Origin of the sequence: Aeromonas sp. R10-2, assembly GCF_040908445.1 — a bacterium.
In the GTDB taxonomy this organism is placed as follows: domain Bacteria; phylum Pseudomonadota; class Gammaproteobacteria; order Enterobacterales; family Aeromonadaceae; genus Aeromonas; species Aeromonas veronii.
On sequence record NZ_JBFODS010000013.1, the window covers coordinates 56159 to 110069 of the forward strand.

A 53911-nucleotide genomic window follows, 5' to 3' on the forward strand; every position below is an offset into this window, starting at 1 on the left:
GCCAACCACTGTCATGGTTTCATCGGCGGCCTGGGCAGTGAAGCCGGTGCCCAGCAGTGCCAGCGAGACCAGCGTTCTGCGAAAGTGAGGGTGCTGCATATTCAATATTGACTCTTTGGATGTCGACCTGACGGCTCTAACATATTGATTTAATTATAAATTAGCCTGACCCGCTTAAGCGGGATGCCAATGATATTGATTTTCATTTATCTGGCAAGGTGAAAATGGAGGGGGCATTGGGGACGGGTTGTGCGGTCGGGGGAGTTCGGCTGAAAAGCAGAGCCATTGCAGCAAACCGCGCGAACGAAGCGAGGGAAAAGGGCGTAGCGGAAGAAAAGGTGCGAAATGTGAAGCGATATCCGGCCCGATGTGTCGGGCCGGATGGAGGGTTCAGTGGGTACGCAGCAGCCGGCGGGTGAGGGGCTGGGCCGCCAGCAGGCGATAGGCCAGCAGAGACGATCCCAGCAGCAGCGGCACTTTGGCAATCTCCCACAGGATGGATGCGCCCTGCGGGCCGAACACGAAGAGCCAGACCACCAGCACCATGTGCAGGCAGTAGATCCCGAGCACTTTGGGGGCCTGGCGCTCAAGCCAGCAGCCCTTGCCCCACTCGGGGTTGGCCAGCAGCAGGCCAAACAGGCCGATAGCCCAGGGAAGGGAGCCGAGCAGGAAGTCGTGGCGGGTGAGCGGCACTGCGGCAAAGTGCTGCAGTGCCCAGGCTTCACAGCCATAGAGCGCCACGCCCGCCAGCAGTAGTTGCCAGCCGATGCGGGCATCGGGCTGCCACTGACGCTGGCGCAGCAGGGCACCAAGCGCCACAAACAGCAGGGAGAAGAAGGGGCCGTTACGGGTGAGCAGTGGCCACTCGGCACCCAGTAGCGGCTTGGCATAGGAGCCCCCCAGCAGCGCCAGCAGGTAAAGGCCAAGACCCAGCCAGAGGGCGAGCGATGGTCTGCCAAGCCGATAGCAGAGTGCCAGCAGGGCCACCGCCATCACCAGGGCTGGCAGAAACCAGAGGTGGATCATGCCGCCCACCAGCCAGCCATTGAGGGGGTCGCCGAGCTGGAATTGCCACTGCCCGCGCAGGGAGGCCAGATAGCCTTGCTGCACGGCATCCAGCGGATTGAACGGCACCAGCAGGTAGACCAGACTCCATACCAGCCAGAGCAGCAGCAAGGGGTGGCAGTAGCGCCAGGCAACGGTCAGCGGCGCTTCGCGGCTCAGTCTCGGCTGCAGAAAGTAACCGGCACAGAGGAAAAACAACGGCACGGCAAAGCGGCATAACTGGTTGATGGTGCCGCTCAGCCAGAGCCAGGATCCACTTCCCCACAGGGCGGGATTGAACGGATTGGCGAAGGGGGATACGTGAATGGTCATCACGGCCAGAATGGCCAGTACCCGCCCGCACTCGATACTGGAAATACGCATGGTGGCTCGTCGTTACAGGGGTTCTGACGGCACGCTAAAATTCTTGCCGAAAACTTACAACCAATTGATTCTATTAGTGTGAATCACGCTGTTGAGTAGTTACGTTTTGTAACGGGATGGCGGAAGGTGTTACCTGTAGCGGGAACTGGATCCCATTTTTTGGGTGCGCTCATGCAGATAAAAAAAGCGAGGCAGGTGCCTCGCTTGGTCGGGGATCTCGAGCTTACTGGTGAGTCAGCATGCTGCTCTGGTTGGCGGCCAGGGTGGTTCTGCCCGAGCTCTCCAGCCAGGTTTTGATCCGCTTGGCATCGGCGACCCGATCGTTGGTGGTTTCGGCATTGAGCAGCACCATGATCACCGGCTCACGATTGACCTTGGTGCCCAGCACCAGACAGCGGCCCGCTTCGCGGATATAGCCGGTCTTGGAGAGGGTGAACTCCCATTGCCCTTCGCGGATCAGCCGGTTGGAGTTGAGGTAGTGCAGCTGACGCTTGTTGGTGCGTACATAGCTCTGCTCGTCGGTGGAGTACTGGCGGATCAGCGGATAGGAGGCCGCTGCGGCGGCGAGTTTGGCTAGATCCTGTGCGGTGGAGACATTGCGCGGGTTGAGCCCGGTACTGTCGGCGTAGCGGGTATTCCACATCCCCAGCATGCGGGCCTTGGCATTCATCGCCTCGACGAAGGCGCGCTGGCCGCCGGGATAGTGGCGGGCCAGCGCCGATGCGGCGCGGTTTTCAGAGGACATCAGGGCGATATGGAGCATTTCGGCGCGGCTGAGTCTGGAACCTATGGCCAGGCGCGAGCCGGTTCCCTTGATGCGGTCGATGTCGGCATTGGTCACGGTGAGCATTTCATTCAGGCGCAGGTTGGCATCCAGCACCACCAGCGCCGTCATCAGCTTGGTGAGTGAGGCGATGGGCATTACCCGGTTGCCGTTGCGCTCGGAGATCACCTCGCCGGTTCTGTGGTTGGCCACCACGAAGGCAGCCGAGCTGAGGTTAGGCACATCCCGTCGCTCGAGAAAGCCGCGGCTGCTCTTGCTGCTGGCGGCAAAGGGGTTGGCATGGGCACTGTCCATAGTGGCCGGCAGCATTACTGCGCCAAGCAACAGGGGAAGAAGGGAACGCATCATCATGATCAGCTCTACCGGACGAAATACAGGGATATCTCGCTAAGTTATATGTCGTGAACTGGCGCTTCACAATCATTCTCACCTTGATATTGATAATTTACGGCGTTGAGCGCGCTCTGACGGCGAGGAGAGCGTAAAAGAGGTCTCTATGGAGTCTTTTTTACATTGAAACTATGGACTGGCCGTGATGGCGAGCGGAAGCCGGCGCTAAAAAAATCGGGACCAAAACGGTCCCGATAGGCATGGAGCATTGCTTATCGTTTAGTGGGCATCTTCCTGCTTGATCTTGAAGCGCATGGCGATCACCACGAACAGCAGCGGGCCAATGATGGTCCAGACGCCGGTGGAGATATCGCCGGAGATAAAGGGGGCCACCACGGTAAAGACGTTGCCGAAGGCGACCAGGATCAGGCTGATGATGGTGGCCAGCAGTACCGAGCCGGTGCTCTTGAAGAAGATCAGGTCCTTGCCCAGCGCCGGGTTGTTGCGATAGCGATACCAGGCGTAGATGAGGAACATGTAGGGCAGGGTCATGCCGACGTTGGTCATGGTGATGATCAGCTCATAGAGGGCGGCGGCCCCTTCCGGGTTGATCAGGGTAAAGATGGACTTGGCGGCAATGAACAGACAGACCACCCAGGCTTGCACCTTGAGGGCTTCAATGCGCACGCCATTCTCGTTCTCGCGCTGGAAACGCTCCGGCCAGAAGTAACTCGGGGTGCCGGTGATGAACTGGCGCAGTGGCGCGTAGGAGAGGGCGATAAAGGCACCCAGATAGCTCAGGAACATGCCAAGGCCAGCAAAGCGCATGAATACCTGTCCCAGCCACTCGCCACCGAGATGGCGCCCCAGCTCCAGCATGATGATGAAGAGGGCAGAGAGAGAGGTGATCCCCTCGGCCGGGAAGTCGCTCCAGCGCATGATGGATCCGACCGCCAGAAAGCCGATGATGTAGCAGAGCACGATGAAGGCGCCGGAGAGGAAGATGCCGCGCTTGAGGTCGCGCTCGGGATCTTCCAGCTCGTCAGCCACACCGGCCATCGCTTCGACACCGCCGTAGGCGAAGATGGCGAATACCATGAAGCCGAGGAAGGGGATGATGTCGTTGAAGGCGGCATTGGGAGAAGAGGTCAGCGATGCCTCGGTGAAGGGCTCCTGCAGGGTCATGCCGCTCACGGCGAAGGTCAGGACGCCGCCAACCAGCAGCAACACGTTGAGTGCCACCACGGAGAGACCGCCGATGGCCGCCACTTTGGCGAAGCGGGCGCTACCCAGGGTGATGAGCTTGGTGACGGTGGCAACCAGCGCGATGGCGACAACTCCCAGAATAAAGGGGCCGAAGTCGATGCCGGTGCCCAGGGTGACCGGGATGACGGTGATGTCGCGGCCAAACAGCATGAAGGAGAGGGGCACCCACATGGAGAGCGCCTTGCCAAACATCCAGATGACGTAGGAAGCGAACCACATGGTCAGACCGATAAAGGCGAATCGGGTCGAGACCGAGTGGCGCATCCAGGTAAAGATGCCGCCCGCCTCTTTACGAAAGCCGGTGCCGAATTCGATCATCATCAAAATGAACGGGATGAAGAAAAACAGACCGCCAATGACGAACATCGGAATGGCGGCATATCCCATTCGGTAAAAACCGATCCCGATATTAGTGACGCCAAATACCGATGTTAATATCATCAATATAAAGGCGCCCAACTTCAGCTTTTTTGCTGACATATTAAAAACTCCCTGATGGTGCTGGATTTAAAATAATCAAAAATTAAACAGACGAAACTGGACCCATTAATAACGCAGTAGCGCCATGCCATCCTGCTGTGGCGGGCGCGATCAGGTCATCTCTGACCGGGCTGGCTTACCCGTCAGGCGGTCAATTAATGTATGGGCGGAGCGGCACGGTCTGTGCCATGCGCGGTATTGGTCAGCGTTGCCGAAAATTAACTGTGAACGATTTTATCATTAATGCTGCTGGGCAGGTAAGTTTCCCGAATGAAGCTGTGGTTGAAATAAACAGACCTGCCAGTTAGTTGATACGTTGCGGATGTAAACATTTACGCCCGGGCCGACACTTATTTCCATTATTGGTATTCGGCATATTTGGCGGAGTGAATTACGCCATCCTGCCTGATAAATACGCACCAATGGCGACAGCGCTTATCCTCCCAGCCGGGTCAGCAGCACGCCGCCAGTGATAATGGCCGCCGCCGTCAGCCGCATGCGCCCGAGCGGCTCTTTCAGCAGCCAGACCGAGAGCAGCATGGCAAACAGCACACTGCTTTCGCGCAGAGCCGCAACCACGCCAATGGGGGCTTGGGTCATGGCCCAGATAACAATTCCGTAGGCGAGCAGTGACATGGCACCTCCTGCCATTCCCGCCATCGCATGGCGACGGATCTGGCGCCATGCGTTGCGTTTCTGGTGGACGATCAGCACCAGCAGCATCGCCAGCCCGGTACTGGCAAAGAGCCAGAGGGTGTAGCGTACCGGTTCGCCCCCTGCGCGGGCGCCGGCTCCATCCGAGAGGGTATAGGTCGCCGTGAACATGGCCGTGATCAGTGCTGCCCGAACCGCTTTGCTGGCAAGGCGCTGCTGCCCACCTCGCCAGGCCATCAGCAAGACCCCCATGATCAGCACGCAGGCGCCGATGATGCCGCCGTAACCGGGGTAGTCCCCCAGCAGCAGGGCACTTAACGCCATGGCGAGCAGCGGGGCACTGCCACGGGCCAGCGGATAGATCTGGCCAAAATCGCCCTGATTGTAGGCATGGCTGAGAAACAGGCAGTAACCGATATGGAGCAGGACTGAGAGGCCGAGCCAGGGCAGCTCAGCAGCAGAGGGAAGCCCCATGGGCAGCAGCGCCACGGCGGCGATAAGCCCTGAGAAGATCGCCACCAGTGACACGCCCACCAGCCGCTCTTCGCCAATTTTGACCAGCGCATTCCAGCTGGCGTGAAGCAGGGCTGCCAGCAGAACGGCAAAAAAGACGGTGGTGCTCATGGGAAAGGGCTCTCGGGCGATGGGGGTCAACAGCATACCCGCCCGGAGCCTGATTGGCCGAGATCTTTATCAAGGCTTCGGCTTTTCGGGGCTCGCCTCCTGCGTGGTGGCGTTACCCAGTTTCCCCAACACCAGTTTGGGATGGGGGTCGGTCTGCAGCGGAATATCTTGCAGCTCGGTTCCCTGCTGGTGGCGATGGATGATCCCGGCGGCCATCTTGCCCAGTGCCTCGTAGCTGCTGATGGTGCCAACGCTGCAGCCGTGTTCGACGAACAGCTCGGCACTGCAGATGGTAGGGATGGCCGCTTCGTTGAGTGCATTCAGCAAACGGGGGGCGATGGAGAGCAGATAGCTGTCTGCGGCCAGAAAGACGATGTCGTTTTTGGCATCCTGTTGCAGCCGCTTCAGTTCGTTGTCCAGCCGCCGTGGGTCAGGGGCCATTCGCCAGGTGACCATCTGCCACTGATAGCGTTTCGCTTCATTGAGCAGCATATCGGCCACCAGCAGGGTGTTCTGCTCTCGGGGGTTGAAGGGTAGCAGCAGCCGTTTTCCGGTGGCCAGATGCTCGCTGGCGTTGGCCAGTTGCAGTGCCATCGGCACCATGTTGCTCACCCCGGCCACCATGCTGTTCTGGGCTTTGTCTTCCGAGAGGATGTCTGCCCCGACCGGATCGGATACCACGTTGAAGATCAGTGGCTTGCGGTTGGCCACCAGACTCTTGGTCATGGTGGTGGCGGTGGTGCCAAAAGTGTAGATGTAGTCGTATTCGGCCAGTTTCGGCAGCATCTGCTGGCGCAGCATGGTTGCCAGCGCCGTACGATCCTGATCGGCGTTATAGGTGGTGATGGTGGCCTGATAGCCAAGACGGGTCAGCTCTGCCCGAAAGCCCGCTTCGGCTGCGGTTTCACCGCGCCACAGCACCATGGCGATAGAGAGGGCGTGAGCGGGAAGAGCCAGCAGCAACAGCAGGACGAAAGGCAGCCTGACCATGATCATCTCTCCGGCGATACATCTACTGTTGAGCCTAGGCTACTTTATCCGGTCGTGAACGACGCCCAGCAAAAAGCGCGATGGCAAGCCATCGCGCTTTGGGGATCCGCAAAACCTCGATTAGAAGTCGTAGCGGGCAGCCAGCTGGAAGTCATCCTTGTTGGCAGTCGCTTTGCCGGCAACGCTGTCCAGATTGTTGATGCGGTACTCGCCAATCACCCGCAGGTTCTTGTTGAATTTGTACTGGGCACCCAGGGTGTAGTAGTCAATGGCATCGGTTTTCTTGCCGCCAGTGATTTCCTGCTCCTGTTTGTTCCACAGGGCCATCAGACCGAAGCCGTTCTCGAAGTTGTAGCCCAGCGCGGCTTCCCAGCCGGTATGGTCGGTGCCACTTTGGACAAAGTCAGAGCCATCGGCATAGCTCAGAGCCGCATAGGCCGCCTTGTTGTCGAACTTGGCAGAGATCAGCCACAGTTTGGCGTCTTCGGTATTCTTTTCCTGACGTTGGCCAACGTTGTAGGCGGTACCCAGTGACAGGTTGAACGGGAAGGTGTAAGCCACGGCTGCACCATAGGCTGGGTCAGCTGCGGAGGTCTTGTTGCTGCTCTTGTCTTCTTCTTGGCCGCCATCAAATTTGTAGCTGGCATCAAACTGGAAGCCATTGAACAGGCCGGAATACTTCAACACGGAACCAGCGCGGTTGGTGGCGAAGGTGTCGGTCTTGGCGCCCAGCGCTTCGTTGCCGTAGCCGTCGGAGAGGGAGACATCAGTCCAGTCGGCCAGGAAGCCCGGGGCCCCTTTCTGGCGACCGAAAGTCACGGTACCCCAGTCAGCGCCGACACCAGCAAAGGCCAGACGGGTGCGCAGGTTGTCTGTGCTTCCATCTTTACCCAGGGTCTTTTCGCTGTCGTTGATGTACATCTGCACTTCGTACTGGGCCAGCGCCTTCAGACCGCTCTGGATCTGGGTCTCGGCCTTGGCACCGAAACGGACAAACTGGTTTGCCCCTTGCTTGGCGCTGTAATCCTTGGTGCCATTCGGATTGGCAGTATCGACGTTTTCTTTCTTGTCGCCGAAGAATTGGCCAGCGTAGATACGGCCATAGAGATCCAGCATGGAGGTGTCATTTTTGTACACTTCAACGGCTTGAGCCTGGAAGGCTGCGGTGAGAGCCAGTGCCACTACAGTCAGCTTTTTCATCTTAATCCCTTGTGGTGTTGCAAGCTTTTGTTTTGAAAACGGGGTCATGCTAGGCAGCGGGGATGACAGCGGGGTGACAGTTGGATGAAGAGTCGATGGCAATTGGGTTGCAATTGGATGAATTGGCTACATTCTTGCTCGCAGCGGCTACTTTTGTGCGCAAAGGTTTGCCCTTGTGGTAGAATGCCGCCCGTTTTCGAGCTCCATAGGTTGGATATGCGATGAGACGTGAACTGGCAATCGAGTTTTCCCGAGTGACGGAAGCGGCTGCACTGGCTGGCTACAAGTGGCTCGGACGTGGTGACAAGAATATCGCTGATGGGGCGGCCGTAGCGGCCATGCGCCACATTCTCAACCAGATCGAGATCGATGGTGAGATTGTGATCGGCGAAGGTGAAATTGATGAAGCGCCGATGCTCTATATCGGCGAGAAGGTCGGTACCGGACACGGCGACGCGGTGGATATCGCGGTCGATCCCATCGAGGGTACCCGCATGACTGCCATGGGTCAGGCCAACGCGCTGGCCGTGCTGGCGGTGGGCGACAAGGGTTCTTTCCTGAAAGCGCCTGACATGTACATGGAAAAGCTGATCGTCGGGCCCAAGGCCAAAGGCGCCATCGACCTGGATCAGGCTCTCGAGCTGAACCTCAAGGCCGTGGCCAAGGCGCTGGGCAAGCCGCTCTCCCGTCTGACCGTCATTACCCTGGCCAAGCCGCGTCATGACAAGGCAATCAAGGAGATGCAGGGTCTGGGCGTGCGGGTGTTCGCCATTCCTGATGGTGACGTTGCCGCCTCCATCCTCACCTGTCTGCCGGACAGCGAAGTCGACATGCTGTATGGCATCGGCGGCGCACCGGAAGGGGTGATCTCCGCGGCGGTGATCCGCGCGCTGGATGGCGACATGCAGGCCCGTCTGGTGCCGCGTCACCGCGTCAAGGGCGACAGCCCGGAAGTGCGTGCGCTGGGCGAGCAGGAAATTGCCCGCTGCGAAGCGCTGGGCATCGATGTGAACAAGGTGCTCAAGCTGGAAGACATGGCGAAGAATGACAACGTCATCTTCTCCGCTACCGGCATTACCAAGGGTGATCTGCTGGACGGCATCACCAGCGATGGCGTGATGGCGACCACCGAGACTCTGTTGATCCGTGGTAAATCCCGCACCATTCGTCGTATCAAGTCGATCCATTACCTTGAGCGCAAAGACAGCGTGGTGCGCGATATCATCCTGTGATGATGGCTCGCTGAACCGGCTGTGTTGTCTGAAGCCTGATCGCCCGTGCGGTCGGGCTTTTTCTTGTGCGCCAGCTACGTTTGTGCCGCCGCTTCGGCTATGGTGGCTCAGACCATCCCAAAGGAGTGGAGTCTATGGAGTGTCGTAGCGGCTGCGCTGCCTGTTGCATCGCCCCCAGTATCAGCAGTGCCATTCCCGGTATGCCAGATGGCAAACCGGCTGGCGTCCCCTGTATCCAGCTCGATAGCGCCCTTGGCTGCAAGATCTTCGGTCAACCGGAGCGGCCGGCGGTGTGCGGCGGTTTTCGCCCCATGATGGATGTGTGCGGCAGCCACCGTGCCGAGGCTATCTGGCTGATCGGCGAGCTGGAGCGGCTCACCACCTGACGAGGGCAGGGCGAAGAGATAAAAAAAGAGGCCGCATCATGCGGCCTCTCGCGTTTCTGTTTGCCGGGGATCAGACTCCCGCCAGTTCCAGTGCCTGACGATAGTACTCGTTGGCCTTGTTGGTGAGGCGGCGTTTGTCCATCAGCTGGCCGAGAGCGTGATAGGCGGCGGCGCTCGGCGCCCGCTCCACCTCCTGCTCCAGCAGCTTCTGGGCATCGTCCAGCTGACCGGCCAGCAGATAGAGCTGGGCCAGTGCGGTGTCCACCTCCGGTTGCCCCTGCTGTTTTTGCAGCAGCGTCAGCAGCGGCTGGTAGCTGTCGAGTTTCAGCTTGGGCAGGCGAGCCAGCAACTGGGGCATCGGCTGTTTGCGCAGCGCTTCCTGCCACAGGGTGGCGGCCTCGCCGTCGGCACCCAGCTGGCGCAGCAGATCGCCGTAGCAGGCCAGTAGTTCTGGCTCAAGGCGCAGCTTGCGCGGCAGATCCTGCCATACCGCCTTGAGGGTCTCGAGGCTGCTGGCAGCCTGTTGCAGACGACCACACCAGGCCTGTTGCAGCAGATCTTCTTCCTGTTTCGGGGTCAGCTTGCCCACCTTGTGCAGGCTGGGGATAAGGTCGCACAGAGCGCTCCAGTCCTGACGGGCCAGATGCACCTGGCGCAGCTGATCCAGCACCATGGGGTGGCGCGGGTTGAGGGCGTAGACCGACTCCAGCATCGCCAGCGCGGTATCGTACTGGCCCTGCTCGATCTGCAACTGGGTCTGGGTCAGGGTGAGCGCCAGCTCGGCTTTGGGATTCTCTTCCTGCGCTTTTTGCAGGTATTGATCCCGGCGGGCGTCGTCACCACGGGCCTGTGCCGCCTTGGCGGCGCTCAGGTAGTTGAGCAGCGGGGTATCGCTGTTGCTGGCCCCCTTGATCATCAGTTTTTCAGCCTGACTGTAGTGCCCTTCGGCCATCGCCAGGGTGGCGGCGACGGTCTGTTGATTGGCCTTGCGGCGGCGGCGCGAGCCGTACCAGCCGAGGGTCTTGCGGCGCAGGCCGAATACCCGACCCAGCAGCCATTCGACGATCAGCAGGGCTCCGTAGAACAGCACGGCCAGGATCACCGCGCTGGTGACGGAGGATTCGATGGTGTAATTGCCAAGGGCAATCAGCACATAGCCCTTGTTACCGGAGGCTTGCGGGCCAAAGATCAGCCCTGCGACCATCACGGCAACCAGAATGATTATACGGATCATGGTGCCCTCCTCAGCTGCTGGCCAGAATGCGTTGCAGGCGTTCGGTCAGCACCTGCTCCAGCATCGCCTGGGTCTTGAACTGGGCCGGATAGTCGATCTGGATCTGCTCACCCTTGAGCTTGTCGATCTCGCCCTGCATGTAGCGGGTGGCGCTGTTGTCGGTGTCGAAATATTGGGTCAGCCAGCGCTGGGCCTTGTCCAGGCTGTCTTCGTAGAGCGCCTGCTGCTCGCGATAGACGGAGAGCTGGGCCTGCAACAGCTTGGTTTTGAGGTTTTCACGCAGGAAGATCTCCTGCTGCGGCGAGAGCAGCGCCTCGACCGCGCCATCGCGGCGACGGATGGTGACGAAGTTCTCGGTGAACTTGACCCAGTTCTTCTTCAGGTTGCTCTCCCACTCGTCGGGATTGGCGCTGACCGCTTGATCCGGCTCGGCCTTGGCTTCCGGCATGCTGACGGTGGAGAGGGGCAGCAGCTCGATCTGGTCGGACAGTGCCGCCAGCTTGAGGGTCAGTCCCTCGCGGTCGATGCGCGGCATCCCCTTGAGCTTGGCGATATCCTCGGCCAGCGCCTTGCGGATCGGCATCAGGCTGGGGTCGTTGAGGGCGGCGATCCGCTCGTCGGCATTGCCGAGCAATGTGATGGCGGAGACGAGGTCATGCTCCAGCCACAGTTTGCGACCCGCCATCCGAACCAGATACTCGGATTCGGCCAGCATCCAGTCGTTGGGGCGTTTATCGTTGAGATCCAGTACCCGGTTCTGCAGACCCTGCATCTCCCCCTGCAAGCGCTGCTGGGTTTGATCCAGCGCGGCCAGCTGCTCGGCATCCTTGCTGCTGGTCTGGTCGATCTTGCTCAGGGCGCTGGCCAGCTGCTGCTTGAGCTGGGCCAGTTCAGCCTGCTGGGCCACGGCATTCTTGTGACCGTGCAGATAGAGACCGCCGGTCAGGCCAAGGGCCAGCAGGATGGCGACCCCTCCCAGTACGGCACCGGAGCGGCTCTTGCTGCCATTGACCACAGCGGTCGGCTGGGGTTTGACCTGGGATTCTTGTTGTTCTGTCATTCCATCTTCCTCAGTTCCAGTGCGGCCGTCAGGGCCTGGTTGGATGCACCTTGGGCAATCGTGATATGGATAAAGCCCGCAGCACTGGCCATCTCGGCCACGCGCGGGCTGGGGACCACCAGCAGGCGGTCAAAAAGCCAGGGCTGCTGGCTGGTGGGAACCAGCTCCAGCAGCCGTTGCAACAGTTCACCACTGGTAATGAGCAGGCTGTCCAGCCCCGCTGCCTGCCAGTGGCGGGTTAATGTGTCCCCGTCTAGCTCGGGGTAGTGGCGCTCATAGGCCGCACAATAGTGCACCAGAGCACCGCGTGAGGCCAGCGTGCTGGCGATGAGATCCCGCCCGCCATTGCCGCGCAGGATCAGTACCCGTTTGCCTGCTATCTGCTGCAGGGTGGGCAGGGCCAGCAGACCCTCGCTGCGCGGGTCATCCGGGCAGCTTGCCGTGATGCCGATGGCGGCAAACGCATCGGCGCTGGCCTGACCGACCGCAAAGTACTCAATATGTGGCCAGGTCTGACCAGTTTGCAACAGAAAATCGTGTGCAAAATGAACGGCATGGATGCTGACCGCGATAACGATATCGGCGCTGTGCAACAGGTCGGGCAAGCGGGGGAGTTCACTGCCCGCCACGGTTTCCAGCAGCGGGCTGCAGAGTGGTGCATGGCCGTGCTGGCGCAGCAACTGCACCAGCTCGGCGGCCTGGGCGGCCGGACGCACCACCAGCGGGGTCATGCGCGGTAGACCTCGGCCAGGATCTCGTCGGCACCGGCGGCCAGCAGGCGCTGGGCCAGCTGTTCGCCGAGGGCCTCACCATCGGCCAGCGGACCGCGGATCTCGTCGCGGATCACCTGGGTGCCATCCGGGCTACCCACCAGACCGCGCAGCCAGATCTGCTCGCCTTCGACCAGTGCGTAGGCTCCGATAGGCACCTGACATCCCCCTTGCAGGGCGCGATTCATGGCGCGCTCGGTCAGCACCCGGGCGCGGGTCTCGGCGTGCTCCAGCGGCGCCAGCAGAGCGTGCAGCTCAACGTCGTCGAGGCGGCATTCGATGCCGACAGCCCCCTGACCGTTGGCGGGCAGACTCTGCTCCGGCTCGATAAAGGCGGTGATGCGGTGCGCCATCTCCAGTCGTTTCAGACCGGCGGCGGCGAGGATGATGGCGTCGTACTCACCGGCATCCAGCTTGGCGAGGCGGGTGTTGACGTTGCCACGCAGGTCGCGGATCACCAGATCCGGGCGGGCGGCGCGCAGCTGGCACTGGCGGCGCAGGCTGGAGGTGCCGACCACGGCCCCTTGCGGCAGTTCGGCAATGGCCTTGAAACGATTGGAGACGAAGGCGTCGCGGGGATCTTCCCGCTCGCAGATGGTGTGCAGGCCGAGCCCCTCGGGGAACTCCACCGGCACATCTTTCATGGAGTGAACGGCGATATCGGCCCGTCCTTCCAGCATGGCGGTCTCCAGCTCCTTGACGAACAATCCCTTGCCGCCCACTTTGGCCAGCGGGGTATCGAGGATCTTGTCACCCTGAGTGCTCATGGGCACCAGTTCGACCTGCAACTGCGGGTGCAGGGCTTCGAGCCGGTCTTTGACAAAGTTGGCCTGCCACAGGGCCAGCGGGCTCTTGCGAGTGGCAATTTTCAGGGTTCGGGCTGCCATATCAATCAGTTGTTTCATTTTTAGAAGGAAATCGATATTACCACCCTTTGCCCGGGCTTTCATGGCGGAGCCGGCAAAAGCGGGGCCAAGCTCAAAAATGCATGCTGAAAATGATTTTCATTAAGCAAGTAGTGTTGATTAATTCATTGAATGTATTGGAATTTAATGATTTCCCCTGATACTTGATGTGGTCATACCAGAAATAATCTGGCGTTTAGCTGAAGGCTTGTTTACCACCGCTGTTTGCATTGTTAACATGATCACACTTTTTTGACGTATCCCCCTTTTGGTGCGTCATTTTCACTTAGGTGATAGGCAGGGCATTGCAGGAACACATCGATACGCTGGTTGCGCGTTATGACGACATTACCCGTCTCAAGACGCAACGGGCGTTAGGCCTCATGAGTCGCTATGGGCAGCAGGTATTCCAACTGCTGCCTGTCATGCTGCACTTCAATCATCCCCTGCTGCCCGGTTATGTCTCCGGTGATGTCCCTCATGGCATCTGGAGCTTCAGCGCCACCGCCGAGCAGCAAGCCTTTATCGATGACCTCTGTCGCAACGCCAACTGCCAGAGTGGTCTTGCCACCCATGATCGAGCCATTCAGGGGCTCTACTCCATGGGCAGCACCTCCTCCATCGGCCAGTGCTGTCACTCCGATCTTGATATCTGGGTCTGCCACGTGGCCGGTTTGTCGCAGGAGCGGCTCGATCTGCTGGAGCTGAAATGCCAACAACTCTCCAAGTGGGCCGAACAGCGCGGGGTCGATCTCAACTTCTTCCTGATCCCGGAAGACAAGTTCCGCCAGACCAACGATGCCCAGATGCAGGGGGAGAGCTGCGGCAGTGCCCAGCACCTGCTGTTGCTCGACGAGTTCTACCGCAGTGCCATGCGTATCGCAGGCAAACGCTTGATCTGGTATCTGGTGCCCACCGAGTGTGATGATCACTACGATGAGTATGTGAACGAGCTGTTCGAGAGCGGCAAGCTCAAGCAGGACGACTGGCTCGATCTAGGCAGTTTTGACCGTATTCCGGCCGAAGAGTATTTCGGCTCCGCCCTGTGGCAGCTCTACAAGGGGATCGACTCCCCCTACAAGGCGGTGCTCAAGTCGGTGCTGATGGAAGCCTACTCGCACGAGTATCCCAATACCCGCCTGCTGTCGATGATTGGTCGCGACTGGTTCCAGCACAACGAGGGGATGCACTACCGGCTCGACAACTACTGTCTGATGCTGGACAAGGTGACCAACTACCTCAAGTCCATCGGCGACATGGCGCGGCTCGATCTGGTACGCCGCTGCTTCTACCTCAAGGTGTGCGACGGTCTCAGTCATCCCAAGGATGATCACTCCCCCGAGTGGCGCCGCGAGCAGATGAGCCAGCTGGTCTCCTACTGGGGCTGGAGTCAGGACAAACTCTATCAACTCGATCATCGCCACGAGTGGAAGATCGAAGAGGTGAAGATCGCTCACGCCGAGCTGCTGGAAGCCCTGATGCAGAGCTACCGCAACCTGATCCAGTTCGCCCGCCGCAACAACATCAGCGAGTCGATCAACCCGGAAGATATCGGCATTCTGTCGCGCAAACTCTACGCCGCGTTCGAGAGCCTGCCGGGCAAGGTGCAGCGCATCAACCTCAAGATTGCGCCGGATCTCAGCGAGCCGGACCTCAGCTTCGTGCAGGTGCCGCACGGTCGCCTAAATCGCGCCGGCTGGTATCTCTACAAACATTCGCTGGAGCCGGTGGACATCATTGGCCGCGCGCCGCTGGAGTTCAACGGTTACATCAGCAAGCTGGTCTCCTGGGCCTACTTCAACGATCTGTTGACGCCCCAGTCGCGGGTGCACCTGTTCAATCAGGGTTCGGATCTGCACATCGACAATCTGCACCAGTTCTGCCGCGATCTCTCCGGCTGCTTCCCCGAGAAGTACCCGCTGGCCACCAACCTGGCGCTCAGCCGACCGTGCGAAATTCGCCAGCTCTCCATCTTCCTCAATCTGGAGATGGACCCGACCAGCCACTGGGTCGGTCAGGTGATCGAATTTGACGCCAATACCGTGGATGTCTTCTCGTTCGGTCGCAATCAGGAGTGTCTGGTCGGTTCGGTGGATCTGGTCTATCGCAACTCCTGGAGCGAGATCCGTACCCTGCACTTCCAGGGGGATGAAGCGGTGGTCGATGCCCTCACCACCATCCTCGGCAAGATGCATCAGGATGCCGCCGCCCCCGAGATGATCGAGGTGTTCTGCTACAGCCAGCACTTCCGCTCTCTGGTGCGTTCCCGCTTCCAGACCCTGGTGGCGGAATGTATCGACCTGCGCCTGGCCCGTGACAAACAGCAGCTGGTCAAGACCATGGCCCTTGGCCGCGAGAAGTACGGGATCTTCTTCGAGCGGCGCGGGGTGTCGGTGAAGAAGCTGGAAAACGCCATCGATTTTTACCGTCACATCTCCCACAACAAGCTGGATCACCTGCCGCTGCGGCTCGACAAGACCCACAGCCAGCATCTGCCGAGTATCGTCGATGCCTATGCCAGCGAAGGCTTGGTGCAGTTCTTCTTCGATACCCGGGATGCGGGCACCAACATCTATATCCTCGATGAGGCGAACCGGGTGGAGATCTACCAGCACTTTGCCGGCAACAAGGATGAGCTGGTGGCGGGGGTCAACCGCTTCTACACCTCCAATCACGAGCGGTTCAGCGATGATGGGCAGTTCATCAACTTCAACCTGCCGCAGTACTACGAGATAGTACAAGTGAATGGCGAGCTGGATGTGATCCCCTATCGCAGTCAGGGCACTCTGCGCGAACAGGTCCCGCCCACTCGGGAAGTGGGCTGACCCGTCAGTTGGAATCGCCATAAAAAACGGCCTGCAGATGCAGGCCGTTTGCTTTGCCGGAAGGGCTCACGCGCCGAGGCGTGCCAGCAGCCAGCTGCGAATGTCGCCCAGCTGCGGGCGGCAGATCTCGTGACGCATCGGGTACTCGTGCCACTTGGGGATGAGTCCGGCGCTTTCCAGCCGGTTCTTGGCATCCCAACCGAGCGACAGGCTCACCACATCGTCATAGATGCCGTGCATATAGCAGATGGGCAGAGTGCGAGCAGCCTCGCTCATCTCGCCGAGCAGCTTGTCTGGGGCAGCCAGATAGGTGGACATGCAGAGCAAGCCCGCCAGCTGTGCCTGATAGCGCAGCGCGGTGAAGGAGGCAATCACCCCGCCCTGAGAGAAACCTGCCAGCACGATATGCTCGGGGGCAAACCCGTCGGCCACCAGCTGATCGAGCAATGCGACAATCTGGTCGGCTGATTCACGGACATGGGACTCCACGGCCCGCTCGGCGGGATCCTCGAAGCTCTTTATGTCGTACCAGCCGCGCATCTTGTAGCCCATGTTGATAGTGATGGGGCGCTCGGGGGCATCCGGCAGCAGGTGACGCACCGGTAGCTCGGCGGGCAGATCCAGCGCGTCCACCAGCGGGGCGAGACCGGCGCCGGAATCACCCAGCCCATGCAACCAGATCACCGCGTGACGGGCGCCCTGCGGGTGCAGGTCGATCATGGGAACACCACCTCTTCGCCCGCCTGGGCGGTGCAGGATTGGCTCAGCAGCGCCTTGAGTTCGTGGCCGAAGCGGTTGTCGATCCAGGTGTCACCCTGCAGTTCGAAGTGGAAGCCGTTCTCGCGGGTGGCGACCCAAATCTGGTGCAGTGGCTCCTGCTTGTTGATGATGACCTTGGTCTTGTTCTCGAAAGAGAGGGTCAATACGCCGCCGTTGCGTTCGCAGTCGATATCCGGATACCCCTCGTCGAGCGTGTCTTCCACATATTGGAAAAAGGCGTCGGTCAGGGCGTGATACTCGTGATCCTTCATCGGTTTATCCTGTTGCTTTTAACAATGTGAGTGCGATTATAGAGGGCCAAAAATTTTTTCGCAGCGAACCATTATGATCACCCAGTTCACCAAGTGTCTGCTTGCCACTCTTCTGTCCCTCGGGTTGGCCGCGTGCGGTCTGAAGGGGCCGCTCTATATGCCGCCCCCCGAGCAGCCACAGAACCAGAGTACACCGCAAGCAGTACCGCCTGCGACCTCCGAGGCTGCCACCGAGGCCGCGCCGCACTAATGCCGCACCCATTCTAGGAAGGAACCGCCCCCTTGGATCACTTTAACTACGACGCCGACGGCCAGCTTCAGGCCGAGCAAACCTCGCTGCAACAGCTTGCCGAGCAGTACGGTACCCCGCTTTACGTCTACTCCCGTGCGACCCTCGAGCGCCACTGGCACGCCTTCGACAAGGCCGCTGGCGATATTCCCCATCTGATCTGCTATGCGGTGAAGGCCAACTCGAACCTGGCGCTGCTCAACCTGCTGGCCCGACTGGGCTCGGGGTTTGACATCGTCTCCGGTGGCGAGCTGTCGCGGGTACTGGCGGCGGGCGGTGATCCGGGCAAAGTGGTCTTCTCCGGGGTCGCCAAGAGCGAAGCCGAGATGCGCCTTGCGCTGGATAAAGAGATCCTCTGCTTCAATCTGGAGTCGGAAGCCGAGCTGGAGCGCCTCAATCGGGTGGCGGGCAGCATGGACAAGAAGGCTCGCGTCTCGGTTCGGGTCAATCCGGATATCGATGCCGGTACTCACCCCTATATCTCCACTGGCCTCAAGCAGAACAAGTTCGGCATTCCCATCGAGCTGGCGCCAGCCATCTATCGCAAGGCGGCCGCGATGGCGAACATCGAGATCGTCGGGGTGGATTGCCATATCGGCTCGCAACTCACTGAATTGAATCCCTTTATGGAAGCGGCTGACAAGCTGCTGCGGCTGATCGACGGTCTGGCTGCAGAAGGGATTCATATCCATCATCTGGATGTGGGGGGCGGTCTGGGGGTCAACTATGGTTCCGAGCAGCCACCCCATCCCACCGAATATGCCGAAGCGCTCAAGCAGAAGCTGGCGGGCCGGGATCTGACCCTGCTGTTCGAGCCGGGCCGCGCCATCGTCGCCAATGCCGGCGTGCTGTTGACCCGGGTCGAGTACCTGAAACCGGGCGAAACCCGCAACTTCGCGCTGATCGATGCCGGTATGAACGACATGCTGCGCCCCTCTCTCTACGGCGCCTGGATGAACATCATCGAGGTGGATAGCCGTGCCGGTCATGCTCCCGCGCTCTATGACGTGGTGGGCCCGGTGTGCGAGACCGGCGACTTCCTCGGCAAGGAGCGCACCCTGGCCATTGCCGAGGGTTCCCTGCTGGCGGTGCGTTCGGCCGGAGCCTACGGCTTTACCATGTCATCCAACTACAACACCCGTCCGCGGGCAGCCGAAGTGCTGGTGGATGGTGCCGAGGCGCACCTGATCCGCGAGCGTGAGCAGTTGGCCGATCTCTGGCGCGGTGAGCACCTGCTGCCCTGATGGCGCAGGCTGGGACAATGATTTCATAACGGTTGACGGTGAGTTTTTACAGCCCTAACAGCACAGGAATGCACGATGTGGATAGATTATTCCAGGAAGCATGGGGCTTTGGACAACGACTTCATGGCGCTTGGCGACCCTTGGTTCGGTGAATTTTTACAGCCCTAACAGCACAGGAATGCACGATGTTGATAGATTTTTCCAAGATGCATGGCTTGGGCAACGACTTCATGGTGGTGGATGGCGTCACCCAGAAGGTATTTTTCAGCAATGACGTCATCAAGAAGCTGGCAGATCGCCACTTCGGGATCGGCTTTGACCAGCTGCTGCTGGTGGAGCCGCCCTATGACCCTGAACTCGACTTTCACTATCGCATTTTCAATGCCGATGGCAGCGAAGTGGAGCAGTGTGGCAACGGTGCCCGCTGTTTTGCCCGTTTCGTGCGTCTCAAGGGGCTGATCAACCGGGATCGCATCGCGGTCAGTACCGCCCGGGGTCGCATCGTGTTGCAGCTGGAGGGGGAGAATCAGGTCACGGTCAACATGGGTGTTCCCCAGTTTGAGCCGGGCAAGATCCCGTTCCGGGCCCAGAAGGCAGAGAAAACCTATCTGCTGCGGGCGCAGGAGCATACCGTGATGTGTGGCGTGGTCTCCATGGGTAATCCCCACTGCGTCATCGAAGTGCCTTCGGTCGCCGATGCGCCGGTCGAAACGCTGGGTGCCATCATGGAGCGCCACGAGCGTTTTCCCGAGCGGGTCAACGTCGGCTTCATGGAGATGGTCAACGCTACCGAGATCAAACTGCGTGTATTCGAGCGGGGCTGTGGCGAGACCCTGGCCTGCGGCACCGGTGCCTGTGCGGCGGCGGTGATTGGCATCAGTCAGGGCAAGCTCAAGGAGCGGGTCACCGTCAGCCTGCCGGGCGGCAAGCTGACCATCGCCTGGAAGGGGCCGGGCCAGCCGGTCTATATGACAGGCCCCGCCGAGCATGTGTTTGACGGCCAGATAGAGGTTTAGCCGATAAAGGTTCAGGTACGGGGGGCGTTGGCCCCCTTTGCCCATGATGTCGGGGCAGCGAGCCCCATTTCTCTGATGGATCAACCAATTTATGAGCGAACTCAAACGGCAGGAGCAATCGGTGGATGAAGCCACTGTGCTGGAGTACCTGGCCCGTTATCCCGAGTTTTTCCAACGCCATGCCGCCGTGCTGGACCGGATCCGCATTCCCCATGAACGCAAAGGGTCGGTCTCGCTGGTCGAGCGCCAGCTGGAGCGTCAGCGCGAGCGGATCGAACAGCTGGAGCAGGAGATCACCGAATTGATGGGGATCGCCAGCGAGAACGAGCGGATCTTTCGGGTCTATGCCGATCTCTACGGCGAGCTGTACGGTTGCCAGACCCTGTTCGAGGTAAGTGCCGTGATGGGCAAGGCCTTTGTCCAGCGGCTGCGCCTGACCGGACTGCGGCTCTGGCTCAATCCCAAGAAGTTTACCCTGAGCGGGCCAGAGCAGCGCTTTCTGGCGCAGGGCAAGCAGCTCGAATCCCTGCTGGGTCAGCGTTTGCCGGGGCAGGATTACTACTTTGGCCGCCTGAGCCAGAGCGAGAAGCAGGCACTGTTTGGCCACGATGTGCTGGTCAACTCGGTGGCCCTGATGCGGCTCGGCGATCTCGGTGTGCTGGCCTTCGCCAGCTCGGATCCCGGCCACTTTACTCCCCACAACGACACCCTGCTGCTGGGCCAACTGGGGCGCCTGCTGCAACTGCGTCTGCCCGAGTTGACTCATGGCTAGAACACCGGCCAGGGCACCTGCCATAGCTCCCGTCGTCGCACCGCCACTGCCTGCGGTACTGGCGGACGAGCTGGCGGCCTTTATCGAATACCTGAGGGTTGAGCGTCAGCTCAGCCCTCATACCCGCAATAACTATCAAGCCCATCTGGAGGCGATGACCGCCGAGCTGGTGGCCCTCGGGCTCACTGACTGGGGTCGGCTCGAGGCGAGTCAGGTGCGCACTCTGGTGACCCGGATGCACAAGGCGGGCCTTGCTCCTCGTTCCCTTTCCACCAAGGTCTCTGCCCTGCGCAGCTTTTGCGACTGGCAGGTGCGGCAGGGGCGGCTGACCGCCAATCCGGCCCGTGGCATCGTCACCCCCAAACAGGGGCGGCCGCTGCCGAAAAACCTCGATGTGGACGAGATGCACCAGCTGCTCAACATCACCGACGAGCAGGATCCGCTGGCGGTGCGGGATCGCGCCATCATGGAGCTGATGTACTCTTCAGGGCTGCGTCTGGCCGAGCTGGTGGGGATCAATCTGGTGGATCTGAAGCTCGACGACCGCCAGCTCAAGGTGACCGGCAAGGGCTCGCGGGAGCGGGTGCTGCCCATCGGCCGGATGGCGGTCGAGTGGCTGCAGAAGTGGCTCAAGGTGCGCCCGCTGCTGGCCGGGGACGAGAGCGAGGCGCTGTTTGTCTCCAGCCGCAAGCAGCGGCTGTCGGCCCGCTCGGTGCAGGCCCGCCTCGATGGCTGGGGCAACAAGCAGGCGCTCAACGCCCACGTCCATCCCCACAAGCTGCGCCACAGCTTTGCCACCCATATGCTGGAGTCCTCCGGCGATCTGCGGGCAGTGCAGGAGCTGCTAGGACATGCCGACCTCTCCACCACCCAGATCTATACCCACCTCGACTTCCAGCATCTGGCCAAGGTTTACGACAGCGCTCACCCAAGGGCCAAGCGTGACCCGGATGCGCAGGACGATGAATAACGGGCTAGAGCCCGTGATGCAGAGGAGAGTCCATGCACTTCTATCGCCGCTGGCAGCCGGTTGCTGCCATCTCGTTTGACCTCGATGACACCCTCTATGACAACGGCCCCGCCATCGTGCGCGCCGAGCAGTGGATGTTGAGCCATCTGCGCAGCGAATATCTGGCCACCGCCATGCTCGACAAGCCACGCTGGCTGGAGTTAAAACGCGCCGTGTTGCTGGCCAACCCCGAGCTGCGCCACGATGTCAGTCTGGCGCGCCAGCAGACCATCCGCGCCGCCATGGTGGCGGGGGGCATGGCTGACCAGCATGCCAGCCGCGAGGCGGAGCAGGTGTTTGCTGCGTTTCTGGCAGAGCGCTCGAAGATCGAGGTGAGCGAGTCCACTCATCAGCTGCTGGCCAGACTGGCCGAACGCTACCCGCTGGTGGTGATCACCAACGGCAATCTGGATCTGGCGCAGGCAGGGCTGGATCACTACTTCACGCTGGTCTGCAAGGCGGGGGCGGGCGCCAGAATGAAACCGGCACCGGATATGTTTGAGCAGACCCGCAGCACCCTCAAGCTGCCAGCGGAGCGGATCCTCCATGTGGGGGATCATCCCGAGACCGATGTGCTGGGTGCCCGCTTGCACGGCTTTCGCGCCGCCTGGCTCAACGAGCGGCGGCAACCGTGGCAACAGCTACAACTGTTGCCGGACGTTGAGCTGACGGCACTGGAGGAGCTGGCCGAGCTGCTGCTCTGATGGCGCTGGCGGATGGCCCGGCTCAGGCGGTAATGGCTGTCAGCGAATAGCGATATATGGCAAGGGATTACGCCCGCTATTTGCGGCAAACCAACCCGAGCAGGGTGTAGCGGTCGCGCTGGTTGACGCGGCAGTAACTGATGCCGACGGGCAGCGCCTGCTGCAGGGTGATGGCGCTGTTCTGATAGCGGCAGACCAGATAGAGCGGGCGCAGGCTGCTATCGAGCTGGCTCCAGTAGTGGATCTCGTCGCTGTCGCCATTATCCGGTTTGAGTTGGGCCAGTTCGGCAGGATCTCCGTCGAACAGGGCCAGATTATCGAGCCGGTGACTGAGGGTTTCGTCCGGTTTGCCATCGTCATTGCGGGTGAACGCCTGCCAGCCCTGCTGCGGGGTCAGCAGCTGCTGGCGAGTCTCGATGGTGGCGGGACAATCAAATTGCAGGCTGGCGGCAAGGGCCAGGGTTGTCAGTAACATGGCTGCGGTTCTCTCTTCATGTCCTCAATACGATGCCATGCTACGTCATCTTCCGCCGAACAGCTTCATCAGCTTATCAAGCAGATCAAGCTGTTGTGGTGGCTGTTTCATGGCTTCCGCTTCCCGCTCCAGCAGCGCCTGCTGCTCCTGCTGGCGGTCGCTCAGCACCCGATAGAGGGGCTCGACCAGCGCCTCGCGCTGCATCACCAACTCCTGAAACATTGCCTGATTGATGCGATAGGTTTCGACGGTGGCCACCGCCCGCACCGTGAAGGAGCTGGGCTCGCCGGTGAGCAGGCTCAGTTCGCCAAAAAAGTCTCCCGCGTTGAGCGTACCAAGCTTCAGTTCTCGCCCCTCGACATTGACCACCATCTCGGCCTCCCCTTTGACCAGCACGAACAGCCAGCTGGAGACATCCCCCTGCTCCAGCATGATGTCGCCGCTGACGAAGGGGGCGAACTTCACCTGATCGGCCAGCTGGAGCAGCTCGCTCTCCTGCAACATGGCAAACAGCGGCAGCTTGCGCAGGGTATCGGTTCGTTCGGCAGTGTGGCGCTTGTGGCGGGCATCCAGATGCTGCTTCTCCTTGGCCATAAAGACGTTGAAGATCGGTGGGGTGAGGCGGCGATCGTTGCGGCGCAGGGCGGCATCGATCAGGCTGCGCACCATGGAGTCGGTCGGATCGTCGCGAGCCAGGTCGGTCAGCCAGTAGCGCACTGCATAGCGGGCGATGCCCCCTTCGACGTTCATCAGCAGGCAGTCCGGTTGCGGATGCTTGGCGACGCAGGGGAGCTTGGTCTCCCGCAGGGATTTCTCGATCAACGCGATGATCTGGGTCGGCAGAGTATCCAGGGTCAGATCGAACCAGACCCAGCGCCGCCACTGCAAGGGTTCGCCACGGCGACGCCCGAGCACGGTGAAGCGCTGTTTAAGCAGGTGGCTGTTGGGGATGACGACTGTCTCCCAGTTGCGGGTCTCGATGGTGGTGGCACGCCAGTTGATCTCCACCACCCGCCCCTGGGTGGTGTCGACTTGCAGCCAGTCACCGATGGCGATGGAGTTGTCGAGCTGAATGGAGACCCCGGCCAGCAGGTTGCCAAGGGTGTCCTGCATGGCGAAGGCGATGACCGCGGTGATGACCGCCGAGGTGGTGACTATCTCCCCGAGCGCCATGCCGGAGGCGTAGAGGCGAAACAGACCCCAGCCGATATAGCCGATGGTGATGACGATATCGGCGATGATCCGCGGGATCCGCACATGGCAGAGGGGGAGCAGAAACTCGAACAGCAGGATCCCCCATATCTTGACCAGTATCAGGCCGGCCAAGAGGGTGGAGATCTCGATCAGCAATTGATGGGGCAGCGGCAGTTTGAACCAGCCCCCTTCCAGCTGGATCAGCAGGATCACCACCGCGCTTATCATCACGAAACTGAGCTCGGAGAGCAGCTCCCGTCGCTGTCCCGGACGGCGCCAGAAGTGGAGCAGCATCAGGGAGAGGGTGAGCAGGGTCCAGAACGGGTGTTCGCCAATCCAGATCAGCGTCGGTAGCGCGGTGAGGTTTTCGCCAGCCATAGCAGCACCTTATTGTGGTTTTATTTCCAGCATAGCTGCTGCGGCGCGGGGAAATGGTGCGTTTGGGCGGCAATTTATTTATCCTGTGCAGAACCGGGCAAAGGAGTGCGATTGAGTGAAATTTTCAAAGAAAATCATCTGTTTGATGGCTCTGTTTCCATTGGCTGGCTGCGACCTGCTGGCCGAGAAGTATCGGGTCGAATTCCGGGATGGCTCCTGGCGTGAAATAGCCATTACCCCCTTCTCCAGCGAGGCGCGCTGGCGTGAGGGGTGTGCCACCGGCGAGGTGCTGAGCGACATGAAGGTGCCCATCAAGCGGGGTGACACGGTCAATGGCCGCGAGCAGCTGCTGATCGGCGGCGAGAAGTTCGAGCTGGATGACAACAACCTCTACCGCAGCAACGGCATGGTGTTTGGTCATTCGCCTGACCATATCCAGCGCGGGCTCAAGGGGATGGATATCTGTCGCACCTTGCGCCCCGAGCGAGGTGGACTGCCCAAGCTCAAGGCGCGCGGGTTTGGCGACTGAATCGATGAGGGATTAACTCGCTGCCATCAATGCACAACGCTGGCGGCAGGCATCGCCAAAGGCTTGAAAGATCTTGATGGAGTGGGGGTTTTCATTGGCTTTCCACTCCGGATGCCACTGTACTGCCAGCAAAAAGGGTGACAGTGCGGGGGCATGAAGTGCCTCGATCAGCCCATCTTCTGCGTGGGCCAACGGCTCCAGACCCTTCCCCAACCGGTTGATGCCCTGTCCATGCAGGGAGTTGACCGGAATCTGTTCTTCCCCCATCAGTTCGGCAAACCAGCTGCCCGGCAGCAGTTTGATCTGATGGCTTGGCCCATACTGCTCGTCTACCGGATCGTCGGCATCCTCCCGATGATCGTCATAACCCGGCTCGTTATAGACCTTCTGATGGATGTCTCCCCCCAGCGCCACGTTGATCTCCTGCATGCCGCGGCAGATACCGAGGATCGGCAAGCCACGGGCGAGCGCCCCCTTGATGAGGGGCAGATCGAACAGGTCGCGATCCCTGTCCTGCTGTTTCTCCGGCGTGAGGTTCTCCTGACCGTAGAGGGCCGGATCGATATTGGAGCCGGCGCCGCTCAGATAGACCCCATCGACGAGATCCAGATACTGCTCCAGATCGGTGGTGCCGCAGCAGGTGGGTACCAGCAGCGGGACGCAGCCGCTTATCTCCACCAGCGGAATGATGTATTTGTGGGTCATCACCTGATAGGCGTGGCCGTTGCGGGGCTGGGCGCCCATGGTCATCAGCACGACAGGTTTACGGGGAGCGGGAGGCTGGGGATTTGGCATAGGGCACCTTGATTATCCTTGGCGTTGAAGTCTCATCCTTCGCCTTGGGCAGGCCCTTGCAAACCGTCAGGGCAAGGGCATGCCTCAAGGCATGGTCATGGGATCCCGCGTCGGGCCGGGTGACAGAATCGTTGGTCAGCCTGGGCAGCGACAGCCTGGATCCTCTCTTCAGTCTGCCAAGGCCGTTCAATATGTCAAACAAAATGATACCAAATTGTTAACGCGTCTGTTTTGGTCTGCTCTGAAGCGGTGATTTAACGGGGCTGTTGAGATGAGCCGTTATGGTTGGGGTAGCAAAATGGTGGATATATTAAACGCGCAGGGATGGCGGGGGATGTGGAGAGGAAAAGACATCAATAGAAACACGCCTCCCCGAGGGGAGGCGTGTTTCGGGGATCACAGCAGGTCTTCGATCTCGCCGCGCAGATACTGGTACATCTCGCGGTAGGCGACCGGCGGCTTGTTCAGCTCCCGCTCCTTGTTGGCGGAGCGGATCAGCTGGCGCAGCTTCTGGCGATCCAGCTCGTGGAACTGGGACATCAGCTCGTTGAGGGCGCTGTCACCTTCGGTGATCAGGCGCTCGCGCCACTGCTCCAGGCGATGCAGGCGTGCATTCACGGTGGAGTGACGGTTCTTGATGATGGAGAGCGCTTCGGCAATCGGCTCGATATCGCGGCTGCGCATCAGGCGGCCGATGAACTGCAGATGGCGACGGAAGGACTCATCCTTCTTCGGCTTGAGTTTGCGACCCAGCTCGACAGCTTCTGCAAGCTCTTCATCCAACGGGATTTTTTCCAGCTCGCTGTGGCTGAGGGAGACGATCTCTTCCCCCATTTTCTGCAATGCTTCGGCATCGCGCTTGAGCTGGCTCTTGCTGGGGCCCCAGTCTTCGAACTCGTTGTCGTCTTGATATTGACTCATCGGTCTCTTGATTCCTGTCATTCACGTTTGGCGGATATGTTACCAGCTTCTCCCGCTGGGCGCAGGGGTCTGATATGCTTACCCCCCTTTCCTTCTTTCATACAGATGTGAGTTATGGATCAGCAAGACCAAATCCGCCAGGATCAAGCCCATCTCGAGGCCGTGGTTGCCGAAGCCCTGGAGATAGCCAAAGGACTGGGCGCCTCGCTGGCCGAAGTCTCCATCAGCAAGCAGACCGGGTTGTCGGTGAACACCCGGGGTTGTGAACTGGAAAGCATTGAATTCAATAAGGATGGCGCCCTCGGCATCGCTGTCTATCGCGATGGTTGCAAGGGATCTTCCTCGACCACCGATCTGAGCAAACCCGCCATTCGTGCCGCCGTTGAAGCGGCCATCGAGATTGCCCGTCACACCTCGGCCGATGATTGCGCCGGTCTGGCGGACGCCGAGCTGCTGGCCTGGGATGCCCCCGATCTGCAACTGTGTCACCAAATCGAACTGGATCCCCAGCGCGGGATCGAACTGGCCATCGAGTGCGAGCGGCTGGCGCTTGGTCGCGATGCCCGTATCAAGCACTCCGACGGCGCCGGTTTCTCCAGCCATCTTGGCATCAAGGTTTATGGCAACAGCCACGGCTTCGTCAAAGGCTACGCGGCGTCGCGCAACTCACTGAGCTGCGTGCTGATAGGCGAGCAGGATGGTGATATGCAACGGGATTATGGCTACTCCTCCAGCCGTACCCTCGATGGGCTCTGGAGCCCGCAGCGTATTGCCGATGAGGCGGTGGAGCGTACCGTCTCCCGCCTCGGCGCCCGCAAAATCACTACCCGCCATGCGCCTGTGCTGTTCCACCCGGACACTGCCTCCGGCCTGTGGGGCCATCTGGTGATGGCCATCAGCGGTGGCAACCTCTATCGCAAGTCGAGCTTCCTGCTCAACAAATTGGGCAAGCAGATCCTGCCAGAGTGGCTCACCATTCAGGAGTTCCCCCACCTGCTTGGCGGGCTCGCCAGTACCCCGTTCGATGGCGAAGGGGTGCGTACCCGCGACATGGATATCATCCGAAATGGCGAGCTGATGAGCTGGCTGCTTACCTCCTACTCCGCTCGCAAGCTGGGGCTGACTACTACGGGTCACGCCGGTGGCATCCACAACTGGCAGGTTTCCAATACCGGCCAGGATTTTCAGGGCATGCTGAAAGAGATGGGCACCGGTCTGCTGGTGACCGAGTTGATGGGGCAGGGGGTCAATATCGTCAATGGCGACTACTCCCGCGGCGCTGCCGGTTTCTGGGTCGAGAATGGCGAAATAGCCTATCCGGTCGAGGAGATCACCATCGCCGGCAATCTGGCCGAGATGTTCAGCCATATCGTGGCGGTGGGTCGTGACGAGGATGAGCGTTCCAGTCTCAAGACCGGCTCGGTGCTGGTAGAGAATATGAAGCTGGCGGGTCACTGATCCCGGTTTCAACAGAACCGAAACCATGAAAAAGGCCCCCTCGCCAACGCGAGGGGGCCTTTTTATCGGCCTGCGATCAGGGGGCTATCAGCCCTTGATGCGCTCGATGCGGCCACCCAGACCCTGCAGCTTCTGCTCGATGTCTTCGTAGCCACGGTCGATGTGATAGATACGGTCGACGATGGTGGAGCCTTCGGCCACGAAGCCGGCCAGTACCAGACTGGCGGAGGCGCGCAGATCGGTCGCCATCACCTGGGCACCCTTGAGTTGCTCGGTGTCACGGCAGATGGCCACATTGCCCTGCAGTTCGATGTCTGCACCCATCCGCACCAGTTCGGGAACGTGCATGAAGCGGTTCTCGAAGATGGTCTCGGTGACCATGCCGGTGCCTTTGGCGACGGCGTTCAGCACGGTGAACTGTGCCTGCATGTCGGTCGGGAAGGCCGGGTAGGGGGCAGTCTTGATGGTGACCGGCTTGAGGGGGCGGCCAGTCATGTCGAGGGTGATCCAGTCTTCACCCTTCTCAATCAGGGCGCCAGCCTCTTCCAGCTTGACCAGTACCGCTTCCAGCAGAGTCGGGTCGGTCTTGCGGCAGGTGATCTTGCCGCCGGTGACCGCTGCGCCCACCAGGAAGGTACCGGTTTCGATGCGATCAGGCTGCACGCTGTAGTTGCCGCCGTGCAGACGCTCGACACCGTCGATGGTCAGGGTGTCGGTGCCCGCCCCCTGGATCTTGGCACCCAGGGTATTGAGGAAGTTGGCCAGATCGACCACTTCCGGCTCGCGTGCGGCGTTTTCGATCACGGTGCGGCCATCAGCCAGGGTGGCGGCCATCATCAGGTTTTCGGTACCGGTCACGGAGACCATGTCCATCAGGATGTGGGCGCCTTTCAGGCGACCATCGACACGGGCCTTGATGTAACCATCTTCGATGGTGATCTTGGCACCCATCAGCTCCAGGCCGTGGACGTGCAGGTTGACCGGACGGGCACCGATAGCGCAACCGCCGGGCAGGGAGACGTCAGCCGCGCCGAAACGGGCGGCCAGCGGGCCCAGCGCCAGAATGGAGGCGCGCATGGTCTTCACCAGCTCGTAGGGGGCGACATGGTTGTTCACCGCACCGGTCAGCACGGTGACGTTGCCGTTGACCTTGGTGGTCGCGCCCAGCATCTCCAGCAGCTTGATGGTGGTGCCCACATCTTTCAGGCGCGGCACGTTGGAGAGGTGAACCTCTTCATCACAGAGCAGGGTTGCGAACAGGATCGGCAGCGCGGCGTTTTTGGCGCCGGAGATGGTCACTTCGCCGTTGAGAGTACAACGACCATCGATTTTGAATTTGTCCATTTTTACTTCGTTACCAAATCAGGAGGGCAATAGGAATTTACGTTCGCGTTTCCACTCGGCGTCGGTGAACGCCTTGATGGAGAGGGCGTGAATGGCGTTGCTGGCGATCTTGTCCATCAGCGGGGCATAGATGGCCTGCTGCTTCTTGACCCGGCTCATGCCGTCAAACATGTCACCGACGGCGATCACTTGGTAGTGACTACCGTCCCCTTTGACATGGACTTCGGACAATGGCAGAGCCTCAAGGAGTATCGCTTCAATTTCAGAGACTTGCATTATGCGTCCTCAGTTGTGAGCGGGGTTGACTGAAACAGCCCGGCCACCCCGTAGAGGTTGGCCAGGGTATAGAAATCACTGGAGGCGCCCACCAGTTGCGGTGTGGCGCCTCGCGCTAATACGGCTTTGGCCCATTTGACCAGCAGGGCCAGTCCGGCTGAGTCGAGGGTGGTGACGCCGCCGAGCTCGAGCTGGTCGTCCTGCCACCATTCGGCGCGGCGTTGCCACAGGTCATTGACCTGTGGCGCCTGCAGCTCACCGCTGAGAGTCATGGTTTGAGTACCAGCGGCTTGGCGTTGTGTTCGCGCAACTGGGCGATCACCGCATCAATGCCGTTCTGGCGAATGAGGCCGCCCAGCTCGCTCTGCTTGGCGGAGAGCAGGCTGATCCCCTCTGCCACCATGTCGAAGGCTTTCCATTCGCCGGTCTTGTTGTTCTTGCGCAGCTTGAACTCGAGGAAGATGTCGGGCTTGCCGGCCTCTTTCACGCTGACGTTGACGGCGGTGATGTTGCCGCTGGGAGCTTTGCCCGGCTCGACCTTGACGGTCTGCTTGTCAAAATGGGCCAGCGCATCTGCGTAGGAGCTCACCATGTACTCGGTGAACACCTCGACGAAGGCATTGCGCTGCGCTTCGGTGGTCTCTTTAATCTGGTTGCCAAGCACCTTGTAGGCGGCGAAGCGGTTGTCCACATAGGGCAGCAGCTCTTCGCGGATGATCACCCGCAGGTGATCCGGATTGCTCTTCACCTGGGCCTGATCGGCTTTCAGGCGGGCAAAGGTCTGCTTGGCAGCCTGATCCACCAGCGCATTGGGGTCGGTGGCATCGACTGCGGCCTGGGCAGACAGGGAAAAGAGCATGCTGGTCATCAGACCCAGCAGCAGGGCGATTTTCTTGAACATGATTACTCCTTCTTGCTGTCTGATTTGCTGTCGGAGGATTGGCTGTAGAGGAACTTGCCAATCAGATCTTCCAGCACGATGGCGGATTTGGTGTCTTCAATCAGGTCGCCATCCTTGAGCATCTCGGTGCCCATCTCCTCATCGCTGAAGCCGGGGGCCAGACCGATGTACTGCTCGCCGAGCAGACCGGAGGTGAGGATGGAGAGGGAACTGGTATCGGCAAACTGGCCAGCGCTCTTTTGCATCATCAGGGTCACTTCGGGCACCTGGGTTTTCGGGTCCAGTACGATGTCGCTGACCCGGCCTACCACCACGCCGCCGACCTTGACCGGCGAACGGACTTTCAGGCCGCCGATATTATCGAAATGCGCGCGCAGGGTATAGGTTTCTCCTTCCGGTTTGAAGCTCAAACCGGCCACTTGCAGGGCCAGTGCCAGAATGGCACCGATGCCAGCCAGCATGAAGGTGCCGACCAGGAATTCTACTTTGCTGAACTTCATCTTTACCTTATCCAAACATGACTGCAGTGAGTATAAAATCCAGGCCGAGCACGGCGAGGGATGAGTGGACCACGGTACGGGTCGTGGCCTGACTGATCCCGGCCGAGGTCGGCTTGGCATCATAGCCGTTAAAGAGCGCAATCCAGGTGACCACCAGGGCGAAAATCAGGCTCTTGATGGCGCCCTGCATGATGTCCTCATGCCAGTCGACGGAGGCCTGCATGGCAGACCAGAAGCCCCCTTCGTCCACGCCGAGCCAGTCCACACCAACCAGCTTGCCGCCGAAGATGCCGATCAGGCTGAACATAAAGGCCAGCAGTGGCATGCTGATGACGCCAGCCCAGAAGCGGGGGGCAACCACCCGGCGCAGTGGGTCGACCGCCATCATCTCTAGGCTTGAAAGTTGCTCGGTGGCCTTCATCAGGCCGATTTCAGCGGTCAGGGCCGAACCGGCACGGCCGGCAAACAGCAGCGCCGTGACCACAGGCCCCAGCTCCCGCAGCAGGGAGAGGGAGACCAGCGGCCCCAGGCTCTGCTCGGCGCCGAAATCCTTCAATACGTTGTAACCCTGCAGCGAGAGCACCATGCCGATGAACAGGCCGGAGACCAGAATGATGGCCACCGACTGCACACCCACCACATAGAGCTGCTGGACAAGCAGCGGGAAGTGCTTGCGCGGCTCGGGTTTGCCCGCCAGCGCATGGAACAACATGATGGTGGAGCGACCGACGGAGCTGATAAACCGCACTCCGACCCGCCCCAGCTTGCTTATTTGACTTATCAACATCAGAGATCCTGTAGCAGATCGCCTGCCGGAAAATGAAACGGAACAGGACCATCGGGCAATCCTTTGAGGAACTGCTCGACTTCGGGATTGTGCTCCTCGCGCAGCTGATCCGGCGTACCGTGCGCCACCACCTTGCGATTGGCAATGATGTAGGCGTAATCGGCGATGCTCAGCACCTCTTTCACATCGTGGGTGACGATGACGGAGGTGATGCCGAGGGCATCGTTCAGCTCCTTGATAAGCTTGACCAGCACCGCCATGGTGATGGGGTCCTGCCCGACAAACGGCTCGTCATACATGATGAGGTCGGGGTCAAGGGCGATGGCCCGAGCCAGCGCCGCCCGGCGCGCCATGCCGCCGGAGAGCTCGGAGGGCATCAGTTTCGCCGCGCCGCGCAAGCCCACCGCCTGCAACTTCATCATGACGATGGTGTGGATCAGCTCCTCCGGCAGGCCGGAGTGCTCCCGCAGCGGGAAGGCCACGTTGTCGTAGACTGTCATGCCGGTAAACAGGGCGCCGCTCTGGAACAGCATGCTCATCCGCTTGCGCACTTCATAGAGGCGCGAACGGGAGAGGGTGGGGATATCTTCCCCGTCAAACAGAATGTGACCGGACTCCGGCTTGAGCTGGCCACCGATCAGCCGCAGCAGGGTGGTTTTACCGATGCCGCTCGGGCCCATGACGGCGGTGACCTTGCCACGAGGAATGGTCAGGTTGATCCCGTCATACAACAGCCGATCTCCGTGACTGAAGGTCAGATCGGAGATGGTGATCAGGTCATTGTTCAAACAATTGTCCATCCGGTGTAAATGAGGTGCGAATTTTATGGGGTAGTCTAGGTCTAAGCAACAGCAAGGAACAACTATTGAACAGGCTGCAAGCCCATTTGCACGACAGTTTTCTGTAACAAAGTGCGTCATTGAGAGCGGGACTTGCCATCCGATTCGCTTATCCGGGCAGACTTTTTTATAATCCCGCAGCTAATTTCGGCCCGGAGCTGTGTCTTTATGTCTGTAAAGCCTGAGAAAGTGTCTGAACTGTTCGATTTTCGTCGCAGTGCCCGCGCGGTGCTGGACACAGAAAAGCAAGCCATTGATGGACTCTATCAGTATCTGAACGACACCTTCGACAAGGCGTGCGAAATGGTGCTGCGCTGCGGTGGCAAGATAGTGGTCACCGGCATGGGCAAGTCGGGCCATATCGGCAGCAAGATTGCCGCCACCCTCGCCAGCACCGGCACCCCGGCCTTCTTCCTCCATCCGGGGGAAGCGAGTCATGGCGATCTGGGGATGATCTCCAGCGGCGACCTTATCATCGCCATCTCCAACTCCGGCGAGAGCGACGAAATCCTGGCTCTGCTGCCGGTACTCAAGCGCCGCGGCATTCCGCTCATCTGCATGACCGGCAATCCCGCCTCCACCATGGCCAAAGAGGCCAACGTGCACCTGTGCATCAAGGTGGAGAAAGAGGCCTGCCCGCTGGGTCTGGCACCCACTTCCAGTACCACGGCAACCCTGGTGATGGGCGATGCCCTGGCGGTCGCTCTGCTGGAAGCGCGCGGTTTTACCGCCGATGACTTCGCCCTCTCTCACCCGGGCGGTTCCCTTGGCAAGCGTCTGTTGCTGCGGGTCGGCGACCTGATGCACAGCGGCGAACTGTTGCCCCGGGTGGGGATAGATGCCACCATCAGCCAGGCGCTGCTGGAAGTGAGCCGCAAGGGGCTCGGTATGACGGCGGTGGTCGATGGCGATGGCCTGCTGGCCGGGCTATTTACCGATGGCGACCTGCGCCGCATTCTCGACCAACAGATCGATATCCATCACACCCCCATCAGCCGTGTGATGACGGCCAACTGTGTTACCGTAGGTCCAGAGATGATGGCTGCAGAAGCCGTCAAGCTGATGGAAACGAGAAAAATCAACGGATTACTGGTCGTGGATGAAGAGAAACGCCCGCTCGGCGCCTTCAACATGCACGACCTGCTGAAAGCCGGAGTAATTTGATGCAAAACGTACCGACCCTCTATGGTCCGGTGACGCGCAGCCAGTTTGAGAAGGCGGCGCAAATCCGCCTGCTGGTGTGCGATGTGGACGGGGTGCTCTCCAACGGCCTCATCTACATGGGAAACAACGGCGAAGAGCTGAAAACCTTCTGCACCCGCGATGGTGCGGGCATGCGAGCGCTGCTCAATGCCGGGATCGAGATCGCCATCATCACCGGGCGCAACTCCCGTATCGTGAGCGATCGGATGAAAAGCCTGGGTGTGGCTCATGTGGTGCAGGGGGCTGATAAAAAGCTGCCTCACTTCGAAGCGCTGCTGGCCAAGCTGGGGCTGAGCCCGGAACAGGCCGCCTATATGGGCGATGACACCATCGATCTGCCGGTGATGCAGGTCTGTGGGCTCGGCATTGCCGTGGCCGATGCCCATCCGCTGGTGCTGAGTCGTGCCGATATGGTGACCCGGCTTGGCGGTGGCATGGGCGCGGTGCGCGAGGTGTGTGACCTCATTTTGCAGGCGCAGGGCCATGACGATTATCAGCCCGAGGCCTCTGTATGAGCAGACAGACCCTGTTGTTTGCCCTGTTGTTTCTGGTCGCGCTGGTTGCCTGGCAGTTGGGCAAGGTTGAGCTGGTGCCGGAGAGCGCCGTCAAAATCGAAAACTATCAGCCGGATTTTGTCGCCAAAGATCTGGTGACCACCCGTTTTGATATCAACGGCAAGCGCACCGAGCGGCTGGAGTCGACCTACGCCGAGTATTATCAAATCCTCGAGCAGGCCACCTTCGACAAGCCGGTGGTCTACATGTATGACGATCAGGGTGCTGCCGAGTGGAAGGTGACCGCCGAAACCGGCGTGCTCAACACCGGCGACAACGTCATCCTGCGGGACAAGGTGCATCTGGATGGTCTGCTGCCCACCTCCTTTATCTCCACACTGGATACCCCTTATCTGGAGCTGGATCTGGTGACACAGGATGTGCGCAGCAACCGGGAAGTGAACATTCTGGGTCGGGATTTCCAGACCCAAGGGGTTGGCCTCAAGGGCCATCTGGACCGCAAATATTTTGAGTTACTGGATCAAGGCCATGCCATCTATTTCAATGAAAAACGCTAATCTGGCCCTCGCAGCCCTGTTGTTGTGTGGTGCGGTGACCGCCAAAGAGTCCGACTTTGCCGAGAAGGTCTACGTCGATGCCGTCAAACAGGTGGCCGAGATGCAGGACAACCGCATCACTTTCGAAGAGGATGTGACCATCAATCAGGGCACCATCCGGATCAAAGCTGACAAGGTGGTAGTGACCCGTTCCGGCGAGAAAGGAGCCGAGGTGATGACTGCCTACGGTAAGCCCGCCACCTTCTTCCAGATCCTGGATAACGGCAAGCCGGTCAATGCCCACGGCAATACCATCCGCTACGAGCTGAAGAACCGGCTGGTGACCATCACCGGCAACGGTCAGCTCAAGCAGGAAGATAGCCAGGTCAATGGCGATCTGATCCGCTACGACATCGTCAAACAGAAGATGATTGCCGAGAGCAAGAGCCCGAGCCAGCGGGTCAAAACCGTGTTCCTGCCGGATCAGGTAGAGAATTTCGATAAGCCCGCCGACCAGAAGAAGCAGGGAAAATAAGCCATGGCAGTGTTGAAAGCAGTGGGCCTGCAGAAGAGCTACAAGCGCCGCATGGTGGTGAGTGACGTCAGCCTTGAAGTGGGCACCGGCCAGATTGTCGGCCTGCTCGGCCCCAACGGGGCGGGCAAGACCACCTCCTTCTACATGATCGTGGGGCTGGTGCAGCGCGATGCCGGTCTCATCACCATCGACGATCAGGACATCAGCCTGCAGCCCATGCATGTGCGGGCGCGCAATGGCATCGGTTACCTGCCGCAGGAGGCCTCCATCTTCCGTCGCCTGTCGGTGTTCGACAACCTGATGGGCGTGATGCAGACCCGCAAGGGGTTGAGTCGCGAGGAGCGTGAGGACAAGGTTCAGCAACTGCTGGAAGAGTTCAACATCACCCACATTCGCGACAACCTGGGTCAGAGCCTCTCCGGCGGTGAGCGCCGTCGGGTCGAGATCGCCCGTGCGCTGGCGGCTGAGCCGCGTTTTATTCTGCTGGATGAACCCTTTGCAGGGGTTGACCCGATTTCTGTGATAGACATCAAGAAGATCATTCAGCATCTGAAAGATAGAGGCCTTGGCGTCTTGATTACCGACCACAACGTCAGAGAGACTCTGGACGTATGTGAGAAGGCCTATATCGTCAGCCACGGCAAGATGATTGCCGAAGGTGCACCGGCTGACATCCTTGCCGATGAGCAGGTCAAGCGCGTCTATTTGGGCGATCAATTCAGTCTATAGTAAGGGGGCATGCCTTCATTTCCTTTGACGAGTGCCTCGCTGAACATAAGGATATCCCGACGTAGATGAAGCCGACATTACAGTTGCGTCTCGGTCAGTCCCTGACCATGACGCCGCAATTACAACAAGCGATTCGTCTGCTCCAGCTCTCCACTCTGGAACTTCAGCAGGAAATTCAGCAAGCGCTCGAAAACAACCCTCTGCTGGAGCAGGAAGAGAGCGAGGCGCAAGAGACCAGTCCGGAAGCGCCGGTCGATGCCAGCCAGCTGGATTCCAGCGATGCCATGGCTCAGGAGCAGATGCCGGATGAGTTGCCGGTGGATACCACCTGGGACGAGGTTTACTCTGCCGGCACCGCCCAGAGCGCGGGCCCCATCCACGATGGGGAAGATAGCGTCTATCAGGGTGAAACCACCGAAAACCTGCAGGATTATCTGCTGTGGCAGATGCGGCTCACACCGTTCAGCGATGTGGATGCTGCCATCGCGCTCGCCATTATCGATGCCATCGACGAATCCGGTTATCTGACCGTTGCGCTGGAGGATATCCAGGCAGCCGTCACCAGCGATGACGTAGAGGTGGAGCTCGATGAGGTCGAGGCGGTACTCAAGCGGGTGCAGCACTTCGATCCGGTCGGTATTGCTGCCCGTTCTGTGCAGGAGTGTTTGCTGATCCAGCTGGATCAGTATGACCCGCAGACCCCCTGGCTCAACGAGGCCAAGGAGGTGATCCTCGAGCACATGGAGCTGCTCGGCAACCGGGATTACCGCACCCTCGCCCGCAAGACAAAACTCAAAGAGAGCGACCTCAAGGCGGTGCTGGATCTGATCCAGCTGCTGGAGCCGCGCCCCGGCAATGGCATCATCCAGAGCGACTCCCAGTACGTGATCCCCGACGTCTCCGTGGTCAAGAAGGGCAGCAAGTGGGTGGTCGAGCTCAATCCCGACTCTGCCCCCCGCATCCGGGTCAACGAGACCTATGCCGCCATGGCCCGCAACGCCCGCAGCAGCACCGACACCCAGTTTATCCGCTCCCATTTGCAGGAAGCCAAGTGGTTCATCAAGAGCCTGGAAAGTCGCAATGACACCCTGCTGAAAGTGGCCAGTTGCATTGTCGAGCAGCAACAGGGCTTTTTCGAGTATGGTGAAGAGGCGATGAAGCCGATGGTGCTCAATGACATCGCCGAAGCGGTGGAGATGCATGAGTCGACCATCTCCCGGGTGACGACCCAGAAGTACATGCATACCCCCCGTGGTATCTTCGAATTGAAGTTTTTTTTCTCCAGCCATGTGAACACCGAAGGAGGAGGAGAGTGCTCATCGACCGCAATTCGCGCGCTCATCAAGAAGCTGGTCACGGCAGAGAATCCTGCCAAGCCGTTAAGTGATAGCAAGATCGCGGATTTGCTGGCCGAACAGGGTATTATGGTGGCGAGACGCACGATCGCTAAGTATCGCGAATCCTTGTTTATCCCACCTTCCAATCAGCGCAAACGCCTGGTTTAGGCAAACAAAAGGATGATGTTATGCAAATTAACCTGACCGGACACCATGTCGAGATCACCGAAGCTCTGCGTGATTATGTGAATAACAAATTTGCCAAACTCGAGCGTCACTTCGACCACATCAACAATGTTCATGTGGTGCTTAGCGTGGAAAAACTGAACCAGATAGCGGAAGCCAAATTGCACGTCAGCGGTGGCGAAGTGTTTGCCAACTCTGAACATGCCGATATGTATGCTGCGATAGACACCTTGCTCGACAAGCTGGACAGGCAGATCATCAAGCACAAAGATAAGTTAAATAAAAAATAACCATGCAACTTGAACACATACTGAGTCGGGACTGCACCAAGAGTGCAGTCCCTTGTACCAGCAAGAAACGCGCCCTCGAAATCATCAGCGAGCTGGCCGCCGAACGCCTTGGCACCTCCCGTCAGGCGCTGTTTGAATGCTTGCTGGCCCGCGAAAAAATGGGTAGTACCGGGATCGGTGCCGGTATTGCGATCCCCCACGGTCGCATTGACGATGAGTTCCCGCCAACCGCGATCCTGATGACCTTTGCCGACCCTATTCCTTTCGACTCCATCGACAATCAACCGGTTGACCTGCTGTTTGCCTTGCTGGTGCCGGAAAGCGAGTGCAAGCAGCATCTCAAGACCCTTTCTCTGATGGCTTCCAAGCTGGGTGACAAGGCGGTTTGCCGCCAGTTGCGTCAGGCAACCAGCGACGAAGAGCTCTATCAGATCATGACCTCGGCCTGACAGCAGGCCAAGGATGAGACACCCGTTTTGGCGTGAGGGAACAAGATGCAGTTAATCGTGGTAAGTGGACGTTCGGGCTCCGGTAAAACGGTAGCCCTGCGAGTGCTGGAAGATCTGGGTTACTACTGTGTGGACAACCTGCCGGTCAATCTGTTGCCCCAGCTGATCGTTTCGGTGGAGAGCCAGTACGACAAGCTGGCGGTCAGTATCGATGTGCGCAACCTGCCGAGCGATCCGGAGAAACTGGAAAGTCTGCTGGCTCAAGTGCGCAATGAGGGGCGGGTTGAATTTGCCAGCTTCTTCTTCGACGCTGACAACGGCACCCTGCTCAAGCGCTATGGCGAGAGCCGCCGTTTGCACCCCCTCTCACGCAACAAGCTGTCGCTGGATGAGGCGATTCGGGAGGAGACCCACCTGCTGGCGCCACTCTCCTCTACTGCCGACCTGCGTATCGATACCACCACCCTCAGCATTCACGACCTGAGCGAGCTCATCAAAACCCGGGTACTCGGCAAGAAAGAGAACGAGCTGGTGCTGGTGTTCGAGTCGTTCGGCTTCAAGTACGGCATTCCCAAGGATGCCGACTTCGTGTTCGATGCTCGCTTCCTGCCCAATCCGCACTGGATCCCCGAGCTCAAGCCGTTCACTGGCAAGGATGAGCCGGTCGCCAACTACCTCTCGGCGCAGGCCGACGTGATGCTGTTTACTCAGCAGATCGAAAATATGCTGGTGACCTGGTTGCCCCATCTGGAGCGCAACAATCGCAGCTACCTCACGGTCGGCATCGGTTGCACCGGCGGTCAGCACCGCTCGGTCTTTATTGCAGAACGGCTGGCCAGTGCATTCCGTTTGCTCGGCAAGAACGTGCAGATCCGCCACCGCACTCTCGACAAGAGTGCCCCCCAATCCTGACGGACCAATAGGACGACCCGATGACTGTTTCCGCCTCGGTTGAAGTGAAAAACAAGCTGGGTATTCATGCCAGACCAGCCATGATGCTGTTCGAGCTGGTGCAGGGTTTCGATGCTCACGTGCTGCTGCGCAATGAAGATGGTGTGGAGGCCGATGCTGACAGTATCATCGGCCTGCTGATGCTGGATTCGGCGCAAGGGCGGCAGGTGGAAGTACAGGTTGAGGGTCCCGAAGAGGTCGAGGCTCTGGCCGCCGTGGTGGAGCTGTTCACCTCCGGCTTCAATGAGGAGTAGTCACTCCTCGTTATATGTTATGAACCGGTACGCGCCAGCGCTTTGAAGCTGGCAAAATCCCGACAAGCCAGCAGGTTCCTGCTGGCTTTTTCGTTCATCAGTGCCAGAAACAGGTCGTAGAGACCCATCGCCTCCTCATAATCGGCCTTGCTGATGGCCAGCACGAAGATGAGCGTCGCGATTTCCCCGTTGCCCCAGTCGATCCCCTGCGGTGCCAGTACGGTGTACACCAGAGTGCGGCGCGCCAGCAGACCGAGAGAGTGGGGCAGGGCGATCCCTTCTCCCAGCATGGTGGAGACGATCCGCTCCCGCTCCTGTAGTGAGGCTCTGAAGCCGCTTTCCACCAGATCTTCCGCCTCCAGCTGATCACAGATACGGGCAAACAGTTCGTCCTGGGTGAGGGGTTCTTTGACCACCATGAAGTGGTCGGCATCGAAATATTTGTCGAGCATGTAGGGGCGGGTGCGGTCGATCAGCACCAGCTTGCCAAGCTGCTCCAGCTGGTATTGGGTCGGGAAGGGGGCAACGAGTACCACGGGGGCGTTTTTTTCGTTCACCTTGACGGTACTGATGACAAAGTCCTGCGCGATCTGCGCCAGACCTTCGTAATCCCGCACCGACTCCAGCGTGGTCAGCTGCAACTGGGGATACTCCCGCTTGATGCGTGCTTCCAGTACCCGGAAGGTGGCGTTGCCCGCATCGCAAAGCAATAGCGCCTGCGGGCGGCGGGTATAGCCTATGTCGTAATGGCGCTCCAGCCCGACCCCGATATGGATCACCAGATAACCGATCTCGTGATGGGTCAGTCGGTAGGGGGTCTGCTTGATCCACTCCGAAATGGCCGCCAGCGTGATGTCGTAGGTGAGGGGGTAGTACTGCTTGATGTGATCGGCCAGCGGGTTGTGGTTGCCTATCTGGTATTTGACCCGTAGCAGCATGGCGCTGATATGGGTTTGCAGGTCGGCCCGCAGCTGTTGGTCGCCTCGCAGGTCGTAAGGGTAGTGTTGATGAATGTAGGTCAGCAGATGTTCCACCAGCTGTTCGCTCTCTGCGGCCATGGCAGGGCTGAGCTGGGGAGTATCGGCAATCAGGCGCGCCTGGATCTGGATGGCGAGACCGGCGATCTCATCCTCTACGGGGGGCGTCAGGGTTGGCAATACCGCATATATATCGCGAGATACTGCCAGCAGCGGCAGAGTCAGATCTTCGCTGGCGAAGTGGCGCAACTCGTGACCGGATGCCTGACGCAGCAGGGCAACGGCGCAGTAGATGGCGAGCTGCTGCAAGCTCTCGTCAGCGAGACGCAGCTGATGTCGGGCAAGCTGGGCATGGATGTGATTGCCCACTACCTCCATCGTCTTGCTGGGGCAGAGGTTGGGTAGCAGGGTTTGCAACTGGTTGTTGTGCAGCAACTCCTGATAGAGCAGTTGGGTCAAACAGGCACGGATCGCCGTCTCCTCCCCCTGAATGCGCATCCCCAGGCGGGGTTTGCTCTCGACGCTGAGCCTGAAGTGGCTGAGTTGCTCACGGACTTCCGCCATATCCCCCTGCAGTGCCGCCCGGCTCAGATACCAGGTATCAGCCAGCTCATCGAGCTTGATCCCCTGCTCTGCCGTCAATAGCAGGATCTGCAGGTGCAGCACCCGCTCTCGGCTGGTGCGTGGCAGGCCGCTATCCTGACCCTGGGCCGCCAGTAGGGCGTCGAACAGTCCCTGATTGTAGATCTTGAGCTGGTAGCCGCTGCCACGCTGGTGGATCAGGTGGGCGCCGTGCGTGGCAATCAGTTCGTTGAGGGTCGCCACATCGGTGCGCACCGTGCGGGTGGAGACATTGAGGCGGCGAGCCAGCTCCTCCTGTGGCAGCGGTTCGGCGTGGAGCTGGATCAGCATTTGATGGAGCCTGGGGTGTGGCAGCTTGATCATAGGGGGTATGCAAGACTCCTGTTGCGAGATAAAGGGTCGATGTTAACAAGTGGGTCATCAACAAGCCAGGCACCGGTCAGTGATTAAACCGGCGCCCGTGACTGCCATCAGGCAAACAGTCGTTTCACTATGGCCAGCAGAGTGCGAACATCCTCGGGGCGAGTGTGCCCGCTCGCGCTGTCGATGATGGAGCTGTAGACGTGAGGGATCACCTTCTCGACCCCGGCGTCCAGCGCAATCCGCACAATCTCTTCAAAGTTGTCCAGATCGATGCCGCCGGTGGGCTCCAGCCAGAAGTTGTTGCGGGCACAGGCCTCGGCTACTGCCTGATACTCGTCGCGGCAGGCCAGCCCACCCATGGGGAAGAACTTGACCGAGCTGCCGCCCATGTCCTTGAGCAAGGCAATGGCGGTATCGATGGGCACTATGCCATCCGGCTGCCCGGCGCTGAGTGGACCGGTGGAGATCTTTACCATGCCCGGCCTGCCGGTAAGGGAGATCAGCCCATTCACCAGCGTTTGTGATTGGCCGAGCAGTGCCCGGCTGGCGCCGACACCGGTGAACACCTGATTGACGTGCTGGGGCTGCAGCTGGCAGGCCAGCTCGGCCACCATGGCGGATTGGCGTGGATCGCCGGCGCCCAGTCCGATGGAGAGGGCGTTGTCGATAAGCTTGGCGTACTCCTTCATATCGGCAACTGCGGAGGGAATATCCGGGTAGTTTTTGGAGAGCACACCGACCAGCACGTGGCCTTCGGCTGCGTCGTACACCTCGACGGCATTCTCTTTGGAACCAGCCAGCACGTTGAGACAGACCCGATCACGGTAGTAGTTGGGGGTAAGGGACATCAGCGATTCTCCTGAACGAGGTTGGCAATGGCGGAGTGGATTTGGTCGAGCTGGGGCACGGTGACGCTGCGCACATCGATCTCGATATGCCCCTCGTTGGCCTTGTAGCCACGACAGTAGATGGCAGGCGTGCCCTGTTGCAGATGGGTGACGACCTGCACTGTGGTCATGCCGATCTGCTGGTGGTCGAAGGCGATATCGGTGCGGGCGATGTCGCGTCCTGCGCTGTCCCACACCACCTTGGCGGTGACGCCGGGCAGCTGGTTGAGGCGCTCGATGAAGGGGCTCATCTTGGCGACCATGGCGGCGCCGCTCTCTTTCTCTTTGACCAGATAGCGCTCGATGGCGTGGGTCAGGCCTAGGATCCCCTCCTTGCCCACCTTCATGGCGCGGCCGATGCCGTTGGCCTGCTGCTTGACCCATTCCACGTACTGACGCTTGCCAACTACCAGCCCGCTGGTGGGGCCTTCAATGGCCTTGGCGCCGCTGTAGATGACCAGGTCCGCTCCCTGGTTGTTGTAGAGGCGCAGATCCTCTTCGGCAGCCGCATCGACGATGAGCGGGAGCCCGTGGGTCTTGGCCACCTCGGCGGCCTCTACCACCGACAGAATGCTCTTCTGCACGCAGTGGTGGGATTTGATGTAGAGGATGGCTGCTGTGTTGGCATTGATGGCAGCGGCCAGCTGGGAAGGGGAGCACTCGTTGGCGTAACCGGCTTCCACTACTTTGCCGCCACCCAGATTGACCATGGTACCGACCGGGGCGCCGAAGTTGACGTTATGCCCCTTGGGCAGCACGATTTCACTCGGCACCTCATGGGGATGGGCATGCAGGTGCTCGAGGCGATAGGGATCACCGCGCACTATCATGGCGGCGACTGACTGGGCGATGCCCGCGCTGGCACAGGAGACTACCACCGCATCTTCCACATCCAGCAAGCCAGCCAGATAGGTGCCGGTCTTGTTGACCAGATCCTTGACCTCGAAGTAGTGGCCTAGGCCGAAATTGACCGCATCTACCACCTCCTGCTCGGGGGTGGAGACGCCGAGAATGGTCATGCGCCCGGAGGCGTTGATCACAGGTTTGAGCTGATATTTCTCATAAACAGAAGGCATGGTGTGATTTCCCATAGTGAGTCAGAACCAGTTCGCCACCGACCAGGGCGGCGAGAGGCTGCAGTTGTTGGTCACCGCTGCGGGACTGGGCTTCGGTATCCATAAACAGGGTCGGGCCGCTGGTGACCTCGAACAGGGTCAGATCGGCATCGGCGCCCACCTCAAGCCGCCCCTTGCCGGAAAGGCGCAGGGCATCGGCCGCTTGATGGGTGACACAGGCGAGCACCTGCTCCAGCGTCATGCCGATGGCGAGAAACTTCGACATCACGTGAGCCAGACTGTAGACCGGCCCCTTGATGCGGTTCTTGCAGTAGATGTCGGAGCTGATGGTGCGGGGCAGGATCCCCTGCCGGATAGCCAGCTCCGCCACCTCGAAGCTGAAGCTGGCGCCGCCGTGGCCGATGTCGAGCAAGAGCCCCCGTTTCATCGCCTCGCGCACCGCGACCCGCAGCTCGCCAGCCGGAGTCAGGATGCGGTTCGGTTTGCCGTTGAAGCAGTGGGTCAGCAGATCACCATCCCCCAGCAGAGCGACGATCTCGTCCAGGTCCGGCGGCGTGTTGCCCACGTGTACCATCAGCGGCAGCTGGTCGTGAGCCTGCTGCAGCGCCTTGGCCATGCGCAGCGGTTGCAGGCCGTTTTCACCGACCACGCTGCCGCTCATCCGCGCCTTGATGCCGACAATAAAGTCGGGGTGGCGGCGAATGGCTGCCGAGGCGAGATCCATATCGAGGTCCCGGCTATCCGCCAGCTCGTTCTGGCGCAACAGGCCGATACGGGAGATGTTGAGCAGGGCGTGCACCCGGGTCTTGCAGCCGGCGGCGAGACGCTGGAATTCATCCACGTCGTCGGCCCCGGTGCTGCCGGCGTCGATGACAGTGGTGACGCCGGACTCTACGCCCACCTTGTCCGGCTCATCGTGATAGATGGGGGAGGCGAGGTAGCAGTGGGTGTGGCCGTCGATCCAGCCGGCGCTCACATGCACCCGGCCGCCGAGATCCAGGGTCTGCTGCGCCGCTGCCGTCTCCGGCAGGGTGCCGATGGCGGCTATCTTGCCCTGCTGGATGGCGATATCGACGAGCTGGCCATCTCCCATCCGCCCCGCTTTGATGATCATGTCGTACATGCTGATAACCTCTGGCGAGCCGCCCCGCAGGGCGGCGGATAGTTATGCAAGCGCAACCGGGAAGAAGGTACCCAGCAGCATGGCTCCCAGAATGGCACCGCCGGTGATGGGCTTGCCCCACACGTAGAACAGCAGCGCACCCAGCAGGGAACCGATACCGATGGGGATGGAAGCGCCCATGGCGGAGAGGATGATGAGGGGGCCGAGGAAGCGGCCAGAGCTGTTGCCAGCACCCATCATCACGTCTGCACCGTAGGTGGAGTTGCTCTGGTTGATGGTGAACTTGCGCGCCAGAATGATGACGTAGCCGATGGCCAGACCAATCCCCATGCCGGTTGCCAGCGAGGCGCCGAAGTTCTCCACCGGATAGACGATACCGGCCCCCAGCAGCAGGGCTGGCACTCCGAGGCCGACCCCGGTCTGGATGGCGCCGCCGATATCCAGGATCCCCACCAGGGATCCCTCGATGATGCGGGCGAACAGGAAGCTGGCACCGAACGCGGCTACCGCGCCGTAGGCACCCGTGTCCATGCCGGCTTTCAGCATGGCGACGAAGGCTACCTCGTTGAAGGCACCGACCCCGTACAGATAGAACATGTGGGTACCGGCAAAGACCCCGGCCGAGAGCAGGCCGACGAAGATAGGGAATGACCAGTCGGCATACCAGAAGTTGTTTTTCAGTTTCTCATCCATGGTGTGACCCCTTATTTGCCGCTCAGCAGGTTATGGACACTTTCCAGCCACAGGGGGACACCCATATGGAAGGATTCAATCAGTTTCATGTCGAAGCCGCGGAAGAAGCCGCTCAGCACGAACAGCAGGACGATGGCTGCCATCATCACCTTGGTGACATGGTTCCAACCGCTCTCTTCCACGCCCTTGCCGATCAGGATGCCGAGCACCAGGCCCGGTACCGCGTTGCCCATGATGAGCTGGGCCAGACCGCCGAAGATGGTGGCCCAGAAACCGGATTTCTTGCCCGCCTCGATGGCGGCCAGCCAGAAGATCACCGGCATGACGGTATTGACCAGCAGGTTGGCGGCTGGCACCAGCACCTTGACTGCTGTGACCTGCAATGCAGCCGGAACGGCGGCGGCCGTGCTGTTGAGGAAGGCGACCACGATGGCACCTATGATGCCGCCGGCGATGGCCATTTTTTTCGGGTCGTGCAGGGTGGTGGCGAGATCCCGGTTCTTGAACAGCAGTGCCGCCGTGGCCCAGTGCGGGATGATGCGGTGATCCACATCCTGGGTGAAGGCGCCTGCCGCCACGGTCGAGGCCCAGGCGTTGAAGAAGAAGCCCAGACCAAACGAGAAGTGGGAAGCGGGATCCCCTTCGCAGGAGTTGAGTTCGCCCAGGGTGCGGAAGGCTCCCATGCCCTGTACGGTCGGGGCGTGGAACATCCGCGCCGCGCCGGCCCCCACCCCGACGCCAACCAGGCCGCCAATGATGAGTGACTTGATAAAAATGATTAGAAACATCCAACGTATCCTTCTTGTGGGGTTGTGCCTGCGCAGGCATCACACTTGGGTGAATGTCACCTTGGCGACATCCAGGCTGGTGACCTGAACCTTGATCTCCAGCTGGACGCGGTATTCGCGGCGCTGGCGCGGCAGGAAGAAGAACAGGAACTTCTCCACCCGGACCGACTCCTCGGCTTTGAGCACCTGTACATCGACCGGCTCAATACGCAGCAGTACCTGCTGGTTGTCCTTGAGCAGTGTGGATTGCACCTGGCTGAGGGCGGAGGCAAACGCCTGCTGGCGTGTCGCCCCCTTGCCGTTGACGATGACCTGGGTGGTGAAGTTCTCTTTCATCAGGCGCGTCCGTGCTTCTTGGCGAAGGCTTCGACCAGCTTCTGGCCCAGCTCTTCCTTGTCCATGAAACCGAAGCCCAGCACCACGCACCCTTCGTTGATGGCGGTGACGCCCTCTTCAACAGAGCGCATGCCGTAGCGGCACTTGTAGCCGTACTTGGTCTGGGCGGTGATCGCCCCGGCGCCGCCGCTGCCGCAGAAGGAGATGCCGAGATCCGCCTGCTCCTTGTTCATCACGTCGCCGAGCTTCATGTCAGCGGCCATGCCGGGGATGATGGTCACGTTGGCCCCGGCAGCTTCCGCGCCTGCGCCCACTTTCTGACCCTTGCCGAGACGGTCTCCAATCACGAGTTTGATGGCTGTCATATCGATTTCTCCTTGAGTTACGGGTTCTGCACCGAGCTGAGTTCGTTTTCTTTGGCGACTTCAAAATGGACGGACAAGAGGTGTGCCTCCTCATAAGCAAGCTGATCCAGCCAGCTGACGACCTGTTCGGCGAGACGCAGTGAGAGGGGGGAGATCTCTTCAAACAGGCTGAGGTCAACCTCCGGCAGGGGCTCGCCGCTGTGGGAGCGCCACACCATGGCTTTGACATGGGAGGCCAGCATCTGCCGTTGCACCTCGTTGGGGATGATGCCCTGTTCGGCCAGCAGGGGATAAATGCGCGCGAGGATATGATCGGTCTGGCGCAGCAACTCCGGGCTGTTCGGGGTCAGGGTCTGGTCGTGAGTCTCTGTTTGCAATGTCTGCTCTCCAAGGCTGGCAGAAGGTATGGCGTTACCCTAAGCCTGCGCGTCGATGTGGAGGAGGCAGTGTTTTTCCGATTCGAAGCGGAAATTCCTGAGGAAATGGCCCCAAAGTGAGCGTTTGGATACTGAAAAGACAAAAGGAGTGCTTATTGGGGCCGGTTTTGTGTGATCGGTAGCGCACAAATCGGGGGGCGGGGGCAGGGCAAGCGTTGCGGGAAACTGTGAGTCATCTCACGGTAGAGACGTTGCCGAGGGGACTGATGTGGAAAAGGGCGGTTTCCCGCCCTTCTCATAACAAGGAGTGACGCTAGCTGGCCGATGCGGCGCTCGAGCTGGCCGTTCTCTGCTGATAGCGCAGGTCTTCCTCTATGGTGACCACCACTTCCAGCGGCTTGCCGGAGCGGAATACCGAGATGGTCAGCTTGGTGCCGGGGCGGCTCTCGACAATCTTGTCCATGGCGCTGCGTACGCCACTGATGGCCTCTCCGTTGATCTTGAGCAGCACATCCCCTCGCTGCAGGCCGCCTTTGGCCGCCGGACCGTTGGGATCCAGACTCTCCACCACCAGACCACGCAGGTCGCCGAGGTTCATCATCCGCGCGACTATGGGGTTGATCTCGACGCTGGAGATCCCGAGGTAGCCGCGGATCACCCGGCCGTTGGCGATCAGCTCATCCATGATCCGTTTTGCCAGCCGGTAGGGGATGGCGAAGCTGATGCCGTAGCTCTCCTGATTGCCGTTGAGGTGATAGGTGGCGGTGTTGATCCCCACCAGATCGCCACGGCCGTTGACCAGCGCCCCGCCCGAGTTGCCCTCGTTGATGGCGGCATCGGTCTGCAGCAGATCCTGACGGCCATTGCTGTCGGGCCCCATGCTGGATAGGCCGGTACGGCCGGTCGCGCTGATAATGCCCTGGGTGATGGTCTGGCCGACGTTGTAGGGGTTGCCGATGGCGAGCACCACATCTCCCACTTCTGGCAGTCGCTCGGGATCCTGCGGGATCACCGGCAGGTTGTCTGACTCGATATAGAGCACGGCGAGGTCGGTGAGCTGATCGGTTCCGACCAGCTCGGCACTGAAGACCCGACCATCCTGCAACGCGACGATGATCTGGTCGGCATCGGCGATGACGTGGTAGTTGGTCAGTACATAGCCGCGCTGATTCATGATGACGCCAGAACCCAGCCCTTGTGGGCGCAGTTCCCCCTGATTGCCCTGATTGGGGGCAAAGCTGCGGGTGTAGATGTTGACGACGGCAGGGCCTGCCCGATGGGCGGCATAGGAGAAACTCAGTTCACGGGCATTGGTGATGATGCCGGGCAGTTGGGCACCACCGCGAAAATGGGGAAACAGCAGCAACAGCAGCGCTGCGACGGTCAATCCAAAACCGACAGACTTGCCCAAGTAACTGACTAAAGGGGGGATTTTCATGTCATTCTCATCCGTACAGGCTGCGCGCAGAGAATAACACTATCGATGGATAAAAATCACCCGCGGTGAAGGCCGCGGGTGATGGAGGGGCTGGCGAACAACTTGAGCGTTAGCGGATCACCAGATAGAGCGAGGAGTCGCCGCGCTGGATGTTGAGCGCCAGCACGTCAGGCTTGTTCTTGAGCGCCTTGGTCAGCTCGCCCAGGGTGTTGATGCGCAGGCGGTTGACCCCGATGATGATGTCACCCTTCTGCAGGCCGGAAGCGGCTGCCGGAGAGCGAGGATCAATATCGGCCACCGCGACACCGGAGACCGGGTCGGTAGTGGTGCTCAGCTTGGCCCCTTCCAGTGCCGGATGTAGCGCGCTGGCGCGTACTTCGCTGTCATCGGCCTGCTTCAGGGTCACTTTGGCTGTTTGTGACTTGCCATCGCGGATCAGTCCCAGCTCGACCTGCTTGCCAGCGCCCATGGTAGCGATCTTGGCACGCAGCTCGCCGAAGGAGCGAACCGGTTTGCCATCGATGCTGACAATGATATCGCCAGCCTTGATGCCCGCCTTGTCGGCCGCCGAATCAGGCATTACCTGATTGACGAAGGCACCATCCTTCTTGTTGTAGCCGAAGGTTTTGGCGATGTCTGAGGTAAGTTCGGTGCCGGTAATACCCAGCTGGCCGCGACGCACTTCACCGTACTTGACGATCTGCTCGGTCAGATCCCGTACCATGTTGGATGGGATGGCAAAGCCGATGCCGATGTTGCCGCCGTTCGGGCCCAGAATCGCGGTGTTGATACCGATCAGCTCGCCACGCAGGTTGAGCAGGGCACCGCCGGAGTTACCGGAGTTGATGGCCGCATCGGTCTGGATGAAGTTCTCCAGATTCTCGATGTTGAGGCCGCTGCGACCCAGCGCACTGACAATACCGGAGGTGACGGTCTGGCCCAGACCAAACGGGTTGCCGATGGCCAGCGCATAGTCACCTACCCGCAGCTCGTCGGAGTCGGCGAACTTGATTTGCACCAGATCCTCGGCCTTGATTTGCAGCAGGGCGATGTCGGACTGCTTGTCTTCACCGATCTTCTTGGCCGCGTACTCACGACCATCCTTCAGGTTGACCTTGATCTCGTCCGCCTCGTGAACCACATGGGCGTTGGTGATCACGTAACCCTTCTTGGCATCGACGATGACACCGGAGCCGAGCGCCTGGAACGGCTGCTCGCTCACCTGTTCATCGGGCATGTTGGGGCCGAAGAAGAACTTGAACTGTTCCGGCAGACGCTGACGGGTAATTTTTTTGCCAGAAACCGAGATATTGACCACCGCCGGGGTGACCTGTTCGAGAACAGGCGCCAAGCTTGGCATCTCCTGATTTGAACCTAACAGGGAAGGCAGTGCAGCCTGAGCAGGGGCCGCAGACATGGCGATACCGACACTGAGGGCTAGCACACTGAGCATGGAAAGAGGTTTACGCATATGAAAAACAGCTCCCAGAAAAAGTTGCATTGCAATCGTCAAGGTCAGACCACGGGGCTGGCCAATTAGTTCCGCGAGGAACTAGTTTGGTTGCTTGAGCAGTCCGGAAGAGGCGCCAGCATAGTCGCGAGGCGGAACGCCCGGCTCTTCTGCCACATTGGCAGGGGCTTCTTCTACCAATGACTCGCGGAACAGCGGTTCCTGCGCCTTGGCCAGGAATTTGCTCTGCTCGGCCATGTGGCGATAGAGGGTCTGATACTGCTCGGCCAGTTGCTCCATCAGGGCGGCGCTGTCGGCGAAGTGGGTGTTGATCTGGCCCTGATAACTCTCGAGCTCCTTGTGGGCCTTCTTCAGTTCCTGTTCCAGACGGCCAGCATCGCGGCTACGCACCGAAAAACGGCCGAGAACGATACCGATAATCAAGGCCGCGACAGCCAGCAGGATCCCAGTTAACAGACTCATAGATGCTCCTTGTTACAGCTAAAACAGAGTGGGTTTATGCGGTCGTCATAACCGCCATGCCTTGATGGCACTATACCGTGCGTCCTGAGGCCGTGATACCATTTTGTCCTCGATTCAGGGACTTGGAGAGGCGCTCAAGGATGACACCGCAGCAAAAATACCAGCAGGATCTGCTGCGCCCCGGCTTTGTGGCCGACCCCGCGCAGGGGATGGCCATTAGCAGGCTAGAGCGACTGTATCAGGATTTGCTACGACGCCCGGCTCCGACCAGATCTCGAGGGCTGCTGGGTTGGCTGCAAAAGCCCAAGCCGCCGGAGCCCGTCCTCGGTATCTATATGTGGGGCGGAGTGGGCCGAGGCAAGACCTGGCTGATGGATACTTTTTTCGACAGCCTGCCGGGGACGCGCAAGATGCGCAGCCATTTCCACCGCTTCATGCACCGCATTCACGATGAACTGCAGGGGCTGAGTGGGCAATCCGATCCCCTCAAGCTGGTGGCCAGCAAGCTTGCCAGTGAAACAGACATCATTTGTTTCGACGAATTTTTTGTCTCCGACATCACCGATGCCATGTTGCTGGGCACGCTGTTTCAGGAGCTGTTTGGTCACGGTGTCGTGCTGGTCGCCACTTCAAATATTCCGCCGCAGGATCTTTATCGCAACGGGCTGCAGCGAGCCCGTTTTCTGCCAGCTATTGAGCTTATCGAGCGTCATTGCGAGGTACTTAACGTAGATGGCGGTATCGACTATCGCCTGCGTACGCTGGAACAAGCGGAGATTTATCACTGCCCGCTGGACTTGCAGGCAAAAGCCAATCTTGACCACTATTTTCAGCAATTAACCGGCGGACACACGGCTTGCGAGGGGACGTTCGAGGTCAATCATCGTCAGCTGACGTTGCTCGGAATGGGGGAAGGGGTGCTCTATATGGAATTTGAGCAACTTTGCTGTACTCCCCGCTCCCAGAACGACTATATCGAGCTGGCCAGGCTGTTCCATACCATTCTGCTGGCCAATGTGCAACCAATGGGCACAGGCACGGATGACGCGGCTCGCCGCTTCATTGCCATGGTCGATGAGTTCTACGAACGGCACGTCAAGCTCATCATGTCAGCGGCGGTTCCCATGACAGAACTCTACGGCGAAGGGCTGCTGAATTTCGAATTCAAACGCTGTCTTTCGCGGCTTCAGGAAATGCAATCGCACGAATACCTTGCCAGAGTGCACCTTCCTTAGTCACAATACCGCGCCTGCCAGTCGGATGGGCATCTGCGGCAGGTAGGGCCGGGCGACATTTGCTGGTTTCATGGCAGTGAAATTAGCAGGTGATATTTAAGGCAACTTCACTTATAATCGCCCGGCCCACGTTACAGCTGTCGATAAGACAGCAACACTTTAAGCTTTACTTGTATTCGAAGGGGTACAGGTAGGCCATCGTTTGTTGTTTGTGGGAGAGCCCCCATAAGCAATTGGGTCTGTAACAGGTAATTGGGTTTAACTTAATGAAAACTTTCGTTGCCAAGCCAGAAACCGTAAAACGTGACTGGTACATTGTGGACGCAGAAGGTAAAACTCTGGGTCGTATCGCAACCGAGATCGCTGCTCGTCTGCGTGGTAAGCACAAAGCTGAGTACACTCCGCACGTTGACACCGGTGATTACATCATCGTTGTAAACGCTGAGAAGGTACACGTAACCGGTAAGAAATTTACCGACAAAATGTACCACGCTCACTCCGGTTTCCCGGGTGGTATCAAGTCAATCAGCTTCGACAAGCTGATTCAGCGTAAACCGGAAATGGTAATCGAAGCAGCCGTCAAAGGCATGCTGCCGAAAGGTCCTCTGGGCCGTGCCATGTTCCGTAAACTGAAAGTTTACGCAGGCGCCGAGCATGCTCATGCTGCTCAGCAACCTCAAGTACTGGATATCTAATCGGGAACTGGCAACATGGCAGAAAATCAATACTACGGTACCGGCCGTCGCAAAAGCTCCACTGCTCGCGTATTTATCAAAGCGGGTAGCGGCAAGATCGTAATCAACCAGCGCTCCCTGGAGCAGTACTTCGGCCGTCCGACTGCCCGCATGGTAGTTCGTCAGCCGCTGGAACTGGTTGAGATGACCGAGAAACTGGACCTGTACATCACCGTTAACGGTGGTGGCATCTCCGGTCAAGCTGGTGCGATCCGCCACGGTATCACTCGTGCTCTGATGCAGTACGACGAAACCCTGCGTTCCGAACTGCGTAAAGCTGGCTTTGTTACTCGTGATGCCCGTAAGGTTGAGCGTAAGAAAGTTGGTCTGCACAAAGCTCGTAAGCGTCCGCAGTACTCCAAGCGTTAATTCGCTTTTGGTACTCACTCTTTCGAGTGTCAAAAAAGCCTGGCGGTTGCCAGGCTTTTTTTATTGGTAATATTACCGACATCAATGCTAACCACGCGTCACAAAAGACAAAAAATTGTTTCTTTATTGTTTTCATTGCTCACCGCTCTTTCTTGTCAAGTTGTTATCTTTTCTTTAAAATTTCCCCTGTTTTCTGTGGCAATTGTAAATCCAGCTTCCGCCGCTGTTGTCACGGGAAAAATGGGGAACAGGGACACTATAAGAATGTGCGGAGTCCACATGGGAGAGTTTTTGGATGAGCAATGCGCCAGTTGATACCGGTCGCCGCAGATTTCTTACCTGGTCAACGGTTGCCGTTGGTGGGGTAGGAGCTGCGTTTACCGCAGTGCCGTTTATAAAGTCATGGAATCCGAGCGCCAAGGCCAAAGCAGCCGGTGCGCCGGTTGAAGTCGATATCAGCAAGTTGGAACCGGGTCAGCTCATCCGTGTCGAGTGGCGAGGCAAGCCTGTCTGGGTGGTGAAACGCACCAAACAGACGCTGGATGCCTTGGCCGCGCATGATGACAAGCTGCGGGATCCCTCATCTGAAGAGCCGCAGCAGCCTGACTATGCCCATAACGGGTACAGGTCGATCAAGCCCGAAATTTTTGTCGCGGTCGGTATTTGCACCCACTTGGGGTGTTCACCTTCCTATCTGCCTGACAGCTTTGGCGAGCAGGTGCAGGGCGTTACGTCCGGCTTCTTCTGCCCGTGCCATGGCTCCAAGTTCGACATGGCCGGCCGTGTGTTCCAGGGGGTGCCTGCACCGCTGAACCTGGTCATTCCGCCCTATCAATTCATTAATGACACCACCATCCTGGTCGGTGCCGATGGCAAGGAGGCCTGACCATGTTGAGTAAACTGATGGGCTGGATCGATTATCGATTCCCGCTCACGGCCATGTACAACGACCACATGGCCAAGTATCCGGCACCGAAGAACCTGAACTTCTGGTACTTCTTCGGCTCGCTGGCCATGCTG

Annotated in this window: 62 protein-coding genes (2 of these 62 cut by a window edge); 26 read left to right on the forward strand and 36 right to left on the reverse strand. The window is 59.6% G+C overall.

Annotation, left to right across the window (positions count from 1 at the left end; genetic code table 11):
• The 7 genes from AB5Y97_RS02140 to AB5Y97_RS02170 all read right to left on the reverse strand — a co-directional run.
• A protein-coding gene (locus AB5Y97_RS02140) for a TonB-dependent siderophore receptor (RefSeq protein ID WP_201947266.1) crosses the window boundary here: on the reverse strand, positions 1-99 show its start. It extends 1941 nt beyond the left edge of the window; only the first 99 of its 2040 coding nucleotides appear in the window; it begins with the start codon at positions 97-99; the stop codon falls past the left edge of the window.
• A gap of 291 nt (positions 100-390) precedes the next feature.
• Positions 391-1428, reverse strand: a complete 1038-nt coding sequence (locus AB5Y97_RS02145; RefSeq protein WP_201947162.1) for an acyltransferase — start codon at positions 1426-1428, stop codon at positions 391-393.
• A gap of 223 nt (positions 1429-1651) precedes the next feature.
• A complete protein-coding gene (gene pbpG / locus AB5Y97_RS02150; RefSeq protein WP_201947164.1) occupies positions 1652-2563 on the reverse strand; it encodes a D-alanyl-D-alanine endopeptidase in 912 nt (303 codons plus the stop codon).
• A 258-nt stretch (positions 2564-2821) separates the two neighbouring features.
• Complete coding sequence (gene yjeM, locus AB5Y97_RS02155) at positions 2822-4288, reverse strand: glutamate/gamma-aminobutyrate family transporter YjeM (RefSeq protein WP_368157207.1); 1467 nt, start codon at positions 4286-4288, stop codon at positions 2822-2824.
• A 435-nt stretch (positions 4289-4723) separates the two neighbouring features.
• The gene (locus AB5Y97_RS02160) at positions 4724-5602 is read right to left on the reverse strand and encodes a DMT family transporter (protein ID WP_201947168.1); all 879 of its coding nucleotides are present in this window, start codon (positions 5600-5602) and stop codon (positions 4724-4726) included.
• A gap of 33 nt (positions 5603-5635) precedes the next feature.
• On the reverse strand, positions 5636-6556 hold the full coding sequence (locus AB5Y97_RS02165; protein ID WP_081394769.1) for an ABC transporter substrate-binding protein: 921 nt from the start codon (positions 6554-6556) through the stop codon (positions 5636-5638).
• Between the two features lie 120 nt (positions 6557-6676).
• Positions 6677-7756: a porin gene (locus AB5Y97_RS02170; protein ID WP_201943752.1), complete on the reverse strand. Its 1080-nt coding sequence runs from the start codon at positions 7754-7756 to the stop codon at positions 6677-6679.
• Between the two features lie 221 nt (positions 7757-7977).
• On the opposite strand from AB5Y97_RS02170, the gene glpX reads away from it, so the two are divergent.
• Together glpX and AB5Y97_RS02180 are read left to right on the forward strand one after the other, a co-directional pair.
• Positions 7978-8988, forward strand: coding sequence for a class II fructose-bisphosphatase (gene glpX / locus AB5Y97_RS02175; RefSeq protein WP_040068786.1), 1011 nt, complete (start codon positions 7978-7980; stop codon positions 8986-8988).
• Between the two features lie 134 nt (positions 8989-9122).
• Positions 9123-9374, forward strand: a complete 252-nt coding sequence (locus AB5Y97_RS02180; RefSeq protein WP_005336384.1) for a YkgJ family cysteine cluster protein — start codon at positions 9123-9125, stop codon at positions 9372-9374.
• 70 nt (positions 9375-9444) lie between these two features.
• Here AB5Y97_RS02180 and AB5Y97_RS02185 read toward each other — a convergent pair whose 3' ends face one another.
• Genes AB5Y97_RS02185 through hemC form a run of 4 tightly spaced genes read right to left on the reverse strand, consistent with a single transcriptional unit; the run spans position 9445 to position 13325 of the window.
• A complete protein-coding gene (locus AB5Y97_RS02185; RefSeq protein WP_113740243.1) occupies positions 9445-10608 on the reverse strand; it encodes a heme biosynthesis HemY N-terminal domain-containing protein in 1164 nt (387 codons plus the stop codon).
• A 10-nt stretch (positions 10609-10618) separates the two neighbouring features.
• Positions 10619-11668, reverse strand: coding sequence for a uroporphyrinogen-III C-methyltransferase (locus AB5Y97_RS02190; protein ID WP_005356708.1), 1050 nt, complete (start codon positions 11666-11668; stop codon positions 10619-10621).
• Entirely contained in the window at positions 11665-12399 is a 735-nt protein-coding gene (locus tag AB5Y97_RS02195; protein WP_201947170.1) for a uroporphyrinogen-III synthase, read from the reverse strand. The genes AB5Y97_RS02190 and AB5Y97_RS02195 overlap by 4 nt, the downstream gene beginning before the upstream one ends.
• Positions 12396-13325, reverse strand: a complete 930-nt coding sequence (gene hemC / locus AB5Y97_RS02200; protein WP_139435215.1) for a hydroxymethylbilane synthase — start codon at positions 13323-13325, stop codon at positions 12396-12398. The genes AB5Y97_RS02195 and hemC overlap by 4 nt, the downstream gene beginning before the upstream one ends.
• 323 nt (positions 13326-13648) lie before the next feature.
• On the opposite strand from hemC, the gene AB5Y97_RS02205 reads away from it, so the two are divergent.
• Positions 13649-16168: a class I adenylate cyclase gene (locus tag AB5Y97_RS02205; protein WP_120416090.1), complete on the forward strand. Its 2520-nt coding sequence runs from the start codon at positions 13649-13651 to the stop codon at positions 16166-16168.
• A 66-nt stretch (positions 16169-16234) separates the two neighbouring features.
• Here the strand turns inward: AB5Y97_RS02205 and AB5Y97_RS02210 are convergent, their stop codons facing one another.
• Together AB5Y97_RS02210 and cyaY are read right to left on the reverse strand one after the other, a co-directional pair.
• On the reverse strand, positions 16235-16888 hold the full coding sequence (locus AB5Y97_RS02210; RefSeq protein WP_201947171.1) for an alpha/beta hydrolase: 654 nt from the start codon (positions 16886-16888) through the stop codon (positions 16235-16237).
• Positions 16885-17199: an iron donor protein CyaY gene (cyaY, locus tag AB5Y97_RS02215; RefSeq protein WP_069554181.1), complete on the reverse strand. Its 315-nt coding sequence runs from the start codon at positions 17197-17199 to the stop codon at positions 16885-16887. Before cyaY ends, AB5Y97_RS02210 begins: the two co-directional genes overlap by 4 nt.
• A gap of 73 nt (positions 17200-17272) precedes the next feature.
• Here cyaY and AB5Y97_RS02220 point away from each other — a divergent pair, with 73 nt between their 5' ends.
• The 6 genes from AB5Y97_RS02220 (at position 17273) to AB5Y97_RS02245 (ending at position 22233) form a co-directional block, all read left to right on the forward strand.
• The gene (locus AB5Y97_RS02220; protein WP_201947173.1) at positions 17273-17449 is read left to right on the forward strand and encodes a lipoprotein; all 177 of its coding nucleotides are present in this window, start codon (positions 17273-17275) and stop codon (positions 17447-17449) included.
• A 32-nt stretch (positions 17450-17481) separates the two neighbouring features.
• Positions 17482-18732: a diaminopimelate decarboxylase gene (gene lysA / locus AB5Y97_RS02225; RefSeq protein ID WP_201947176.1), complete on the forward strand. Its 1251-nt coding sequence runs from the start codon at positions 17482-17484 to the stop codon at positions 18730-18732.
• Positions 18733-18917: 185 nt separating this feature from the next.
• Positions 18918-19748, forward strand: coding sequence for a diaminopimelate epimerase (gene dapF, locus AB5Y97_RS02230; RefSeq protein ID WP_005336371.1), 831 nt, complete (start codon positions 18918-18920; stop codon positions 19746-19748).
• 91 nt (positions 19749-19839) lie between these two features.
• Complete coding sequence (locus AB5Y97_RS02235; RefSeq protein ID WP_043821859.1) at positions 19840-20520, forward strand: DUF484 family protein; 681 nt, start codon at positions 19840-19842, stop codon at positions 20518-20520.
• On the forward strand, positions 20513-21490 hold the full coding sequence (xerC, locus tag AB5Y97_RS02240) for a tyrosine recombinase XerC (protein ID WP_234920586.1): 978 nt from the start codon (positions 20513-20515) through the stop codon (positions 21488-21490). The genes AB5Y97_RS02235 and xerC overlap by 8 nt, the downstream gene beginning before the upstream one ends.
• 32 nt (positions 21491-21522) lie before the next feature.
• Positions 21523-22233, forward strand: a complete 711-nt coding sequence (locus AB5Y97_RS02245) for an HAD-IA family hydrolase (protein WP_201947178.1) — start codon at positions 21523-21525, stop codon at positions 22231-22233.
• Between the two features lie 76 nt (positions 22234-22309).
• Here AB5Y97_RS02245 and AB5Y97_RS02250 read toward each other — a convergent pair whose 3' ends face one another.
• Positions 22310-22708, reverse strand: a complete 399-nt coding sequence (locus tag AB5Y97_RS02250; protein WP_005336367.1) for an STY0301 family protein — start codon at positions 22706-22708, stop codon at positions 22310-22312.
• 45 nt (positions 22709-22753) lie between these two features.
• A complete protein-coding gene (locus AB5Y97_RS02255; protein ID WP_201947180.1) occupies positions 22754-24280 on the reverse strand; it encodes a mechanosensitive ion channel family protein in 1527 nt (508 codons plus the stop codon).
• Positions 24281-24425: 145 nt separating this feature from the next.
• On the opposite strand from AB5Y97_RS02255, the gene AB5Y97_RS02260 reads away from it, so the two are divergent.
• Positions 24426-24809 carry a hypothetical protein gene (locus AB5Y97_RS02260; RefSeq protein WP_088868371.1) on the forward strand — a complete coding sequence of 128 codons (384 nt, stop codon included), beginning with the start codon at positions 24426-24428 and terminating at the stop codon, positions 24807-24809.
• A gap of 12 nt (positions 24810-24821) precedes the next feature.
• Here the strand turns inward: AB5Y97_RS02260 and AB5Y97_RS02265 are convergent, their stop codons facing one another.
• On the reverse strand, positions 24822-25604 hold the full coding sequence (locus tag AB5Y97_RS02265) for a gamma-glutamyl-gamma-aminobutyrate hydrolase family protein (protein ID WP_368157208.1): 783 nt from the start codon (positions 25602-25604) through the stop codon (positions 24822-24824).
• A 396-nt stretch (positions 25605-26000) separates the two neighbouring features.
• Positions 26001-26525, reverse strand: a complete 525-nt coding sequence (gene yjgA, locus AB5Y97_RS02270; protein WP_005336359.1) for a ribosome biogenesis factor YjgA — start codon at positions 26523-26525, stop codon at positions 26001-26003.
• 114 nt (positions 26526-26639) lie between these two features.
• Between yjgA and pmbA the strand changes: the two genes are divergently transcribed.
• Positions 26640-27983: a metalloprotease PmbA gene (gene pmbA / locus AB5Y97_RS02275; RefSeq protein ID WP_201947183.1), complete on the forward strand. Its 1344-nt coding sequence runs from the start codon at positions 26640-26642 to the stop codon at positions 27981-27983.
• Positions 27984-28070: 87 nt separating this feature from the next.
• Here the strand turns inward: pmbA and murA are convergent, their stop codons facing one another.
• Genes murA through mlaF form a run of 7 tightly spaced genes read right to left on the reverse strand, consistent with a single transcriptional unit; the run spans position 28071 to position 32591 of the window.
• Positions 28071-29327: a UDP-N-acetylglucosamine 1-carboxyvinyltransferase gene (gene murA / locus AB5Y97_RS02280; protein ID WP_058058614.1), complete on the reverse strand. Its 1257-nt coding sequence runs from the start codon at positions 29325-29327 to the stop codon at positions 28071-28073.
• An 18-nt stretch (positions 29328-29345) separates the two neighbouring features.
• Positions 29346-29603 carry a BolA family iron metabolism protein IbaG gene (gene ibaG / locus AB5Y97_RS02285; protein WP_005306001.1) on the reverse strand — a complete coding sequence of 86 codons (258 nt, stop codon included), beginning with the start codon at positions 29601-29603 and terminating at the stop codon, positions 29346-29348.
• On the reverse strand, positions 29603-29875 hold the full coding sequence (locus tag AB5Y97_RS02290) for a lipid asymmetry maintenance protein MlaB (protein WP_005336352.1): 273 nt from the start codon (positions 29873-29875) through the stop codon (positions 29603-29605). Before AB5Y97_RS02290 ends, ibaG begins: the two co-directional genes overlap by 1 nt.
• Positions 29872-30504 (reverse strand): phospholipid-binding protein MlaC, encoded by a 633-nt coding sequence (locus tag AB5Y97_RS02295; protein ID WP_005336350.1) that lies wholly within the window; start codon positions 30502-30504, stop codon positions 29872-29874. The genes AB5Y97_RS02290 and AB5Y97_RS02295 overlap by 4 nt, the downstream gene beginning before the upstream one ends.
• 2 nt (positions 30505-30506) lie before the next feature.
• Positions 30507-31004, reverse strand: a complete 498-nt coding sequence (mlaD, locus tag AB5Y97_RS02300; RefSeq protein ID WP_019444849.1) for an outer membrane lipid asymmetry maintenance protein MlaD — start codon at positions 31002-31004, stop codon at positions 30507-30509.
• A gap of 7 nt (positions 31005-31011) precedes the next feature.
• On the reverse strand, positions 31012-31791 hold the full coding sequence (mlaE, locus tag AB5Y97_RS02305) for a lipid asymmetry maintenance ABC transporter permease subunit MlaE (RefSeq protein WP_201947184.1): 780 nt from the start codon (positions 31789-31791) through the stop codon (positions 31012-31014).
• Positions 31791-32591 (reverse strand): phospholipid ABC transporter ATP-binding protein MlaF, encoded by an 801-nt coding sequence (mlaF, locus tag AB5Y97_RS02310; protein WP_005336343.1) that lies wholly within the window; start codon positions 32589-32591, stop codon positions 31791-31793. Before mlaF ends, mlaE begins: the two co-directional genes overlap by 1 nt.
• Before the next feature lie 207 nt (positions 32592-32798).
• Between mlaF and AB5Y97_RS02315 the strand changes: the two genes are divergently transcribed.
• The 10 genes from AB5Y97_RS02315 to npr all read left to right on the forward strand — a co-directional run bounded on the left by AB5Y97_RS02315 (position 32799) and on the right by npr (position 39615).
• Positions 32799-33794 (forward strand): KpsF/GutQ family sugar-phosphate isomerase, encoded by a 996-nt coding sequence (locus AB5Y97_RS02315; protein WP_368157209.1) that lies wholly within the window; start codon positions 32799-32801, stop codon positions 33792-33794.
• A complete protein-coding gene (kdsC, locus tag AB5Y97_RS02320) occupies positions 33794-34348 on the forward strand; it encodes a 3-deoxy-manno-octulosonate-8-phosphatase KdsC (protein WP_144715392.1) in 555 nt (184 codons plus the stop codon). The genes AB5Y97_RS02315 and kdsC overlap by 1 nt, the downstream gene beginning before the upstream one ends.
• Positions 34345-34905 (forward strand): LPS export ABC transporter periplasmic protein LptC, encoded by a 561-nt coding sequence (lptC, locus tag AB5Y97_RS02325; protein WP_005336338.1) that lies wholly within the window; start codon positions 34345-34347, stop codon positions 34903-34905. Before kdsC ends, lptC begins: the two co-directional genes overlap by 4 nt.
• Positions 34892-35419: a lipopolysaccharide transport periplasmic protein LptA gene (gene lptA, locus AB5Y97_RS02330; RefSeq protein ID WP_040068817.1), complete on the forward strand. Its 528-nt coding sequence runs from the start codon at positions 34892-34894 to the stop codon at positions 35417-35419. The genes lptC and lptA overlap by 14 nt, the downstream gene beginning before the upstream one ends.
• 3 nt (positions 35420-35422) lie before the next feature.
• On the forward strand, positions 35423-36148 hold the full coding sequence (gene lptB / locus AB5Y97_RS02335) for an LPS export ABC transporter ATP-binding protein (RefSeq protein WP_005336333.1): 726 nt from the start codon (positions 35423-35425) through the stop codon (positions 36146-36148).
• A gap of 65 nt (positions 36149-36213) precedes the next feature.
• A complete protein-coding gene (locus AB5Y97_RS02340) occupies positions 36214-37653 on the forward strand; it encodes an RNA polymerase factor sigma-54 (RefSeq protein ID WP_368157210.1) in 1440 nt (479 codons plus the stop codon).
• A gap of 20 nt (positions 37654-37673) precedes the next feature.
• Entirely contained in the window at positions 37674-37961 is a 288-nt protein-coding gene (gene hpf / locus AB5Y97_RS02345) for a ribosome hibernation promoting factor (protein WP_005336323.1), read from the forward strand.
• 2 nt (positions 37962-37963) lie between these two features.
• Positions 37964-38410, forward strand: coding sequence for a PTS IIA-like nitrogen regulatory protein PtsN (ptsN, locus tag AB5Y97_RS02350; RefSeq protein ID WP_005336322.1), 447 nt, complete (start codon positions 37964-37966; stop codon positions 38408-38410).
• Positions 38411-38455: 45 nt separating this feature from the next.
• Positions 38456-39322: an RNase adapter RapZ gene (gene rapZ / locus AB5Y97_RS02355; protein WP_151286518.1), complete on the forward strand. Its 867-nt coding sequence runs from the start codon at positions 38456-38458 to the stop codon at positions 39320-39322.
• A gap of 20 nt (positions 39323-39342) precedes the next feature.
• Positions 39343-39615: a PTS phosphocarrier protein NPr gene (gene npr / locus AB5Y97_RS02360; RefSeq protein ID WP_005336318.1), complete on the forward strand. Its 273-nt coding sequence runs from the start codon at positions 39343-39345 to the stop codon at positions 39613-39615.
• A gap of 17 nt (positions 39616-39632) precedes the next feature.
• On the opposite strand, the gene AB5Y97_RS02365 is transcribed toward npr, so the two are convergent.
• The 12 genes from AB5Y97_RS02365 to AB5Y97_RS02420 all read right to left on the reverse strand — a co-directional run bounded on the left by AB5Y97_RS02365 (position 39633) and on the right by AB5Y97_RS02420 (position 50553).
• Positions 39633-41537: a transcription antiterminator gene (locus AB5Y97_RS02365; RefSeq protein ID WP_201947186.1), complete on the reverse strand. Its 1905-nt coding sequence runs from the start codon at positions 41535-41537 to the stop codon at positions 39633-39635.
• A 107-nt stretch (positions 41538-41644) separates the two neighbouring features.
• Positions 41645-42385 (reverse strand): KDGP aldolase family protein, encoded by a 741-nt coding sequence (locus tag AB5Y97_RS02370; protein ID WP_151286520.1) that lies wholly within the window; start codon positions 42383-42385, stop codon positions 41645-41647.
• Complete coding sequence (locus tag AB5Y97_RS02375) at positions 42385-43500, reverse strand: DgaE family pyridoxal phosphate-dependent ammonia lyase (protein WP_151286521.1); 1116 nt, start codon at positions 43498-43500, stop codon at positions 42385-42387. The genes AB5Y97_RS02370 and AB5Y97_RS02375 overlap by 1 nt, the downstream gene beginning before the upstream one ends.
• On the reverse strand, positions 43484-44623 hold the full coding sequence (locus AB5Y97_RS02380; protein WP_201947188.1) for an amidohydrolase/deacetylase family metallohydrolase: 1140 nt from the start codon (positions 44621-44623) through the stop codon (positions 43484-43486). The genes AB5Y97_RS02375 and AB5Y97_RS02380 overlap by 17 nt, the downstream gene beginning before the upstream one ends.
• Positions 44624-44665: 42 nt before the next feature.
• Entirely contained in the window at positions 44666-45316 is a 651-nt protein-coding gene (locus AB5Y97_RS02385) for a DUF4310 family protein (RefSeq protein WP_011707606.1), read from the reverse strand.
• An 11-nt stretch (positions 45317-45327) separates the two neighbouring features.
• A complete protein-coding gene (locus tag AB5Y97_RS02390; protein WP_005355143.1) occupies positions 45328-46104 on the reverse strand; it encodes a DUF4311 domain-containing protein in 777 nt (258 codons plus the stop codon).
• A 39-nt stretch (positions 46105-46143) separates the two neighbouring features.
• Entirely contained in the window at positions 46144-46440 is a 297-nt protein-coding gene (locus AB5Y97_RS02395; protein ID WP_368157211.1) for a DUF4312 family protein, read from the reverse strand.
• Positions 46440-46805 (reverse strand): SFCGS family glycine-rich protein, encoded by a 366-nt coding sequence (locus AB5Y97_RS02400; RefSeq protein WP_005355141.1) that lies wholly within the window; start codon positions 46803-46805, stop codon positions 46440-46442. The genes AB5Y97_RS02395 and AB5Y97_RS02400 overlap by 1 nt, the downstream gene beginning before the upstream one ends.
• A 17-nt stretch (positions 46806-46822) precedes the next feature.
• Positions 46823-47182: a transcriptional regulator gene (locus tag AB5Y97_RS02405; RefSeq protein ID WP_005355140.1), complete on the reverse strand. Its 360-nt coding sequence runs from the start codon at positions 47180-47182 to the stop codon at positions 46823-46825.
• A gap of 313 nt (positions 47183-47495) precedes the next feature.
• On the reverse strand, positions 47496-48620 hold the full coding sequence (gene degS / locus AB5Y97_RS02410) for an outer membrane-stress sensor serine endopeptidase DegS (RefSeq protein ID WP_005336297.1): 1125 nt from the start codon (positions 48618-48620) through the stop codon (positions 47496-47498).
• Between the two features lie 109 nt (positions 48621-48729).
• On the reverse strand, positions 48730-50091 hold the full coding sequence (locus tag AB5Y97_RS02415; protein ID WP_005336295.1) for a Do family serine endopeptidase: 1362 nt from the start codon (positions 50089-50091) through the stop codon (positions 48730-48732).
• An 81-nt stretch (positions 50092-50172) separates the two neighbouring features.
• Positions 50173-50553 (reverse strand): YhcB family protein, encoded by a 381-nt coding sequence (locus AB5Y97_RS02420; protein WP_005356646.1) that lies wholly within the window; start codon positions 50551-50553, stop codon positions 50173-50175.
• Positions 50554-50693: 140 nt separating this feature from the next.
• Between AB5Y97_RS02420 and zapE the strand changes: the two genes are divergently transcribed.
• The 5 genes from zapE to AB5Y97_RS02445 form a co-directional block, all read left to right on the forward strand.
• Positions 50694-51788, forward strand: coding sequence for a cell division protein ZapE (gene zapE / locus AB5Y97_RS02425; protein ID WP_368157212.1), 1095 nt, complete (start codon positions 50694-50696; stop codon positions 51786-51788).
• A 266-nt stretch (positions 51789-52054) separates the two neighbouring features.
• Entirely contained in the window at positions 52055-52483 is a 429-nt protein-coding gene (rplM, locus tag AB5Y97_RS02430) for a 50S ribosomal protein L13 (RefSeq protein WP_005336289.1), read from the forward strand.
• A 15-nt stretch (positions 52484-52498) separates the two neighbouring features.
• Complete coding sequence (gene rpsI / locus AB5Y97_RS02435; protein ID WP_005336286.1) at positions 52499-52891, forward strand: 30S ribosomal protein S9; 393 nt, start codon at positions 52499-52501, stop codon at positions 52889-52891.
• A 295-nt stretch (positions 52892-53186) separates the two neighbouring features.
• Complete coding sequence (gene petA / locus AB5Y97_RS02440; protein ID WP_040068840.1) at positions 53187-53777, forward strand: ubiquinol-cytochrome c reductase iron-sulfur subunit; 591 nt, start codon at positions 53187-53189, stop codon at positions 53775-53777.
• Between the two features lie 2 nt (positions 53778-53779).
• Positions 53780-53911, forward strand: the beginning of a protein-coding gene (locus AB5Y97_RS02445; protein WP_040068842.1) for a cytochrome bc complex cytochrome b subunit. It continues 1086 nt past the right edge of the window; only the first 132 of its 1218 coding nucleotides appear in the window; its start codon is at positions 53780-53782; its stop codon lies off the right edge, out of view.

What these genes read in the sequence shown, in the direction of transcription:
- AB5Y97_RS02255 (WP_201947180.1), bottom strand. Translation starts at nt 24,280, where the DNA reads ATGGCTGGCGAAAACCTCACCGCGCTACCGACGCTGATCTGGATTGGC.
- AB5Y97_RS02210 (WP_201947171.1), bottom strand. Translation starts at nt 16,888, where the DNA reads ATGATCGACCTGCACCCGCAGGGCGCCCGTCACGCGGTGATCTGGTTG.
- AB5Y97_RS02220 (WP_201947173.1), top strand. Translation starts at nt 17,273, where the DNA reads ATGATCACCCAGTTCACCAAGTGTCTGCTTGCCACTCTTCTGTCCCTC.
- rpsI (WP_005336286.1), top strand. Translation starts at nt 52,499, where the DNA reads ATGGCAGAAAATCAATACTACGGTACCGGCCGTCGCAAAAGCTCCACT.
- AB5Y97_RS02260 (WP_088868371.1), top strand. Translation starts at nt 24,426, where the DNA reads ATGGCTCTGTTTCCATTGGCTGGCTGCGACCTGCTGGCCGAGAAGTAT.
- AB5Y97_RS02160 (WP_201947168.1), bottom strand. Translation starts at nt 5,602, where the DNA reads ATGCTGTTGACCCCCATCGCCCGAGAGCCCTTTCCCATGAGCACCACC.
- glpX (WP_040068786.1), top strand. Translation starts at nt 7,978, where the DNA reads ATGAGACGTGAACTGGCAATCGAGTTTTCCCGAGTGACGGAAGCGGCT.
- AB5Y97_RS02375 (WP_151286521.1), bottom strand. Translation starts at nt 43,500, where the DNA reads ATGCCTTCTGTTTATGAGAAATATCAGCTCAAACCTGTGATCAACGCC.
- AB5Y97_RS02185 (WP_113740243.1), bottom strand. Translation starts at nt 10,608, where the DNA reads ATGATCCGTATAATCATTCTGGTTGCCGTGATGGTCGCAGGGCTGATC.
- yjgA (WP_005336359.1), bottom strand. Translation starts at nt 26,525, where the DNA reads ATGAGTCAATATCAAGACGACAACGAGTTCGAAGACTGGGGCCCCAGC.
- ptsN (WP_005336322.1), top strand. Translation starts at nt 37,964, where the DNA reads ATGCAACTTGAACACATACTGAGTCGGGACTGCACCAAGAGTGCAGTC.
- AB5Y97_RS02235 (WP_043821859.1), top strand. Translation starts at nt 19,840, where the DNA reads ATGAGCGAACTCAAACGGCAGGAGCAATCGGTGGATGAAGCCACTGTG.
- AB5Y97_RS02265 (WP_368157208.1), bottom strand. Translation starts at nt 25,604, where the DNA reads ATGCCAAATCCCCAGCCTCCCGCTCCCCGTAAACCTGTCGTGCTGATG.
- AB5Y97_RS02145 (WP_201947162.1), bottom strand. Translation starts at nt 1,428, where the DNA reads ATGCGTATTTCCAGTATCGAGTGCGGGCGGGTACTGGCCATTCTGGCC.
- AB5Y97_RS02340 (WP_368157210.1), top strand. Translation starts at nt 36,214, where the DNA reads ATGAAGCCGACATTACAGTTGCGTCTCGGTCAGTCCCTGACCATGACG.
- AB5Y97_RS02195 (WP_201947170.1), bottom strand. Translation starts at nt 12,399, where the DNA reads ATGACCCCGCTGGTGGTGCGTCCGGCCGCCCAGGCCGCCGAGCTGGTG.
- mlaE (WP_201947184.1), bottom strand. Translation starts at nt 31,791, where the DNA reads ATGTTGATAAGTCAAATAAGCAAGCTGGGGCGGGTCGGAGTGCGGTTT.
- npr (WP_005336318.1), top strand. Translation starts at nt 39,343, where the DNA reads ATGACTGTTTCCGCCTCGGTTGAAGTGAAAAACAAGCTGGGTATTCAT.
- rapZ (WP_151286518.1), top strand. Translation starts at nt 38,456, where the DNA reads ATGCAGTTAATCGTGGTAAGTGGACGTTCGGGCTCCGGTAAAACGGTA.
- AB5Y97_RS02170 (WP_201943752.1), bottom strand. Translation starts at nt 7,756, where the DNA reads ATGAAAAAGCTGACTGTAGTGGCACTGGCTCTCACCGCAGCCTTCCAG.
- AB5Y97_RS02165 (WP_081394769.1), bottom strand. Translation starts at nt 6,556, where the DNA reads ATGGTCAGGCTGCCTTTCGTCCTGCTGTTGCTGCTGGCTCTTCCCGCT.
- AB5Y97_RS02380 (WP_201947188.1), bottom strand. Translation starts at nt 44,623, where the DNA reads ATGTACGACATGATCATCAAAGCGGGGCGGATGGGAGATGGCCAGCTC.
- mlaF (WP_005336343.1), bottom strand. Translation starts at nt 32,591, where the DNA reads ATGGACAATTGTTTGAACAATGACCTGATCACCATCTCCGATCTGACC.
- petA (WP_040068840.1), top strand. Translation starts at nt 53,187, where the DNA reads ATGAGCAATGCGCCAGTTGATACCGGTCGCCGCAGATTTCTTACCTGG.
- AB5Y97_RS02395 (WP_368157211.1), bottom strand. Translation starts at nt 46,440, where the DNA reads ATGAAAGAGAACTTCACCACCCAGGTCATCGTCAACGGCAAGGGGGCG.
- AB5Y97_RS02290 (WP_005336352.1), bottom strand. Translation starts at nt 29,875, where the DNA reads ATGACTCTCAGCGGTGAGCTGCAGGCGCCACAGGTCAATGACCTGTGG.
- AB5Y97_RS02390 (WP_005355143.1), bottom strand. Translation starts at nt 46,104, where the DNA reads ATGTTTCTAATCATTTTTATCAAGTCACTCATCATTGGCGGCCTGGTT.
- AB5Y97_RS02190 (WP_005356708.1), bottom strand. Translation starts at nt 11,668, where the DNA reads ATGACAGAACAACAAGAATCCCAGGTCAAACCCCAGCCGACCGCTGTG.
- cyaY (WP_069554181.1), bottom strand. Translation starts at nt 17,199, where the DNA reads ATGAAGGATCACGAGTATCACGCCCTGACCGACGCCTTTTTCCAATAT.
- AB5Y97_RS02295 (WP_005336350.1), bottom strand. Translation starts at nt 30,504, where the DNA reads ATGTTCAAGAAAATCGCCCTGCTGCTGGGTCTGATGACCAGCATGCTC.
- yjeM (WP_368157207.1), bottom strand. Translation starts at nt 4,288, where the DNA reads ATGTCAGCAAAAAAGCTGAAGTTGGGCGCCTTTATATTGATGATATTA.
- xerC (WP_234920586.1), top strand. Translation starts at nt 20,513, where the DNA reads ATGGCTAGAACACCGGCCAGGGCACCTGCCATAGCTCCCGTCGTCGCA.
- pmbA (WP_201947183.1), top strand. Translation starts at nt 26,640, where the DNA reads ATGGATCAGCAAGACCAAATCCGCCAGGATCAAGCCCATCTCGAGGCC.
- AB5Y97_RS02415 (WP_005336295.1), bottom strand. Translation starts at nt 50,091, where the DNA reads ATGCGTAAACCTCTTTCCATGCTCAGTGTGCTAGCCCTCAGTGTCGGT.
- dapF (WP_005336371.1), top strand. Translation starts at nt 18,918, where the DNA reads ATGTTGATAGATTTTTCCAAGATGCATGGCTTGGGCAACGACTTCATG.
- hemC (WP_139435215.1), bottom strand. Translation starts at nt 13,325, where the DNA reads ATGGCAGCCCGAACCCTGAAAATTGCCACTCGCAAGAGCCCGCTGGCC.
- hpf (WP_005336323.1), top strand. Translation starts at nt 37,674, where the DNA reads ATGCAAATTAACCTGACCGGACACCATGTCGAGATCACCGAAGCTCTG.
- AB5Y97_RS02315 (WP_368157209.1), top strand. Translation starts at nt 32,799, where the DNA reads ATGTCTGTAAAGCCTGAGAAAGTGTCTGAACTGTTCGATTTTCGTCGC.
- AB5Y97_RS02365 (WP_201947186.1), bottom strand. Translation starts at nt 41,537, where the DNA reads ATGATCAAGCTGCCACACCCCAGGCTCCATCAAATGCTGATCCAGCTC.
- lptA (WP_040068817.1), top strand. Translation starts at nt 34,892, where the DNA reads ATGAAAAACGCTAATCTGGCCCTCGCAGCCCTGTTGTTGTGTGGTGCG.
- murA (WP_058058614.1), bottom strand. Translation starts at nt 29,327, where the DNA reads ATGGACAAATTCAAAATCGATGGTCGTTGTACTCTCAACGGCGAAGTG.
- AB5Y97_RS02400 (WP_005355141.1), bottom strand. Translation starts at nt 46,805, where the DNA reads ATGACAGCCATCAAACTCGTGATTGGAGACCGTCTCGGCAAGGGTCAG.
- degS (WP_005336297.1), bottom strand. Translation starts at nt 48,620, where the DNA reads ATGAAAATCCCCCCTTTAGTCAGTTACTTGGGCAAGTCTGTCGGTTTT.
- zapE (WP_368157212.1), top strand. Translation starts at nt 50,694, where the DNA reads ATGACACCGCAGCAAAAATACCAGCAGGATCTGCTGCGCCCCGGCTTT.
- AB5Y97_RS02250 (WP_005336367.1), bottom strand. Translation starts at nt 22,708, where the DNA reads ATGTTACTGACAACCCTGGCCCTTGCCGCCAGCCTGCAATTTGATTGT.
- AB5Y97_RS02420 (WP_005356646.1), bottom strand. Translation starts at nt 50,553, where the DNA reads ATGAGTCTGTTAACTGGGATCCTGCTGGCTGTCGCGGCCTTGATTATC.
- AB5Y97_RS02180 (WP_005336384.1), top strand. Translation starts at nt 9,123, where the DNA reads ATGGAGTGTCGTAGCGGCTGCGCTGCCTGTTGCATCGCCCCCAGTATC.
- AB5Y97_RS02385 (WP_011707606.1), bottom strand. Translation starts at nt 45,316, where the DNA reads ATGGATGAGAAACTGAAAAACAACTTCTGGTATGCCGACTGGTCATTC.
- AB5Y97_RS02245 (WP_201947178.1), top strand. Translation starts at nt 21,523, where the DNA reads ATGCACTTCTATCGCCGCTGGCAGCCGGTTGCTGCCATCTCGTTTGAC.
- rplM (WP_005336289.1), top strand. Translation starts at nt 52,055, where the DNA reads ATGAAAACTTTCGTTGCCAAGCCAGAAACCGTAAAACGTGACTGGTAC.
- lptC (WP_005336338.1), top strand. Translation starts at nt 34,345, where the DNA reads ATGAGCAGACAGACCCTGTTGTTTGCCCTGTTGTTTCTGGTCGCGCTG.
- lptB (WP_005336333.1), top strand. Translation starts at nt 35,423, where the DNA reads ATGGCAGTGTTGAAAGCAGTGGGCCTGCAGAAGAGCTACAAGCGCCGC.
- AB5Y97_RS02370 (WP_151286520.1), bottom strand. Translation starts at nt 42,385, where the DNA reads ATGTCCCTTACCCCCAACTACTACCGTGATCGGGTCTGTCTCAACGTG.
- pbpG (WP_201947164.1), bottom strand. Translation starts at nt 2,563, where the DNA reads ATGATGATGCGTTCCCTTCTTCCCCTGTTGCTTGGCGCAGTAATGCTG.
- ibaG (WP_005306001.1), bottom strand. Translation starts at nt 29,603, where the DNA reads ATGCAAGTCTCTGAAATTGAAGCGATACTCCTTGAGGCTCTGCCATTG.
- mlaD (WP_019444849.1), bottom strand. Translation starts at nt 31,004, where the DNA reads ATGAAGTTCAGCAAAGTAGAATTCCTGGTCGGCACCTTCATGCTGGCT.
- kdsC (WP_144715392.1), top strand. Translation starts at nt 33,794, where the DNA reads ATGCAAAACGTACCGACCCTCTATGGTCCGGTGACGCGCAGCCAGTTT.